A 57,671-nucleotide genomic window follows, 5' to 3' on the forward strand; every position below is an offset into this window, starting at 1 on the left:
CTCACTGGAATCGGTGCGGCAGTAATTTCACAACGTCGTTGAAGATCACCAGTCCGGCGAACAAGATCAGGCACACGAATGCTGCCTGGTAGATACGTTCTTTCACGGTCTGATTGATGTCGCGCCTGATCAGGCCTTCGATCGCCAGCAGCAGGATCAACCCGCCGTCGAGGATCGGAATAGGGAAGAGGTTGAAGATCCCGAGGTTCAGACTGATCGCAGCCATCACCATCATGATCGGTGTCCAGCCGTCCTGCTGCGCTGCCTCCCCGGAAATCTTCGCGATGCCAATCGGTCCCGACATGGTCTTGATCGAAACCTTCTGTTCGACCATGCGCTTCACCAGGTCCAGAATCAGAACCGAGTAGCGCTTGTTCTGCTCGACTGATTTTGCGAACGCCTTTGGGAACGGCAGCTTCTGTATTCTTACCGCTGGCTCAGTAGCCACACCGATGCGATATTTCTTCGAGCCGCTAACGTCCGTGAGTGCCGGCGCGAGCGTGAACTTCATCTCCTTGCCATCGCGAACCACAGTGAGTTCCACAGGCTTGCTTTCGGTCTGCTGGAGCATGCGAACCATGACCTGGGTGGAGCGGATTGGGGTGCCGTTCAGGGCCACGATCTCGTCGTCGACCTTAATGCCGACTTTTGCCGCGGGCTGCCCCGCTTCAACATCAGTCACCGTCGTGGGCGAATCCGGCAGCCACCCGGCGCTGCCAACCTGGTCCGGGCCCACAGCTTCGGGAACGATGGTCTTCTGCAGTGTCTCGTTTCCGCGCTGGATCGTAAGCGATACTTGCGAATTCGGGCTCAGCATGACCTTGGAAATGACATCTTCCCAAGTCGGGTTCTCCATATTGTTATAGCGAGCAATACGGTCGCCCGGCTCCAGCCCCGCCTTTTCTGCCGGTGAGTTCTCCAGTACCCAGCCGATCACCGCCGGCTGGTTCAGATAGACCGGCTGTTCATCGTGCACCATGAACACGGCCGTGAGCAGCACGACCGCCAGCAGGATGTTCATGAATGGGCCTGCCACGGCAATGATGAATCGCTGCCAGCGCGGGTGCGACATGAACTCGCCCGGATCGCCCGTGCGGCTCTCCATCGGGTTCTCGCCTGACATCTTCACGTACCCGCCCAGTGGCAGGGCAGAGATGCGGTAATCCGTTTCGCCGCGCTTGAACCCCAGCAGCCGCTTGCCGAATCCGATCGAGAACGTCTCGACACGAACTCCAAACATCTTCGCGGCCATGAAGTGGCCCAGCTCGTGGACCACGATCATGATCCCGAGAACGATGACAACTGATACTACGTCGTAGAGAAAGGTGACCATTCAACCTCAAAAGCCGAAACGACTGCTATACCAACGTGCCCATATCTGCGCCTCTCGGCAGATGTGGGCTTGTCCAATCCTAACCGCGCATCGCACTCGGCTGCTTGCCTCGCCCGAACTGCTTCACGAAAGAGCCTGCCCGCTCGCGAGCCTCGGCATCCGCTGCAAGTACCTCTTTAATAGATTCCGGATGATGCTCGGACGTTACTTTCAATACTCGCTCAATTGTATCCGGGATTGCGTTGAACGGAATGTTACCTTCGAGGAATGCCGCCACGGCCACCTCGTCGGCGGCGTTCAACGCCACCGTCTTCTCTCCGCCGCCTTCGGCTGCCTCGTAAGCTAAACGTAAACAAGGGAATTTCTCGAAATCCGGAGGACAAAAGTCCAATTTCCGCATCTCCAGGGGATCAAACCGGAGTTCCGATGGAACCCGGTCGGGGTAAGTCAAGGCATACAGGATTGGTAACCTCATGTCCGTCACAGATATCTGGGCTAACAGGCTGCCGTCCACGAACTCCACCATGCTGTGTACCGTCGACTGAGGATGAACGATGACCCGAACCTGCGGGGGAGGCAAGTTAAACAATCTGCAGGCTTCGATGACCTCGAATCCCTTGTTCATCAGGGTCGCAGAATCAATCGTGATCCGCCGTCCCATTTTCCACGTTGGATGATTCAGCGCTTGCGCGACCGTGATGTTGTCGAACTCCGCCTTGGGCGTGTGCAGGAATGGTCCGCCCGAAGCCGTCAGCCATACTCGCTCGACCTCGTTGAGCCTGCCGCCCCGCATGCACTGGTGAATCGCGTTGTGCTCGCTGTCGATGGGCAGCAGCGGCTTCCCTTGCCGACGAGCTTCCGCCGTGATCAGTTCTCCGGCGGCGACTAGACATTCCTTATTAGCCAGACCTATGGCCTTCCCCGCCTTTACCGCTTCGTAAGTAGCTTCGAGTCCCGCAACCCCAACAATCGCGCTGACCACGAAATCAACCTCCGGGTGGGTCGAGACCGCGACTGTGCCCGCCGCCCCGTGTACCACCTCGATTCCGGAAAGTTCGGCCCCCTTGAGCTTGGCTCGAACTGTTTCCGCATCCTGCTCCTTCGCCAGCGAAAGCACCTTCGGTCGCCACCGGCGCGCCTGCTCCACCGCAAGTTCGAGATTGGAACCCGCGGCCATGGAGACGACCTGGAACTTGTCAGGGTAACTCTCGACGATGCTGAGGGTACTGCGGCCAATGGAGCCGGTCGAACCCAGGATGGCAATCCGCTTCATGGAAGAGCCTAGGATACAGGAACTAAGGCACCTGTAGAAAGTACTCACGCAGCGCGCCGAAGAGCACCAGCGCGATGGGCGCCGCGAACAGCAGAGCATCGATTCGGTCGAGAATGCCGCCGTGACCTGGTAGCAGCGAACCCGAGTCCTTCACGTTCGCTCCACGCTTAATCAGCGACTCCAACAGGTCCCCAATCTGTCCGGCGATATTGATTGCCAGCGCAACCAGCGCCGTGATCCACATCGGGGTGTCTTCGAAATACAGTGGCGCGTGCAGCAGGTGAATCGTCGTCAGCCCACGGCTTATCGGAGTCGCAAACTCCACCAGCAGGATGCCAACGATGATGCTCGCCACGGCTGACGCGATCGCGCCTTCCCACGTCTTCTTCGGACTGATCCGCGGCGCGAACTTGATCTTCCCAAACGCGCGTCCCACGTAATAAGCCGCGGTGTCTCCCACCCAGATCACAAAAAAGGTGATCAGAACCAGCAACCAACCCGCCAGCATGATCCTCATGATGACCAGGCAGGCGAGGCTGAATCCGAGATATGGAAGCGCTACATAGGAGACCGCCGCCCCCGGCAGCACCGAACGCATGTCCTCACGCGACATCCCAGCACAGAGAAACACAAAGGGCGAAAGTGTGAAGAAGAACACCATCGTGATCAGCACATATTCGCCGTTCGGCGAGGGACTGCCCGTAGCCCAGAGGATGATCCCGTAGAACGTGACGATCAGCAGGTAGGTAAGAAACCGGAACGGCTCGTATCCGTAGCCGGCCGCAAGCGACAGGTACTCCACAGCCGCGAGCACCGCGACCGCTCCCACCAGCACCGCGAATAGCCAGTTCGGCGCCAGGAACAGCGCCAGCAGCACCAGCGGAATCAGCACCACCGCAGTAAGGACTCGTTTCATTGTCAATGAATGTAGCAGAGGAAGGTGAGAAGGCACACGCTTTCAATAGCAGTTGGTTACGCCGGCTGACTATGATTCGCCACCAGCCCGCCGTAGCGCCGCTCCCGCTTCTGAAACTCCGCGATGGATTCCAGCAAGTTCGTACCGCGGAAATCCGGCCACAGCGTCTGTGTCACGTAGATCTCGGCGTAGGCTGACTGCCACAGGAGGAAATTGCTCAGCCGCATCTCGCCGCTGGTGCGGATGATCAAATCGGGATCGGGAAGGTTCGCCGTGTAGAGATGCTTCCCGATCATCTCTTCATCGATCTGGAGATGCTCGAAGCCGCCGTTCGACATCGCCTGCCGCACGATTGACGAGAACGCATCGGCCAGTTCCGTGCGCGCGCCATAGTTCAGCGCCAGCGTCAGCACCGTGCCCGTGTTTTTTGACGTCGCGTCCTGCGCCCAATCCATGCGGTCTTGCACTTCCGGCGGGAGTTCGTGCTTGCGCCCGATGTACTGCAGTCGAATGTTGTTCTTGTTCAGCGTCGGGACTTCGTTCTTGAGATAGCTGCGCAGCAGTTGCATCAGGAAGGTCGTTTCCGTCTTTGGCCGCCGCTTCCAGTTCTCGACCGAGAACGCGTAAAGCGTGAGCCACGGAATCCCACATCGCGCCGCCGTCTCGACGGTGGAGCGCACCGATTCGGCACCGGCCTTGTGTCCGGCGATGCGCGGCAAGTGGCGGCGGTGAGCCCACCGTCCATTGCCGTCCATGATGATTGCGATATGTTTCGGAAGCCGCTCGGGATCGAGCCTCTCGAAAATTTCCGCTTCTTTGCGACTCATCCCGGCGGGCACTTGTGTGCGCAACGAGTTACCTCAACTTGAGCTTTGAAACTAGCACAGGCCAGAGGCTCGGCGCAATGAACCACGGCCCCAAACCTTGTGACGAAAAGAAACTCTGTGACTGAAACGCCGCCCCACGTTCAGGCTATTCTGCGGCCATTCGGTCGATGCCCGGTGAGAACAAAGTCTTCGCGCTCCCAATCGTACTGAAGCGTGTACTGGTGGGCGCATGTCTTGCAAAGCCATACCACCCGCCGCTCCTGCCCCTTCTGGAATTCGCGCGTCGGCTGAATAAACAACTTGCCTTCCCCCAGCCTCTTGAATTGCGTCGAACAGGACGGATTGAAACAACTGGCGACCCTCGGTTTCAGCACGGGACCTCCTCTTACGCCTGCTCGCCTGTCGGGAACTTTATATGAGTTTGGAATCGGGCCTTGGTTCAGGACGTTGCTTGAGTAGCCACGTATTTATCCCGGAAAAAAGCAAACCGGAACCTAAGCTCCGGTCACTTCCGTGCCCCACGTCTGCCGCTTTCAGCAGACGTGGGCACCACGAAAATCAGCGCGAGAGATGTTACGCCGTACGCCGTGTCCCCAAAGTCATCTCGCGAACCTCGTTCACGATTGATGCGCGCTGGATGGGCGTAAGGCTGCTCACGAACGGAATCATCTGGGCCGTGAACTCGTCGGCCATCAGCTCGCGGATATCGTCCTCGATGGTCCGCCCGTTCGGGTTCAGCAGGTCGGGCACGCGCACGTGCAGTGCGTTCGCCAGGCGTTCCAGCGAACTCAGAGTCGGACACGCCTTCTCATTTTCAATCTTGCTGACGTATGTGCGTGGTACCTTCATACGCTGCGCCAGTTGACGCTGGCTCAGGCCCGCGCGCAGGCGGAGATTGCGGATCGCCAGCGCAACCGGCAGACTGCTGGACGAGGGCTCGGCTGGAACTGGCTGGGGCGCAGGCTGAACGATCACAGGCTCCGGCTCATCGTCCAGAGAGGTCTTGCAGCGGCGGCATAAATTGTTATTTGTCCGGAATTGGACTAAATGGCAATGGTCGCAACGAACAACTTCTCGACTATCGACCGGCGCAAGTGTTGTGGCCATTCTGGATCTACGGAGTTGCCAGAGCGGGCACTCCCCCAAGGTTTCCCCGGTGCTCGCAAGTGCAAGGCACCAGAAAAGTTAACCTTAGGCTGGGCTCAATTTGCGACAGACCGCCTGTGGATGTCAACATGAATCTTCCGAGTTTCACGGAGATAACCACCCAAAAAAGCGGACAATGTTCCCGTGATATCGGACAATTTCCAGCGAAAACATGGAGAATATAGGGATGAATCGCGAAGAAGGATGGTGTTTACTAACTGAGTTCACCCAGTCGGAAAGTCTTCGGAAACATGCGCTTGCGGTCGAAGCCTGCGTCCGCGCCTACGCCCGCAAGTTCGGCGGGGACGAGGAGACTTGGGGCCTCGTCGGCCTCATCCACGACTTCGATTACGAGAAGTATCCCAGCGCCGAAGACCACCCCTTCCGCGGCAGCGAGATCCTCGCCCAGCGCGGTGTCAGCGAAGAAATCCGAAGGGCCATCCTCAGCCACGCCGACTACTCCGGCGTCCCGCGCGTCTCCAAGCTGGAAAAGACCCTCTTTGCCTGCGACGAACTCGCCGGATTCATCACCGCCGTCGCGCTGGTGAAGCCATCGAAGTCGCTCAACGAAGTCGACGCCAAGTCCGTGCGAAAACGAATGAAGGACAAAGCCTTCGCCCGCTCGGTCAACCGCCAGGACATTATCAACGGCGCCGCCGACCTCGGCGTCGATCTCGACGAACACATAACGTTCTGCGTGGAAGCGATGAAAACCATCGCGGAAAGATTGGGACTGGCAGGAGTGCAGGCCGCGCCCTAATTTATTGCTCGAAGGAACAACTCGGAAGTCGATCTGGAGCGTGTACCTCGAACTTGCGAAATTTGCCCGTAGGCTTGGTGAGGGGCACGACTTTCAGTTGCGGATTGCGTGGAGCCGATGTCACGAAAGTAACTCGGTAGTACGCCAGCGCTTCGGCGTAGAACCGAAGCGGCAGGATGTGCTCCGGTTTCTTCGGTTGTGTGCTTGGCAGGTATAGAACGAACCCCCCGAGTTCTTCGGCTATTTGCGGTATTCTGATGCGCGCATTCTCCTCTACCAGAGTCTGCGGGTTTGGTTCCGGTGTAAGAAACAGGAAAGCAGGATGGATCGCACGGTCAGCCAATTCTCGCGTCAATGTCGATTCATCGGTTTTTGAGAGATTGTCGCCACCATCGGTAATGATGATGACTGCATCATCGATGCCGATATGCTCTGAATCTACGGCCGAAGCGATGTCGTCGTACAGTTCAGTTCGTCCACCGAGCGGCCGAGTCTTCGTGATGTTCTCGCCGAGGTATCTCAAGTAAGAATACGCTTCGTCCCGCTTTGTAAAGGATCGACCTCTTTCCGCGAATACTTCTGTGGTGAACGGAACCCTGTTGGTGATATTCGAGAGAAGCTCGTATGCGGTCTGTACCACGATAGCCCACCTTCGAGGTCCGCTTCGCATGCTGCCGCTGGCGTCAACGAACAGGAATACTCGATCTATTGTCCGATGGCTGACCTCAGAAGGCGCTAACTTCTGCTTTCCGACTCGTATTTGAAATGAATCAGTACCGAATCCGATCAGCGGTTCCAACGTCTTCGCATCCGTGACAGTGACCGGTACCGAGAATCGACAATCAGTTTGCTCGCAGTAAAGGCCCGAGGTGAGGGCCAGGATGATCACCGTGACTCGGAACCATTTCATTTTCGCGAGCAGACTATTCCTATCCTTGAGCGCTGACAAGTGAAGCTGCGCAAATTCAGCACTTTACAACAAAAGTGGCGCATTCTGTGTAGCACCCGAGTTTACAGACGCGCATTGGCAACGGTTTCAAATCGACGGAGAGAATCTCACAAACGTTGCCGTCGTCGATCTCGGCGGGCTCTTCTCCGGCAACCTATCGGCTTCTCGCGCAGCGTTATGATGCGCCTCGCCGACCAGCTTCTGAGCGCCTGAGGTGGGCAAAACAGCGAAATGTCGCAATGACGATTGAACTGCAGAACTGCAGTGACGATTGAACTGCAGTGACGATTGACAATTTTCTCATCGACGATCAAAAGCGGTTCAGTAAATAGGTGTCCAATCGTCATGAGACAATCGTCAATGACTCAATCTGTTTGCAGCTCATTCGTCATTTCATTTACCTCAGCGCCTCTGCAATTCCTCCCCGCGTGATCAGTTCCACCACCCGCGCCATATCCGGAGCCAGCGAGCGGTCATGCTCCATCATCTTCGCCGCGCCGCGAATCGCCGACAGGGCCTGTTGTGCGCGCTTGCTCGGCTTCATTGGGGCGAGAATGTCTAAAGCTTGTGCTGCCGCCAGGGCTTCGATTGCGAGCACGTTGCGCGCATTCGCGACCACCCGCTTGAGTTTCAGCGCCCCTGCCATGCCCATCGAAACGTAGTCTTCCTTGTTGCCCGAGGTCGTAATCGAATCTGCGGAGGCCGGGTGCGCCAGAACCTTGTTTTCGCTTACCAGCGCCGCCGCCGTGACCTGCGGCATCATGAAGCCCGAGTTCAATCCCGCCGTTGGCGCCAGGAATGGCGGCAGACCTTCGTTGAGCGACGGGTTCACCAGTCGCTCGATCCGCCTCTCGCTAATCCCCGCCAGGGCCGTCAGGGCAATCGCCATAAAATCGAGTGCGAACGCCAACGGTTCACCGTGGAAGTTTCCGCCTGAAATGACATCTCCGCGCACGGCGGCGTCTTGATTCCTCTTTTCTCCGGGCTGTTTCCCTTCCGCGAATACCAGCGGATTATCGACCGCCGAGTTCATCTCGATCTCGAAGACCGCACGTGCATTGGCTAGTGTGTCGCGCACGGCGCCGTGCACCTGCGGAATGCACCGCAACGAGTATGCGTCCTGCACCCTCTTATGCTCGGGGCCCCGATGCGATTCGCGAATCTGGCTGCCCTCGAGCATCCGCCGCATATGGGCCGCAACCGTCAGTTGTCCCGGGTGCGGTCGCACGCGATGGATGCGCTCGTCGAACGCCGCGTCTGTTCCGCGCAGCGCGTCCAGCGACATCGATCCCAGCACGTCGGCCGTATCCGCCAGCGTCTCGGCCTCGATCAATGCCAGCGTGCCCACGGCCAGCATGCATTGCGTACCGTTGATCAGCGAGATTGCTTCCTTGGCGTCGAGCACTACCGGCTTGACCTGCGCCTTCTTGAGCGCATCGGCGCCGCTCATCCGTCTGCCTTCGAAGATCGCTTCACCTTCGCCGATCAACACCAGCGCGAGATGCGCGAGAGGCGCGAGATCTCCTGACGCCCCTACCGACCCCTGTGACGGGATGACCGGATGCACGCCGCGGTTCAGCATCTCGCAAAGCGTATCGATGATGATTGGCCGCACGCCGCTGAAACCCTTGGCGAGCGAATTCGCACGCAGCAGCATCATGGCGCGTGCTTCGGACTCGGACAGCGGATCTCCGACGCCGACCGCGTGCGAGCGCACCAGGTTGACCTGCAACTCGCGGACCTGCTCATGTGAAATGCGAACGTCCGACAACTGTCCGACGCCGGTTGTAATTGCGTAGGCGACCTGGTCCTTGGCGACAAGGTCATCAACAACCGCGCGCGCGGTTTCTACTGCCTGCCGCGCATCGGGCGCCAGCAATACCGGGAGTTTGTCATAAACCACGCGCCGAAGATCTTCGAGAGAGAGGTCGTTTCCGTTGATATGAAGTGCAGGCATAAGAAAGCGTTCTTCGTTGTTAATTCTTCGTTCTTCGTAAAAGAGGAAAGAAGAAGGAGTGTGATGCTGCGCGAATTGCCTATTCTAGACTTCGGAGCGGAAAACCCAAAGCAGTTGATCCCGACGAAGAACGAGGTATGAAGAACTAATTCCCCATCGCCTTCGTAAATGGCGCCATGTACTTCTCCGGAAGCGGCGTCTTCTGCATATCCGGACCAACTACGATGTGAACGCTCTCGCCTTCGGCAAGCAACGCGCCGTCTTCATCGCGCAGAATCTCGTAGAAGAAATGGATTACGTAGCCACGTAGATTGACGATTCTCGTGCGAATACGGATCAGGTCGTCGTATCTCGCCGGAGCCTTGTACCGGCACTTTACCTCGGCGACCGGCAGGTGGTAGCCGTCCTTCTCCATCTCGCGATAGGTGAATCCGAGCGACCGCAACAATTCAACGCGCCCCACCTCCATCCAGATGACGAAGTTCGAGTGATAGACCACGCCCATCTGGTCGGTCTCGGCATAGCGAACCCGAAGCTGGGTTTCGGCGGCAAAGGCATCGGCATGTGCGTGAGGAGTCATGACGGATTGACGATTGACGATTTGAAAAACAAATGACGAATGTCGAATGTCGGAATGACGAATGAAGGTCTCCATCCTGCAGATGTTTTTCTATTCGTCATTTCGACATTCTCTTTAGCGCAATCGTCAATCGTCAATTATTTTTCGCTCCACTTCGGCTTGCGCTTCTCCAGGAACGACGATATCCCTTCCTTGAAGTCCGCCGTCTGGCGAATTCTCGCGTTGGCATCGACGGCGGCACGAATGCGCGTGTTCAATTCGTCGAAGGTGTATCCCGAGAGAAGTTGCTTGGTGGCCAGCAGCGATTCCGGAGAGTTCTCCAGCAGTTGCGCGGCCAATTCGCGCGCACTATCCAGCACCTTGTCCGGCGAGACCACCCGCGTCACCAGTCCCATTCGCTGCGCTTCTCCCGCATCCACGATCCGCCCGGTCAGCAGCAGATCCCGTGCGACCTTCTCGCCCACCTGCTTGACTAGGAATGTCGAGACAATCGCCGGCAGGAACCCGATCTTCACTTCTGTATACCCGAACTTCGCCTCCGCCGATGCGATGGTGAAATCGCACAGCGTGGCGATTCCGCAACCGCCGGCAATGGCCGCTCCGTTCACTGCCGCGATGGTGGGCTTCGGGAACTCGTAGATTGAGCGGAAGAGCAGCGCCATTGTCTGGGAGTCTTTCAGGTTCTGCTCCGGCGTGAGACCGGTCAGCGCTTTCAACTCGTCCAGGTCCATTCCCGCGCAGAACGCCTTGCCCGCACCAGTCAGAATCAAAACCTGCGCCGCCGACTTCTCCACCTCGGTCAACGCCCTCAGCAACTCATCGATCAGTTGATAACTGATCGCATTGCGCTTCTCCGCGCGATTGAAAGTAATCGTCGCAAGCCGGCCATCGAACTGAAGTAGTAGCGTTTCGTAGCTCATGTGAATGGTGCCATCGTGCAATCGTGCCGTTGTGCGATCGAACCGCAATGGCTCGATGGCACGTTGATGCGACGGCACGATCTCAATACTGCCTCCCGATTTCCTCGCTCGCCTTAATCAACTGATCCAGCGGTTTCCGTATCGCCAATCCCACTCCGCGGCTTTCCAGCGCCTCGATGACAATCTCCGTCGGAATATTTCCAACGAGTTTGTCTCCCGCGAATGGGCAACCGCCCAATCCGCCGATCGCCGAATCGAATCGCCGAATCCCAGCATCATATGCCGCCAGAACTTTTGGGGCCGCGTCGCTGCGCCGCGAGTGCAAGTGCACGCCCGTATCGAATCCCTCAAAGCGCTCCACCGCCTCGCGCGTAAGCGCCGCAATCTGCTCCGGCGTGGCCACTCCCACGGTGTCCGCCAGCGATATCGACATGACGCCCAGGTCAGAGATGTTCTCCATCGCTTGCATCACCTCGTCGATGCTCCACGGATCGCCATACGGATTGCCGAACGCCATCGAGATATACACGACCATATCCAGGCCGGCCTCGTCAGCTTTCTTGTAGATGGCCTCCAGCGCGTCGTAATTTTCCTCCGGAGTCTGGTTCTGATTGCGCTTCAAAAAAGTCTCGGAGAGCGAGTATGGAAACCCGATTGTCCGCACCGCTTGCGTCGCAATTGCGCGTTCGGCCCCCCTCTCGTTCACCACGATCCCGATGATCTCGACATCGTCGGACATATCGAGCAGTTCCAGAACTTTTTCGCTGTCGGCCATCTGCGGCACAGCCTTGGGCGAGACGAAACTCACCGCGTCGATGTGCCTGAACCCTGCGCTCACCAGCGCTTTCAGGTAGTTCGTCTTCAACTCTGCCGGTATCTGGTTTTCGAGTCCCTGCCAGGCGTCGCGAGGGCACTCAATCAATTTGACGGAATCAGCCATGGCATTTGCGCAATTCGCGCAGCAATATCCTAAAGCATCGGCTCGTCTTGTGCAGGAATTACGAGGCTTGCAGAGATTCCATGAAGCGGGTTCTCAGATCGTCGTCCGTCAGGCTGTGTGCCAAGACAACATCTTGTGGTAAAGCCGTGCGATCCTCGTCGGAACTGACGCCCACCAGGATTGACCCAAACATGTATTTCTCCACCTGGGCCGAGGTGTACATCTGTACCGGCGTAAGTCCGTCCAGCGCATCGCCGTCGATCAACAACACGTCGGCGCGCCGCTTGCGCATTGAACTCATCGCCAGGTCCCAGAAGGTGAACGTGCGAACATCCGCGCCCGCCGCCTTCAAAACGGTGCGATAGTGGCTCACCATCACGCCACAACCGACGATCACAATATTCGCCTCGTTCAGCGCGCGCGCGATCTCCGGTTCCGGGGCATGAGCCACACGAACAGCCCTCCCGCTTCCATTACCGTTCGGGGATAACTGCGGTATGTCCGTCTCTTCCGGTTCGTGCGCCTTGATAGGCTCCGGCGGTTCCTCGGCCTGTCCATCGCCGGCCCGTTCCAACGCGCGCTGCAGTACTTGTGTGAACGGCCGGGACGGTGGCGGCTCCTCCGGGGGTGAAGGTTTCTCCGAAGCCGGCGTCAGAGGATTCGGTGCATCCGACGGCACAACCACGTCGTCCGGAGCATCCAGGAATGGCGACAGCGGTCGCAGCGGCACAATTTGTGACATCGGGTTGGCGGCAGATTCAGGCTCGTCCTGCTGAATGGATTTCGCGAGGTCCGGGTTTGAAAGGTCGCGCCACCACGGCCGCTCCGGTGCTGCAGCACCACGACGTCTTCGCGGCGTTCTCGGCGCCTCGGCCTCCTGTGAAACTGGCAACTCTGCCCGCGGAGTTTCCACATTCTGCGCGGATGCTGCTGCCGAACCTTCGACTGCCGCGGTCATCGCCTGTGCAGGTGCAGCCTGCGGTTCCGTTTCAACTTCCGGCTCCGATGGTTTTGGCGCCGGCAGCAATTCCGAGAGCGGCAGAGGTTCCGCCTGCATCTTCGACGCTGGCTCTACCGGTCGATACGATCTCGCCGGCTTCTCAACCCGGGGCGGTCGCGAGAACTCTTCCAACCTCGCCCATTGTTCCACCGGATTCGGCGCCGGTGTGGCTTCGGCCAGGCGCGCCGCGACCACCGTTTTGCCCTCTTTCTTATTTCGCACGGTCGGCAGGAAGAAAAGGAAGAATGCGGCGACCACGAACACCGACACCAGCACCGCCAGCCCCATTCCGATAACCCACAGATTGCTGTGTCCCGGCTGCGAATTGCCATTGGTCGGCGCCGGACTGGATGCCTGCGGCTTCTTTGCCGATTCGCTCGCCTCATCCACTAACGGCAATGGGGGATTCCATGCGGTAGTCGTATTCCCCCGGCTCTTGTCGTTTGTGCGTTTGATTGTTGGCGCCAGGATCGGCCACTCCGGGGCACCCGCGCTGACATCGCCTGTGAAAATATTCACCGCACCCAGCCGCTTGAGAGCGTCCCGAACCTCGGCAACTTCCGGGTGACGCGAATTGGCCCGCTCCAGCATCGGAAGGGCCTCACTCTTTCGGTCGCTCCAGATGAGCGAGAAGCCCTGACCCACCAGCGCATCGTAGTTCCCCGGATCCACGACGAGCGCTTTCTGATATTGCTCCAGCGCCAGTTGCTGGTTTCCCTGCCACGAATAAACCTTCCCCAGCCCAATGAGCGCGTCCGTGTTATCCGGGTACCACCTCAGGACCATCCGATACTGGTCCTTCGCCGCCGCATACTGCCGCTGATACAGGAGATTGCGCGCGTATTCCACACGCAGTTCCGGGTCATTCGGATTTTGCTGCAGAGCAGCCGAGAGCAACCGGGATCCCTCGCCGTACTGGCCCAAATCCCGCAGCGCCGCAGCCATCCCGAGCACGTACGGTTGGCTGTCCGGATTCTTCCTCAGCAGGTAGTCGTACTGCGCCGCGGCCCGGTCCGGTTCGCCGAGTTGCAGCAAAACCCCGCCGAGGCGCTCGCGGCTCGAAAGATCGCTGGAGTTCTGATCGACTGCACGCTGCAGCCAATCAGCACCGGCCTTCAGGTTGGGATGGGTTGCGCGGATATTCGCTTCGGCGATGTTCCGGCAGCGCCAGTTGCTGATCTTGAGATTCGGATTTGCGGCTAGAACTCCTTGGTAGATTGACTGGGCGATATCGAACCGCCCCTGGCCGAGCGCCGTGTCTCCGCGCTGCAGCGTCGTCTCCGGGTCCTCAAACTGCCCAAAAGCGTGCAGGCAGGTGAGGAGCAGGAGGACGCCGGCACAACGACGCAAGCGCGACCCCAGCCCTAGCAAATCTCCCCCTCCAGGATGTACCGTTTTCCTTCGACTCAGAATACCGCGTTTGCGAGATAACGTAGTACGGAAACCGCTAATTTACAAGCTCTTACCGTCGATAAACGCCCCGCCAGGCAAAGACTAAGGTAATCATCGCGGCCGCGAGGGCGAGTTCAAAATAGAGCACTAAAAGGCGGTTCTTGGGGAGCAATTCGCCCATAGCCGAGGCGAGCACCAGAACGGCGGCGAATGCCGTGCACGGAACTTGCACCAGTCCGCAGGAGAGTCCTACTTTCAGCAGGATAGGAAACGTGACGCCGGCCCGAAGCGTGGCCGTCGCCGCAAAACACACCCACGCAGGCGCCAGCAACACCTGCGCAATCCAGAAGAAAAGGGCCCCCTGCCGTGAATTCATTTTTCGCTTTATGTCGCCGCGCTACGTCTGCAATATCCCCACCCGAAACGGCGGCACCTCCGGATTATGTCTCGCCGCTCTCAGCGCCCACGTAATCGCGTCCCGCGTCTCGATCGGGTCGATAATCTTGTCGATCCACAGGCGCGCCGCTCCATACCGCGGATCCATTTGCCTCGCATAAGTGTCGCGCACCGACTCGAACAGTTCCTTCTTGTCCTGGTCGGTCAGCTTTTTGCCCTCGCGCTCCAGTTGCTTGATCTTGATTTCAACCAGCGTGCCCGCTGCCGACTCGCCGCTCATGACGGAATACCGCGCGCTCGGCCAGGCAAATACAAACCGTGGATCGTAGGCTTTGCCGCACATCGCATAGTGTCCCGCGCCGAATGATCCACCGATGATGACCGTGATCTTCGGCACCACCGAGTTCGAAACCGCGTTCACCATCTTCGCCCCGGCGCGAATGATGCCGCTCCACTCCGCGTCCTTGCCCACCATGAAGCCGTTCACGTCGTGCAGAAACACCAGCGGCACCAGGTTCTGGTTGCAGTCCATGATGAACCGTGCCGCCTTCTCCGCCGACTCGGTGTAAATCACGCCGCCGAACTCCATCCGCTTGTTGCCGTTGTGATCCACCTGGTGGACGTGTTTTTTCTGGTTGGCCACGATCCCGACCGCGTAGCCGCCAATCCGCGCATATCCGCAGATCACCGTCTCGCCATACTCCGGCTTGTACTCGTCAAACTGCGAGCCATCGACGATGCGAGCGATCACCTGCTTCATGTCGTACTGCTTCGACGGGTCCGGGTCGTAGATGCCATACAACTCCTCCGCCGCATACAGAGGCGCCTCGACCTTTTCCGCGCGATGAAACGGAGCCGGAGTACGGTATCCCATCTTGTCCACCAGCGAGCGAATGCGCTCGATACACGCCTCATCGTTCGGCTCCTTGAAATCAACGGTGCCGGAAATCGATGCATGCATCGTTGCCCCGCCCAATTCCTCCGCCGAACTCTTCTGCCCAATCGCCGCCTGCACCAGAGCCGGCCCAGCGAGGAACAGCCCCGAGCCCTCGGTCATCAAAATGTGGTCGCACATCACCGGGAGGTACGCGCCTCCAGCCACGCACATGCCCATGATGGCCGTGATCTGCGGAATTCCCAACGCCGACATCACCGCGTTGTTGCGAAACACGCGCCCGAAATCGTCGGTGTCTGGGAAAACATCTTCCTGCAAGGGCAGGAAGACCCCCGCCGAATCGACGAGATAAATCGTCGGCAGTCGGTTCTCGATGGCGATGTTCTGCGCGCGGATCACCTTCTTCGTCGTCGTCGGGAAGAATGCGCCCGCCTTCACCGTCGCGTCGTTGGCGATGATCATGAAAAGCCGGTCGCGCACGCGACCAAGCCCGGTGATCACCCCCGCCGCCGGCGCTCCGCCCCACTCCTCGTACATCTCGTGAGCCGCATACAGACTCAGTTCAAAGAACTCCACGCCCGGGTCGAGCAGCTTCGCCAGCCGCTCCCGTGCCGTCAGCCGACCCTTCTTGTGCTGCGACTCAATCGCACGCTGGCCGCCACCCTCGAGAATCTTCTCCTCCTGGTTGCGAATCTCGGCCATCTTGTGCGCCAGCTCGCGCATGTTGATCTCATACCGCTTGCTGGAAGGATCGACTGTATTGGGAATGACGTTGGTGGGAACGGTCGTAATCTTATCCGCCATGAATCACCTTATGACTGCATAAGTAACCGATAAGCGTAAATGACACAGGGAAGGGGTGCAACAACGGCAAAACGGCAAAGGGGCAAAGCTGAAAAGGGCCGGATCGAACCAACTTCAGATTTCTTCGTGCCTTCGTGCCTTTGTGGTAATCCTCTCCACGCACGCCTGCACCGGTTCTTCGGCGATCTCATCCACCAAACCGATCTCGAGCGCCTTCGCAGCGTGAATCTTCTCCGCTGCCAAAAACATCTCAAGCGCCTTGGCTTTCCCGACCAAGCGCGGCAACCTCTGCGTCCCGCCCCAACCGGTGATCAATCCCAGCGCCGCGCCTCGATGCCCGAACACCGAATGCGGATGGGCGATGCGATAGCAACATGCGAGTGCCAGGTCGAACCCGCCGCCCATGCAATACCCCCAGACAGCGGCATACGTCGGAGCAGGGAAGTTCGCGACGGTATTCATCAGCGCCTGGCCCATGGCCGCAAACTCATACGCCTCGACCCCGGTGAGCGCGGCGATCTCATTCAAATCTGCGCCTGCCGAGAAGAAATGCTTATTCCCAGTGATGATCAGTGGCTTCGGATTCACCTCTCGCGCCAGTTCTTGCGTGACCGTGGTGAGTGCCTTCACGCGCAACCGGGTCAGGCGGTTTGTTTCGTCACCGCTCAGTCGCAAGACATTGGCGGACTCTCGTGATTCGAGTTCGTAGAAGGTCACCACTGCGGAATCATATCGGGCGAAGGTCGGTTTCGCGAATTTCGAATTGCGTTTTTACTAATTGCTAATTGCCCGACTTCAAGTTTGCCTTTTGCGTTCGCCCGATTCCCTCACGCCGTCTTTCGTTCCCGCTCTGCCGGCCTCTCCAACTCCCCACGATCCCACTTCGCCAGCGTCGCCCCCGCCTCATAGGTGCTCTCACAGAACTCCAGCAACGTCGCTCGCGGGTCTGCCGACTCCCGCACGTCGTCATACTTCAGCAGGAACTCGCCTAGTTCTTTGTGATAGAAGGCACGGTTCGGCCGGACTTTCGCTTCGGCGAATCCTTCCGGCGCCGGTGCCGCATACGCGTAGAACGCGGGATACTCCAGCACTGGCCCCCATGCCGACTCGCCACCGGGCCACCAACCCGCGCTGATGACTTCATGTGAATATGCTTCGCGGGTTATCGCGTCCGCACCGTCCTTCTCCGGCGCGCGGCGCCCTGAGAAACGCGTAACTGCGAGATCGAAGCTTCCCCAGAAGAAATGCACCGGGCTCGACTTGCCAATGAACCGTCCGCGGAACTCCTCGAAGATCGGCTCGATCGTCTGAAGCACGCGTGAGAATCGCTCCACGGCCTCGCGATCATAGCTCGCGTGTTTCGTGTCCTGCTCGAACGGAATCGGGTTCGGCACCTCGACCGGCATCGTCCAGATGCGCACATCGATCTTCAGCTTTTTCAGCGCCGACTCGAACTCGCGATAAAAATCTGCCACGGTGCGCGGATACATCCCGATCTTCACCTTGCGCCGATCATTGCACTCCAGCACCAGCGCGTGCTCCTGGAAGTCAAACGTCGCCTGCACCACGCAATCGCCATACGGCATTGCCCCGGTCGTCAGCCCCTGCGACGAAACGTACAGCGGCACGTGCCACCAGTGATTCACCGGCGGGGCCAGCCGCAAGCGCAACTTCCCCACCATCTGCGTCCACATGTGCAGCGTTTGCAAGGTAGGCTTCCACTCCTTGAGCGGCAGCGGTGGCCAGACATTCGGAGTTGCAAAAAAATTCGGAGTTATGGAAGAGGAAACCATGGCATACCCCCACACAAGAGGATGCCTATCTTACTGCATCAGGCGGTCAATGAAGGTGCCGTCACGAACTCCCCAAGTGCGAATAGCCCCACACCTGCAGGTTTCAGCAGAAGTGGGGCTATTCCGAGCAGTCGAATTGTTGTGAACTGCAAATCGCCTACATGACTGCTGTCGGCGGTGCCGGTTCGTCCGGACTGCCGGCATTGGCCAGCGGAACGCGGATCATCACCGTCGCAATCACAACCAGGGCGATCAGGCCGTAGATCCAATTTGGATGGTCCATAATTGACCACAACTGGCGGCCGCTGCCGACGATTCCCGCGATTACCAATCCGCAGAGCGCTTCGCCCGCGATCAGTCCTGAAGCGGTCAGCACTCCGGCGTTCTCTACGCGCGCCTTCTGTGCGTCGTTCAGTTTGGCACGGTCGCGCAACTTGTCGGTAATCCAACGCAGGATGCCACCGACAAAGATCGCGAACGTCGTTCCCAGCGGCAGGTACATGCCCACGGAGAACAGCATCGGGCTCCTCACTTCGATCATGATCAGCGCAAAGCCCATCAGGATGCCGACGATTACCAGCGGCCACGCCATGTTGCCACCGACGATTCCCTGCGCCAGCATCGCCATCAAGCCGGCCTGTGGAGCAGGAAGAGCCGCGCTGCCGAAGTGATACGCCTTGTCGAGTATTGCCAGCGGGAAGAACAGAACCAACGATGCCACAACGATCCCAAGCAGGTCGCCAATCTGCATCTTCGACGGAGTGCCGCCGAGAATGTGCCCAACCTTGAGGTCCTGCAGCATTTCGCCGGCGACCGCGGACGAGACGCAAACCACGGCCGCGACGCCGAGCACCGCGGTCACGCCGCCAATTCCCGAAACGCCGAGCGCCACCATCAGCAGCGCTGCAACCACCAGCGTGCACAGAGTCAGGCCGGATACCGGGTTGTTCGACGAGCCGATCATGCCCACCAGGTTGCCGCTGACCGCCGCGAAGAAGAACCCGAGAATCACCATCACGACCGCGGCGACGACTGCACCCGCAATAATCTTGTTGCTCGCCAGGCCACCGGCGCCCGAAATGAAGAAGTAGTACAGCGCGATCATCGCGATGAGTACCAACGCAATGCCGGCGAAGACGACCTTGGAGTTCAAATCGCGCTGCGTGCGGTCGGTCGCCTCATGTGCCTGGGCCGATTTCTTCAAGTCCGAAACCGCTCGCCCAATGCCGATGCCGAGTTGTTTGCGCATTTTGAACAGCGTGTAGCAGGCGCCCACCAACATGCCTCCGACGGCGATCGGCCGGACGATCGAGAAATAGATGGAGCCGGCAATCGTCGGCCACGGAATCTGTGCACCCGTGGCGGGCTGCATGTACGGTCCAAGGATGTAGGTCAAGAGTGGAACCAGCAGGCCCCACGCCAGCACGCCGCCGGCGAAGTTCAGTGCCGCCAGCCGTGGTCCAATGATGTATCCCACGCCAAGGTAAGCGGGCGAGATATCCGGCCAACTGAAGGTTGTCGCACCGCCGGTTACGGTAGTCCCGACATTCGGGTTCGTTGCGGTACGCAGCAACAGTTTCTTACCAACTGCGCTGATGTTGAACACCACCGTTCGCGAGAACGCAAACAGGTTGATCTGGCTCAGGAAATAGAACACCGCGCCGAATCCCATGTTCGCAAACAGGATCTTCGCGGCCTTGCTCCCCTGTTGTCCGGCCTTGTGAATCTGCGAGGCTGCCACCGACTCGGGATACGGAAGCTCCGGATCTTCGACCATCACGCGCCGCAGCAACGTAACGAAGAGAATGCCCAGCGTGCCGCCGATCGCCATGAGCGCGACGGATTGCCAGTACTTCGCTGCGGTGAGTCCCGGCCAGATTCCGGCGAGGACGAATGCCGGTATTGTGAACACGGCGCCCGCAGCCACCGACTCACCGATGGAGCCGATGGTTCGGGCGATGTTTTCTTCCAGCAGCGAGCCTTTGAAAATCCTGAGAATGGACATGCCGATCACGGCAGCCGGATAAGTAGCCGCGATTGTCATACCGGCCTTGAGGCCCAGGTAAGCGTTGGCCGCGCCTAGAATCGCGGTCATGATTAGGCCGAGGATGATCGCCCGGAGCGTAAACTCCTTCATCGGCATGTCAGCGGGAACATAGGGACGATATTGTTGTGGGGAGCTCATGAAAACAGGTCCTTTATACGTGTTGTAGACACGACTAACAGGGAACCCGCGCAAAGTAGCACGCCGCTGAGCATTATTACAAGTGCGTAAAACCTGTGCCGTCGTGACGATGCGCTATTCAGTCGCGAAGGGAACCGGTGTATACTTGAACCACGTTCCCGCCGAAGATGCAGTTTTCGGTGCTTCGGGCCGCTCCCGAAGCGGACGGTAAGGAGGTCGTCTTCAGCAGTAGCGGAGACCGAACTCGGGCCGATGGGGTCCAGGCGCCACCCGGAAGGCCTCTTATTGCCAATACGCTGAACGCCTTGTTCGGCAGCCTATATAGCGCTCTCTTCCCGTCCGATTGCCGTCTCTGTTCCACACCCCTGAATACAGTTTCGCGCCTGCCGGTGTGTGAGGCCTGCGTAAACCGGATAGAACAGATGCCCGCCGACCGTTGTCGCGCCTGCGGAGACCTGTTCCCCGTTGGCTATCAGTCCTCGACCGACCTTTGCCCGGACTGCGCTTTTGAGGCACCGCCATTCGAGCGCGCCGCCGCTTACGGTCCCTACACAGGTGGGCTGCGCGAACTAATTCATCTTTTGAAGTATGAACAGATCAAACCCGCGGCCAAGGTTCTCGGCCGCATGTTGTCAGAGGCCGCCAACACCCTGGAATTGCGTGGAGAGGTGATCGTGATCCCCGTTCCCCTGCACGCCGCCAAGTTGCGACAGCGAAGCTTTAACCAGTCAGAGTTGATCGCGAAAGAGGCGCTGCGGCATCTACATGGATATCAGAACGCGCATTTCACCCTGGAAGTCGCGCTCATGAAACGGCGTCGCGATACGCCGTCGCAGGTTGGAATGACACGCGAAGAGCGCGCCGCAAACCTGCGTGGAGCCTTCGGTGTGACCTCGCGTTCGCGTATTCGGGGCCAACAAGTTCTCCTGGTCGATGACGTTCTCACGACCGGTGCGACCGTTGCCGAGTGTACGCGTGTGCTGCGGCGCGGGGGCGCGAAACACATTTGGGTGGCGACGGTGGCGCGAGCGGTGCGAGTGTCCGCGACTTTCGCCGAAGCAAGGGATTCTAATCAGCAAGCGCCGTTGGCGATAGCGGCGCGGGGATAAGGCCATGTCTGCTGCTAGATCGGAGAGTCATAGATCACCGCGACACATGGAGTCGCATGTGCCCGCCGAAGTGCATTATTCGCCCATGCACGCTCCCGTTCTCGTGCTCAACGCTTCCTATGAGCCGATCAACGTCTGCGCCGCACGGCGCGCCATCGTGCTCGTGCTGAAGGGCGTTGCCATGACCGAAGAGGTGAATGGACACTTCCTGCACTCGACGCGCATCTCCATGCGCGTGCCATCGGTCATTCGCCTGCTGGAATATCGCCGCATTCCGCACCAGACTCGCGCTCTCTCGCGCAAGAACATCCTTCTGCGTGATCGCAACACCTGCCAGTACTGCGGACTCGTTCTGCCGTCCTCGGATTTGACCCTCGATCACGTGATCCCGAGATCTCGCGGCGGGGCCTCAACCTGGGAAAATCTCGTAGCCTGCTGTCACGATTGCAACCGCGAGAAAGGCAACATGCTGCCTCATGAGGCTGGCATGAAGTTAATGCGTGAGCCTCGTCCGTTCACTCTCCACACCAGCCGCCACATCATGCGAATGATGGGCCGGTCCGATGCCAAGTGGAGGAAGTATCTGTTTTATTAATGACTTATGTAGATATCGGAAGTCCCCATCCCGACGGTACCTTCGTGTAAGTAAATACTTTCATTTTGGCGAGTGTTTTCTGGGATACTAGGGTTCTTACTGACCGAAAGGTGCCACTTAGTACCGGGATTTCAGGGTAGGAATTCTGGAATGGGAAAGGCAGGGCTAGCTCTATGACGAAGCTTCCCCGCAGTACAGCGTTACTGATAGCCGCCCTCGTATTGATCATTGTCACGCCGGCCTTCGCCGGCGACCCCCCAGACCGCGTGTTGAGGCTCAAGTACATGAGCGGTCAAGTTTCGTTTCAACCCGGTGGCGTTGACGACTGGGTTGCCGCCACGATGAATCGGCCTCTTACAACTGCCGATCGCGTCTGGACCGACAAGGATTCTCGCGCCGAACTCACGCTCGCGACTGCCGCGTTGCGCATGGACAGCGAGACCAGCCTCACGATCAGCAATCTCTCCGACAATACCGTGCAGCTCGAACTCGACCAGGGCGTGCTCAATGTCCACGTTCGCAGGATGTACAACGGCGAAATCTACGAGATCGACACGCCGAACGTCGCTTTCACGCTCCTGAAGCCCGGAGACTATCGATTTGAAGTCGATGCCATTGGCGATACCACGAACGTCATCGTTCGTCGCGGTAAGGGCGAAGGCAACGGCAACGGCCGTGGCGTAGAAGTCAAGTCCGGCGAAATGGCCCGCTTCGAGCACGGCAACACTCTGATGCACACAATGGCGGGAGCGCCACGTCCCGATGGCTTCGACGACTGGTGCGAGGTTCGCGACAAGCGTGAAGACCGCGCCCAATCTTTGCAGTATGTCTCCAGCGACGTGATCGGTTACGAAGACCTCGATGAATATGGCTATTGGCAGCCGGTTCCGACCTATGGCTATGTCTGGTATCCGCGCGGCGTGGCTGTTGGCTGGGCACCATATCGCTACGGACACTGGGCATGGATCGCGCCGTGGGGATGGACCTGGGTTGACGATTCGCCCTGGGGCTTTGCTCCGTTCCACTACGGCCGCTGGGTCTACACCTCATACGGCTGGGGCTGGTGTCCTGGACCGCGTCATTATCGACCGATTTACGCGCCCGCATTGGTCGCCTGGTTTGGCGGTTCCGGTTGGGGCGTCGGAATGTCCTTCGGCGGTCCTGCGGTTGGCTGGGTTCCGCTGGGCTGGGGTGAACCATACTATCCGTACTATCGCGTCAGTCGCGGATATTTCCGCAACGTCAACATCTACAACACGCATATCACCAACATCACGGTGATCGAGAACAACTACTACAATCGCCGCGGACGAGAGTTCCAAAACGTCCACTACGTGAACCAGCAGCACGGCTTTTCTGCGGTGAACACGGGAACGCTGCAGCACGGACGTCCCGTGGCCCGCGACCTGGTACGGGTTTCGGATCACGATTTCAAGGGCGGGCACTTCATGCGTTCCGTCGATGTCACGCCGACGCGTGCGGCCGTGCTGGGTGGACGTGAAAACGCTCCGGCGGCAATTCCTCCTCACCGAGCGAATCGTCCCGTTGTTTCGAAGATGACGCCGCCTGCGCGTCCCGCAAAATTCGAGGACCGCTTCCCTTCCGCGGATCGCAACCCGGGCATGGTTGGAAACAGAGAAGCGAACGGGCGCCGCAACAGCCCTGATAACCGTCCGGCAGCAAATCCCGGCAACGGGGTCTCGGTTACCCCGGCAGAAGCGGCTCGGCCTTCAAACGGCAACATTCATCGCCCGTCGGTTGGCGAGCGCCCCGGCAATCCCGGCGCGAACCGTTCGATGGATGCCAATAACGGTCAACCCGGCAACGCGCCCGGTCACGTCGTCCCGCGTCCTCCCGAACGTTCGCCCCGTGTGATCAACATGGACGGCAACGCCGGCGAGAACGCCTCGAACGATCGTGGCCCGACTCGCGCCGTCCATTCGCCAAACGCGCCTGCGAACGAGCACTACGTACCACGTCCGCCCGAGCGTCAACGAATAGACGCGCAGGGGAACTCGGGGCGCCAGGACAACGCAACTCCGCCACCCGAGATGCGTCGCAGTTCTCAACCGTCGGAAGCGAACCGCACGCCGCAGAACGGCCGATCCCCGGTGTTCGACCGCAACAACGCGAACGATCAAGCCGACTCTGCGACACAACGCAACGTGCCGCGTCCCGCGGAGAACAATGCTGTTCGCAACGAAAACCGCGCACCGGCAAACGTCGAGCGTCCAACTGTTGAACGCAACGCCTCTCCTCGAAGCGAACCCGCCGTAGAGCGCCGTTCGGTTCAGGAGAATCGTCCGGCGCACAGCGTAGAACGCGCACCGAAGACTGAACACAACGTTCAGCGCCCATCGGAAAACAAACCGGCGAAGGGCGATGCGGGAAAGCGTTCGTCGCTCCGCCCGTATCCTTCGCCGTATTCCGACTCCGGATCGTACTCGGTTCGCCCGGCGTCTTATTCTCCGCGTCAGAGCTTCTCTTCGGCGAGAGCGTCCTCGTTCTCGCCCAGGTCTGACTACTCGACGCAATATGGAAACAACTCACGCATGGATCGGCCGGCTTACTCCCGGCCGAGTTCTTCTTACGCACGATCGTATTCGCGTAGCTATTCGTCTCCCAGCTATTCACGGTCCGAAGCGCCGCGCGCCACGTACTCGCGTTCGACACCTTCTTACAGCAGCCCACGTGCCTACAGCAGCGGCCGCTCTTATAGCGGGTCGCGCGCCTATAGCACCGGACGGTCCTACAGCGCTGGTTCCTATGCTGGTCGTTCCTACGGAGGTGGCGGTGGACATTCCTACGGAGGTGGTGGATCCCACGCAGCGCGCTCTTCTGGTGGCGCTGTCGGCCGACGACATTGAGAACCCGGTGATGTGCTGAATCATCAGCGCCGCTAGCGACGAATTTCGCGTCTGTATGTAAATTCAGGTGCAGGAAATTTTTTCCCAAGCAGGTCGATGCGTAGAGTTGGTATCTGTGTTCCAACTCAGCGCCGTTCAGCCGACGTTCCTGTTTGCGCTTCATACCGCCTCTGTTCCCAATTCCAATGACTTAGGGCGCTTCCGGCCCATTTCAGAGATGGCAACCCAACTGCTCTTAGAAGTGTGATTGCCAGACCCTCTCTGGCTTCGATCCTCGTAACCAAAACAGCGAGTTGGAGCGTAGATGGCCGAAAATATCATGGACCAGATAGTTGCCGCATTGCGGCAGGATGGTGCCAGCCACTATCCCGGGCGCGGCGAGTTGCGCAACGTACGAGTGGTGGGGCACACACCCAAATCCGACCACTACATTTATGACATCGTGATCGATTTCGCGGACGGCAGCGAACGCGTCGCAGCCAAGGTCTACCGCGGCTCCAAAACCGGTCCGGGAACGGCCCGGGCCATGGCCGAACTGGAAGCCGACAATCTGCGTACGGTTCACGAAATTTTCACCCGTAAGAAGCTGGCGGGAATTCCGCGCCCCATCGGCGACTTTGCCGAAATCGGTGCCGTAGTCGCCGAAAAACTTCCCGGCGTGCCGTTGCAATCCATCATCATGAAGGCCGCGCTGCTGCCCTCGTACTCCGACCTCGGGATGCTGCGCGAATCCGCCAGGGCCACCGGCGAGTGGCTGCGACGCTTTCACAAAGCAACTGCCGATATGCCCGCTCCATTTGACGGTGCCGGTCTCATGGGAGACCTCGAGAAGCTCTGCGCCAACTGCCGCACCTCGGGACTGGACGAGGGCTCGGTGCGAACGATTCTGAGCGGTACGAAGTCGATCCTCGCACATTCGCGAAAGGCGCTGCCATGCTCGGTCGTTCTGAATGACTTTACGCCACTCAACGTGATGGTGGCTGAAAACGGCATCGGCTTTGCCGACCTCGCGAAAATGAGCAAAGGCGGCAATTCGTTCCAGGACGTGGCACTATTCCTCGCATCGGTCGAAGCGCTCGAAAAGTATCCGTTCTGCAACCGAGCCATCACTGCCGAACTGCAACAGCAATTTCTCGATGCTTACGGCATCTCGCAGCAGGAGGAGCAGGTACTCCGCGTGTTCAAGATGAAGGCCCTGCTTTCGATGTTCGCGCAGGGCCGCGGCTTGAAAGAAAGCGCCGTGCGCAAGAAAGTGATGTGGGCCACGGTGATGAAGCGCTTCATTGCTCAGGCTGCGGAGAGGTCTCTTTCTCCGGCAGCGTAGACCCGTGTTTATAAACAGCGAGGCCGCCTGGACAACGGGCGGCCTCTTCATTTGCCATCGGAATCGCTTAAGGAATCTGGTTGCTGACAGCCTTCTTTTCGTTGCTTTTTGATCGCCAATAGATGAGCCCCGCAGCTGCACCGGTTCCGATCGCGCCAATCACAAAGATCCTGCGGTTCGACGGCCCGCTTACTGGAGAAGCGGTTTGATCGTCATCTTTCTCTACCAGCGTCATGGTTCCACCCGGGGGCAGTATCGTGATCTCGCCGTTGTTGTTTACTCTGATCTCTTCTTCCAGCGATGCGACAACAACCAGATGCGGTGAACGGTCCACCCGGAACTTCGCCGAAGTCTTGTTCGGTTCGATTTTGACAGTGTCCGTTTCGATTTTCAGGCCCTGGGAGGTGTTGATTTGCGTGGAGCCAAGATGCAGTTCAACCGCGTCCCCAAAATAGTGAACGCGCGAGTTCGAGCCTATCAGGATCGTCGACCCTTTCGCATTGATGGTCAGCGTGGAATTTGCGCCGGTTTCCAGAAGGTCTCCAGAAAAAATTGTGGTCGACCCTGCCATCGCCGCTCCATTGAGCGCCGCGACTCCGCGCACCATCACCATCGCCGCTTGCGACTCCGCCAGCATCATGCTCGCCGGAAATACCAGCAGCATCACGCCGCAGATGAGCCTGATCGTACGCGCCGCCATTTCACCCCCACAGGTTCTGCTGAATGATCCGATCACCCAATTCAGCCCCAGTTCAGATACTTACTTACCTTGAGGTCTACTGTACGGCCCCACCCACAGAAAGAGTCCTACTGCCCGTCCGCCGGCGGCGCTTTTGCGCCTGGCGCGGACAGCCGCGTTAAATACGGAAACATTGGTGTAACTTCCAGTGGCATCTTCTCGCGCGCCGAGAGGATCGCCACCGGCTTGTTCTTCGAAATCTCGACTGTATTGTTATAAGGATCGACTTTGATGCGCCCGCCCAATGGAAGTGCTGCAATCTGTTTCACATCTCTTGGAGCCAGTTGCGGAGATCCGCTCACCAACTGGTCCATCCGAACATCCTTCTGCTCAAAGAGCGGATTCCCAAGATGCGCGCGAACGAGGTTCGGCAGCGCAGCGCGACTCGCTTCCAACTGGCGCAGGAACAGTCCTACACTCTGCAATTTGTCCTTGTATGGCGAGTTCTGCAGCAACTCGAACGCCTTCTTGTCGGCTGCTTCTTCGTCCGCTTCGGGGTGCCGCAGGTCAAACTTCTGGAAGGTCAACTCGTCCGAAAACAGCATCCGGTCGCTGAACGCATAGCGCGTGTCGAGACGATGCCCAAGCACGATATGCGCCAGTTCGTGCGCAAGCACCGCGGCCAATGTGGCCTCATCCGGAAGCGTATCCAGCAACCCGCGGCTGATCACGATCGTATGGCCAATCGTAAAGGTCTCGAGCGGTGTCGTAAGCAGGACGCGGCAGTGAACCGCTGGCTGCACGTCTATGTTGTTCGTGATCTCGAGGTTATTAACGACTGTCTCCAGAACCTTGTCGACGTCACCCGGGGGTGCCAGCAAACTCGCACGCTGCAGCCGCTCGACGACGTTCTCTTCTGCCTGCGATTCCCATTCGCGCTGGCTCGCAATTGGTGACATGTCCTGCGCGCTCTGGCTCTGGTCTTTCACCTTGTCATTGGTGTCGACCAACACCTGCGTGAATTCCGACTGGTGCGCCGCGTTGCTGACGTTATATCCCCACAACCGTGTCTGCGCTTTGTAATGCAGGGAGCGGAACATGTTCACCTGCATATCTGATTCTTCGCTGTACACGTACGCGGGCAGCCACAACCCCCGCGCCATATTCAATCGCCAGCTGTCAAAGTGCAGGTAGACGCCTTTCTTGCCCTGCTCGTAAGTTCCGTTGAAGCGAACGATGTTATAGTCCTGGTCCTCAACCCAGATACGTCCGAGAAACCGACCCGGCCCCGCCTTCGGCTTCGGTGTCACGTCAATCACGATGGTACGCAACTCCCCGAGAAATTCCCTCCGAACGAAGTTGAAGTCGTAGTGCGCGCGATCGAGTCCCCGCCCGTCGACCAGCACCATCTGCGCAAACCCCAGCGGCAGATAATCCACGCGCATAAACCCGGTCATCTTCTTGTACGTCTTCGACAAGAACCCCGGATTGTTTTCGTTTACGAACGACTTCTGCGCGACCTTGCCCTGGTAGCTCATGCGGCCCAGAAAGTAACGGTCGCTGGCCGGAACCGCACCGAGTTCCTTGTCCGGTTTCATGTTCTGGATGTAGGTCTCGACGATGGGATTGTAGTTGCGCAGGTTCTTGTTGAACTGCGCCTCACGCTCCATCACCCGGTCGATCACCTGGTCAAAACTCGCGGCCGGAGCTTGCGCCTGCGCGAACGCGGAAACCGCCACCACTGCAACGGCGATCAGCACTGCCAAACGAGGAAATCGCATAACTGTCTCTTCAAATGATCCGTTCAACATCAGCTGAGCTGAAAAACTATGTGAAGGGTCGCCGTTGAATCGACCGGCTGACCGTTGCGTTGCGCAGGGATGAAACGGACATTTTGCGCAGCCTGAATCGCGGACTCATCGAGTCCATACCCCAGACCGCGAACCACTCGCAGCACGTGTACCTGGCCGGACGCAGTGAACACAACCTGCAATAGCACTTCTCCCTGCACGCGTTCTTTCCGGGCCTGCTCCGTATATACAGGGGTCGGTTTCGAAGTCACTGCCACCGGAGTGGTCGGTGCCTGCTCCTGCAGCTTCGGGCGTGACGGAGCTTCAGCAACCGGCCTCGCATCGCCGAATGAAGTGGTCTCCACGTGTCCACCACCGTATGCGCGGCCACCGCTACCTTGTCCCGTTGCTACCCCGTTTCCGAACCCCGCACTTGCTATGGTGCCCTGTCTTCCGCGCGCTCCGCCAGTACCGTTGCCGGTACCCGGCCCGCCCGGTAGGTCGGGGCTGCCGAAACCTGCAACCGCCAGGTGGCTACGCGGCGCATTGGCATTCGTTTTTACGCCCTCGGGATCACCGAACCCGCCCGTCTGCACTTTTTCCGCCCGCGTATTCGCCGGAAGTGTCGGTGTCGCTGAACTTCCAAATGTATTTGTCACTACCGCACGTACCACCCGTGGTCCCGGCATTTTGTCGAGGATTGGAGAATCGAACTTCACCGGCGTCGGCTTCGGCGGTGCAACTTCCGCGGCCTGCACCTTCTTGGGCAGAACCACGTTCGGCACGATAATCTTGGGCTCAAACTTTTCGATTACCTGCTTTGGCGGCGCAACCGGCGGAATCACCTTTGCGATCTGAGGTTTCGGGGGCTCGTAGGGCTTGGGCTGCTCGAGTGGTGGTGCGACCAGGTCGATCTTGTCGTAGGCGACACGGATCATGTTGGGCGCCGTCAAAATCGTTACAACCAGCGCCATCAGCATCGCCCCAGTTACTATTGAATAACTGGCCACAAACGACTGCCACCGCGGTCTTGGATACTCCAGTTGAGCGAACAAAACCCACCCCCTGTGGATACTTGTGGGGCTTGATGATAGCCCAGAGAATGTCAATTACCGTGTCTCCGCAGTACATGTACGGAGGAAGAACCAATCTGGAGCAACTACGACGGGCATGTCTGGTTCCAATTCATCGCTCTTCCCCCGCTGATACTCACCATCCTTGCAAAATCAGCTACTTACATTGAGCGGCACAGTCCCCACCCGGATGAGGATTGTCCACAATGCAGAATTTCCGCAATGGATCTGTCCCGAAAGTACACTCACGACCGTGTCGGAGTTCCATTACGGGGCAATTACTAAAACGTTACTTAATTGGCGAGAGCGGCGCGCTCCAGGGTTGAACAAACTCCAGGACCCGTGGAAAGCTGCGCATTCTCGCAACTGTCCCGGAAAGAAAGTTCCCCGATTTTAGCACCATTCTGGAGTTGACCCGTGCGGTGGGAAAAACAATTGAAGTGGCAGAAAAATAAAATGCCGAGCGTGAAGAAGCGTTAGTTCAGAAACCAAACCGCCTGGAAAATCTCGGCGCTATTATCAGGATTCAGGATTCAGGATTCAGGTTTTTATTTCCTTCGCAACCTCTACGCCTTTGCGTTAATCGTTTTGCGGCGTCACTTGAACAAAGCGCGCATGACCAGCCCGGTGAAGGCGTCATGCCACGCATGCGCCATCATTCCAGGCCGCAGCGATTTCCTCAATTCGACGAGCGCGCTGAAGAGGAAACCGTAAACGCAGATCAGGATCATCCGCTTCCAACCTTCGTATCCGTGCGCCATGCCGAACACGATTGAGCTGACGAGCATCCCGACGAAAACCTTTCCGGACATCACCGAAAATTGCCGCTGTACGTAACCGCGAAAAATGAACTCCTCGCAGAATCCCGCGGTCAGCGCCACGCAGATCCACAACGCAATTTCCAAATTCGTGTGCGGCACCAGGAACCCCAGCAACTTTTTCGTTTGCTCCAGGTTGGCTCCGCCCTTCGCCATTCCCAGCGCGTAAGCGACACCGCCTAGCACCATCACCGCGACAATCCAGAACGCCGCCGCAATCCCAATCTCAAGGAGAAAATCTTCTACCTTCTCCCATCGACCGCCGATCACCTCGCGTATCGTGAGCACTCCGCCCTTGCGCAATCCCCACACAACATACAGGAACGCAAGCCACTCGATGACAATCATCGAAACGTATTGCGCAACCAGCCCCGAGCTCTTTTGAACCGGATGCCCTGCCTTCGCTCCCGCAAACGAGAACAATAGGAGCACGAGAATCAGCACAACGGTGTGCCACAGCGGCGCAATGCGGCGCGGAGGAGCAGTTGGCGGCGATTGAAGTTCCATTCCCGACGAAGCAGCCATTTAGGTCCTTGAGAACGAGGTCAGCAAATGTGAGTCTTCAGCATCTTATAATGAAGGGTTGGTCCAATCCCCAGAGATCCTTTAGAGAGCCGGTACTTAAGTTTATGTCCTCACAGAATGATCCCGTCATTGTCTCCGGCGTGCGTACGCCGGTTGGTAAATTCCTTGGCTCGCTCGCCGATCTCACCGCCGTCGATCTCGGCGCCATTGCCGTTCGTGAAGCCGTAAAGCGCGCCGGCATCACCGACCTCAGCGTCGTGAACGAATGCATCATGGGCAACGTCGTGCAGGCCGGCCTCGGCCAGAACCCCGCACGGCAGGCCGCGATCTTCGCCGGACTGCCGCCCACTGTCGGCGCGATGACCATCAACAAAGTCTGCGGCTCCGGCTTGAAGTCCGTTGCGCTCGCCGCCCAGGCCGTCCAGACCGGCAACTCGGAAGTCGTTGTCGCCGGGGGCATGGAATCGATGAGCAACTGTCCTTACCTGTTGCCCAAGGCGCGCATCGGCTACCGCCTCGGCAACGGCACCCTCGTCGACTCGATGGTTAACGACGGCCTTTGGGACAAGTACAACGACTACCACATGGGCATCACCGGCGAAAACGTCTCCGAGAAGTACCGCGTCACCCGCGAGCAGCAGGACGAATACGCCGCCAACTCGCACAAGAAAGCTATCTCTGCTATCAAGTCCGGCCGCTTCAAGGACGAAATTGTCCCCGTCCAACTTCCGCCTAAAAAGAAAGGCGGGGAACCTGTCATCTTCGACACCGACGAAGGTCCTCGCGAAGACACCAACTCTGAAACTTTGCGCAAGCTGAAACCCGCCTTCAAGAAGGACGGCACCGTCACCGCCGGCAACGCGCCCAGCACCAACGACGGCGCCGCCGCCCTCGTCGTGACCAGCGCCGCCAAAGCCCAGCAACTCGGCCTCAAGCCGATGGCGCGCATCATCGCCCAGGCCACCAGCGGCGTCGCCCCCGAGTGGGTCATGATGGCGCCCGTCGATGCCATCCGCCAAGTCTGGAAGAAAACCGGCTGGAACGCCAGCGACGTCGACCTCTACGAAATCAACGAAGCCTTCTCCGTCGCCGCCCTCGCGGTCACCAGCGAACTCGGCCTCGACCTCAGCCGCGTGAACGTCAACGGCGGCGCCGTCGCCCTCGGCCATCCCATCGGCGCCAGCGGCGCCCGCATCCTCGTCACGCTTCTCTACGAAATGATCAAGCGCGACGCGAAGCGCGGCATCGCGGCCCTCTGCCTCGGCGGTGGGAATGCCGTAGCAATGGCGGTGGAACGATAGGTACGAGGTACGAGACAACACTGAAGGATTTCCTCGTACCTAGGACCTGGTACTTCAATTCCCATTTCGGCACTCGACCGCACCCCACCGTGACGTTTTCCATTCCATAACGGGCGCATCCGCGATATCCAGAAGGTTCGGACTTCACGGGACCTTTCATGCTTTTCAAAACTCGCAGTGCTGCCGTTTACGGAATCGATGCCAACCTCATCGACGTCGAAGTCGATTGTTCCGGCAAAGTCGAGCAGAAGGACAACTTCAACACCGTCGGCCTTCCAGACGCCGCCGTGCGCGAAAGTCGCGAGCGCGTTCGCGCCGCTCTTCGCAATTCCGGCTACGATATCCCGCCGACGCACATCACCGTCAACCTCGCCCCCGCCGACATCAAGAAAGAAGGTTCCGGCTTCGATCTTCCCGTCGCCCTCAGCATCCTCGGCGCCTACGGCGGCCTGAACAAAAAAGAACTCAACGACTTCGTCATCGTCGGGGAACTCTCCCTCGACGGAGCGATCCGCGCCGTTCGCGGCGTCCTTCCGGTAGCCGTGGCTACCCGCACCGCCAAGATCAATAACCTGCTCGTCCCCGTAGCCAACGCTCGCGAGGCCGCTGTCGTCGACGGGATCCGTGTCTTCCCTATGAAGTCTTTTATGGACGTCGTCCAGTTCATCAACACCGGGAACGGCGTCTCGCCCTTCGAACTCAATCGTGACGAACTCCTCGCGACGAAGCTCGATCACCACGCCGTCGATTTCAAGGAAGTACGCGGTCAGCACACTGCCAAGCGAGCCATGGAGGTCGCCTGCGCCGGCGGCCACAACATCCTCATGATCGGCCCTCCCGGCGGCGGCAAGACCATGCTCGCCAAGCGTATGCCAACGATCCTTCCGTCGCTGACATTTGAAGAAGCCCTCGAGACCACAAAGATTCACAGCGTCGCCGGCGTGCTCGACTCCGGCGCCGGCCTCGTCGGCACTCGACCCTTCCGCTCGCCGCACCACACCATCAGCGACGCCGGACTCATCGGCGGTGGCGCCGTACCCCGCCCTGGCGAAGTCTCCCTCGCGCACAACGGCGTCCTCTTCCTCGACGAACTCCCCGAATTCCCGCGCAACGTTCTCGAGGTCATGCGCCAGCCCCTCGAAGACGGCACCGTATCCATCGCTCGCGCGTCAATGTCGCTGACCTTTCCCGCCCGGTTCATGCTCGCTGCAGCCATGAATCCTTGTCCTTGCGGCTATTTCAACGATCGTTCGCGCGAGTGCCAGTGCACTCCGCCGATGATCCAGCGCTACGTCTCCAAAATCTCTGGCCCGCTTCTCGACCGCATCGACATCCACATCGATGTTCCCGCCGTGAACTACAAGGAACTCCGCAGCACCGCCACCGCCGAAAGCTCCGCCGACATCCGCGCTCGCGTCATGCGCGCCCGCGAATTCCAACTCAAGCGCTTCCGCGCCGCCGGAGAAAAGATATATTCGAATGCGCAGATGGGCTCGCGCCAGATCCGTCTGTTCTGCGAACTGTCCCCCGAGTGCGAGCGCCTGCTCGAGCGTGCCATGACCCAGCAAGGCCTCAGCGCCCGCGCTCACGACCGCATCCTTAAGGTCGCCCGCACCGTCGCCGACCTGGAATGCGCCGACCGAATAGACTCCCAGCACATTGCCGAAGCCATCCAGTACCGCACCCTCGACCGCACCTACTGGTCCGGCTGACTTTCATTTCTCTCGCGCCATTCTCCGCCAAACCCGCTGCCGGATGTTTATAGGTGTCTTGACCTGTTGACACTGGGATCGATTTGCGGTTCACTTCTCCGGCGCTTTTTCGGCGCAGCCGAGGTGCCCTGTGCGGAGCCGTCCCCACTCCGTTTTCTCCGACCCGATTCCCGTATTCCAGAAGACTGTCTTCGCTATTAGCCTGTTGCTCGTCGTACTGTGCGGCTCTGCAACAGCATTTGGCCAGACCCCTGAAACAGTGGCTTCAATAGGCCACCATGATCCAATCGCGTCCGAAGCCCCAACCCACTCCTCCGCGCCCGCAACGGCCCCTGTCACCGTCCATCCTGTCGCCGCGTCAACCGCAAAGCTGAAAATTCCGCCGAAGTATGACCTTGACCGGATCGGCGAGCGTGGTATCGGCAAGGGCCTCAATTTCTTTTCATTGAAGCGCGAACGTGCCTTGGGCCAAGCCATGGCTGGAGACCTCGACACACAGCTGCATTTGGTTCGCGACCCTGACCTCAACGCCTACGTTAACCACGTCGTGCAGAACCTGGTTTTCCATTCGGACGCCCAGATCCCTTTCACCGTCAAAATCGTGCAGAACGACGAGGTGAATGCTTTCTCTCTTCCCGGCGGATTCTTGTACGTGAATACCGGACTCATCGCCTCCGCCCCCGACGAAGCCACCTTCGCCGGCATTCTTGCACACGAGGTGGCACACGTCGCCGCACGGCACGCAACCAAAGCCCTGACCCGCCGAATGCTGTTCAGAATGGCGTACGTGCCCATGATGTTCATAACCGGCGGAGCGGCAATCGCGATTAACAATGCGGCAGGCGTTGTAATGCCAATGTCCAATATGAAATTTTCGCGGGATTCGGAACGTGAAGCCGACTTGCTTGGCCTCGAGTACATGTACGCCGCCGGTTATGACCCCGGAGCATTTGTGCAGTTCTTTGAGACTGTCCAGAGTCATCAGAGGCCGAAGCACAAAATGCCCAAGATACTGGGCCTCATGTTCAACTCTCAACCGGCGACTACCGACCGCATCAAGCGTGCGCAGGCCGTCATCACAACCATGCTCCCGGAGAAATCCGACTACATCCTCGATACCAGCGCTTTCCAGGCTGCGAAAGATCGACTCTCTGAGGTAATACACCTACCCTGCACCGACGCCCACGGCAGACCGATTCTCTTGGGCGCTGGACAACGTTGCGAGGATAAGTCCGGCACTAAAAAGCCGACGTTGCGCGGAACCTTGCACCCCGCGCCAACCGTTACACCGTAAGTCTAGTCAGTTAACCTCGTTCACCCGATCGCCGGATTACCAGGTTATCTCTTAGCCTCTTCGATCTTGGCGGTGATCAGGCCCACATTGACCACTCCCGCGCCGTGGGCGATGTCGATCGCCTGCGCCACGGGTTCCCAGTCCAGAGTCTCGTCGGCGCGGACGAACATCGCTTTATCGGCGCGTTCCTTGTAAATAGCCGCAAGTTTGACGTTCAGATCGGACCAGTTGGTCTCCTGTCCGTTGATTCGAAGGAGAACTGGGCCGGCCGGGTCGGGCGTCATCTGGAGCACGACAACGCTGGGTTGGACGATCTCCGGCCGGTCCTTGTCCGGTGGCTGGGGGATGAGGGCCTTCTCGCCTACCGGATGTAGCGGGGTGAGGATCATGAATATGATGAGCAGAACTAGCAGGACATCGATAAGCGGGGTGACATTGATTTCCGCGCCCTGTTTGCCGGACGTGCCAAGGTTCATGGCCTTCGCCATTCTCCGTGCACGTCCCGCGGCGTGCTTGCGTTAGAGATCGACACCGGGGTGGAACAGAAGTTCCCAGTTCTCCGTTCTCTGTTCCGAGTTCTCGGTTGTTCGTCTCAGTTCTTCGTGAAACGCGACGACGATCAGATTGAAATTGCAAACGAACGAACTCATCCCTGCCTGTAAAAGGATCCTCCTCTTCGGCTTCGCTCAGTCTCGTGATGACACCGGACCTCTTCTTGAGGAACCAAGAACCGTTTTCTTGCTCGCAGCGAATGCCGCACGTATGATGCTCCGCCATGAGCACCCCAAGCACTCGTCATGAAGTTCAACCCGGGCGTTTTGTGCGCATCGGCCTGTGGCTTGCCGAGTTCAGCGAACGGTGGTATCCGGACCCGCTTGTCTTTGCATTCATTGGAATCGTGGTCGTGTTTCTGACCGGGATCGCTCTGCGGGAACATGCGTCGAACCTGGCGATCCAGGGCGGAAAGAATTTCTGGACCCTCGTTCCCTTCACCATGCAGATGGTGATGATCATCATCGGCGGGTACGTGGTCGCGTCGTCTCCGCCGGTGTACCGAGTGATTCGTGCGGTTGCGGGCTGGCCGAAGTCGCCGAAACCGGCGGTAGCGATGATCGCCATGTTCTCGATGCTGACCTCGCTGGTCTCCTGGGGCTTCAGCCTGATCTTCAGCGGTTTGCTGGTGCGCGAGATGTCGCACCGGGTCAAGGGGCTCGATTATCGCGCCGCCGGTGCCGCCGGATACCTCGGCCTCGGCGCTGTATGGGCCATGGGCGTGTCGTCCTCGGCGGCGATGATGATGGCGACGCCTACCGCGATCCCCCAATCTCTGTCGAAAATCACGGGAGTAATCCCGCTGACGCAGACGATTTTTCTCTGGCCGAGCATTCTGACGACGGCAGTTCTAGTGATCGTTTCGATGGTGATCTCTTACCTCTCGGCGCCAGGCGCCGAGCACGCCCGCACGGCCGAGTCGTTTGGGATTCAATACGAGCCGCTCGATGCCTCGATCGAGAAGCCTTCCAAACCGGGTGAATGGCTGGACTATTCTCCAGCCCTGACGATCTTCATCGCGCTGCTGCTGGCGTTTTATCTCGTGAATGTTTTCCGGACTTCACCGCAGGGCGCGCTGGCGGCGCTTGACTTGAATACTTACAACCTGATGTTCATTACGGCGGGCCTGCTGTTGCACTGGCGTCCGCGAAGGTTTGTGCGAGCGGTGTCGCAATCGGTGCCCGCCACCGGTGGCGTAATCATCCAGTTTCCTTTCTATGCGGTTATTTTCGGGATGATCGTCGGCACCGGGATCACGGAATGGCTTGCGCACCTGTTCGCCTCCATGTCAACGCACGGGACGTTTCCGCTTCTGGTCGCGCTGTACTCGGCGATTCTCGGTATCTTTGTGCCGTCGGGCGGGAGCAAGTGGGTGATTGAGGCGCCCTACATCATGCAGGCCGCCAATGCACACCAGGTGCATCTCGGCTGGGTGGTGCAGATCTATAACGCCGCCGAAGCGCTGCCAAACCTGGTCAATCCGTTCTGGATGCTGCCGCTGCTTGGGATTTTGCGGGTGAAGGCGCGCGACTTGGCCGGATACGGCTTCCTGCAAATGGCGGTGCACATCCCGATCGTGTTCTTCTTATGCTGGCTGTTCGCGCGCTATCTGTCGTATCTGCCGCCGCGTTAAAAGAGAAACGCAGAGGACGCGGAGGAGCAGAGGGCGCTGAGGAATGCGATTCAAGGCACAGCGGATGCTGACGCCATCGCACCGTACATCTGTACTTTTTCCAACATGGTGCGTTCGATTTCGAGTTTCATATTGGATGGCTGACCATCGATGGAGAGGCGGCATTTCGTTTTGGATCCGATCCAAGTCTCACCAGTGATGTCGAACTGAATCGAGTGGAATCAGACCCAGCGGCTCTTCACCGCCACCGCTCCGACGCACCACATCAGCGCATCCTCTATCGTTTCGCGGTCCAAACCGGTCTCGGCGAGCATGGTTGCGAATTCCGGACTCGCCGCGAGTCGTTCGGAGAGGGCACTCAAAACCGACATGTATTGCGCTGGAACGTTGATTTGTACGGCGCGGATGAGATCGTCGAAGAGGGCAATGGTTTCGAGCAGGGTGCCGTCGGAATCGGTGTCCTGCGCATTGGCGATGTGGAGGGCTTCGGCGACGTCGCAGACGATTTCGATTTCAGTTGGGGCAGGACCGAGGCGGGACATGTCATTGTCGGCCAGTTTTAGCGCGTCAGCGGCGCTTGCGGGATCGGAGAAGAAGATTACGCGCCCACTGGCGACGAGAGGACGGTCGTTCTCGCTTTCCAGAACGAACAGCGTGTAGAACTGCGGGCCTTCCGCGTCGGGATCGAGTCGAAAGCCGACCAGATAGAGCGCTTCGGTTGGCGGAGGTGGCGGGAAGGGGACGAAGTCGGACACGGAGAGATTGTATCGAGCCGTCGTGCCATCGGGCCATCGGCCACTGAAAAACCAACCGCAGGCCTCGGACGACGAGCCAGGAGCGGCAAAAGCGTTTTTACGAAGAACGGAGAACACAGAACGGAGAACCGCCTAAGAACAAGCACTGGGAACCCTTCCGGGCTACTGCTACAATTCCCGCGGAACTCATAGTCAGTACGGAACTTTTCATCGACGGGACTCGTAATTCTGAGCATGGCCGCGGCTTACTCTATCCCTGCTGCGGCGTGTCCACAGAAAGTCTCGGGGGAGCATCGGTTGGACGACGCCCAGATTGTGGCAATTCTGGTTCGGCGCTGTGTTGCCGGAGATGCCGCTGCATGGGAAGAAATTGTTCACCGTTTCAATCGCCGGATTTATAACATCTGCTATCGGTTCGCTGGTGGGGCAGACGACGCCGAGGATCTCACCCAGGAAGTGTTCATCAAGATCTACCGTACGATGGCCAGCTTCGATCCGGAGAGGGCCTCGTTTAATACCTGGGTGACGACGGTGACGCGGAATCTGCTGGTCGACCACTTTCGCAAAACCAAGAACGAGCGCATTACGGATTCCATGGACGCCCCGATCGGAGAGGAAGATGAGGGTCGGTCCATCTCCGAACAGATTGAAGATAAAGGGGTTAGCCCCGATCAGCAGGTTGAACGGTTACAGACCAAGCAGATGGTGCACGAGGCGCTCCAGAAGCTCTCGCCGGAACTTCGGGAGGCGGTGATTCTACGGGACTTACAGGACATGGATTACCGGGAGATCGCGGCGGCGCTCAAGGTTCCCGAGGGGACAGTTAAGTCGCGGATAAACAGGGGCCGAACGGAACTGGCACGGCTATTGCAACGTACATATAGGCAGGTGAGTTAGATGAACGGCGAAACCAAAAACCGGATGCAGTGCGCGGAATTTGAAGCGCTCCTGGCCGACGCTCTCGACGGAACACTTACGGGCGAGAAGCAGGCGAGGTTTGAGCGTCACAAGACCGAATGCGCGACTTGCAATGCGATGTTCGCCGAAGCGGAATCGGGGCTGAAGTGGCTCGAGACCCTGGACGAGGTCGAGCCTCCTCGCAACCTGGTTCACAACATCCTGGTAGCGACTTCGGGGGTCGCCGAGACGGCGCGCGAAGCCGAGGCCAGTAAGCCGCCACTGTGGGATCGGGTGCGAGTGTGGTTTACCCCTCATCTCTCGCCACTGTGGACCCCAAGATTTGCAATGTCGTGTGCGATGGCGTTCTTCTCCGTATCCATGATCATGAGCGTGACCGGGGTTCGGCCGAGGGACCTGACGCCCAAAGGCGTCACTCGCGCGTACTACGACAGCCAGGCGAAGGTGGTGAAGTACTACGAGAACATTCGGCTGGTCTACGAGATCGAGTCGCGCGTTCGCGATTTGAAGCGCGTGACCAATACCGGCAGCGATGCCGGTGGCAGTAGCAATGAGAAGGAAAAACAGAAAGATCCGCCAAGGGACGAGAAGCAGAACAACACCAATCGCGAGCCCGAACAAAAGCAATACCAGAACTACAGCCGGGACAATGACGACAGTGTTCTGGTCGCGCTGGACAGAAGGCTACCCGATCCTGGACGGCAGAGGAGGGAAATATGAGCACCTGCGCCAAGCACCCTGATGTCGCAGCGGCGGCATACTGCCGCACGTGTGGCAAGGCGGTGTGCAGCAGCTGCGCTCGTGACGTTCGCGGTGTTGTGTACTGCGAGGAGTGTTTAGCCGCACGGGTGGGCGACACCATGCCTCCACGTGGGGCCAATGTCGCGCCACCGCCGGGAGCGCCGCCCGTAGAACCCGGCAGCGGTGGAGGTCATCCGGGGCTGGCCGCCATCCTGGGATTCATCCCCGGAGTGGGAGCCATGTACAACGGCCAGTTCGTGAAGGGTTTCATTCACGTCCTGATCTTCATCACGTTCATCTGGCTCGGCAATAACGTTTCCGGCTTCTTCGGATTGCTGGTGGCCGCCTGGGTGTTCTACATGGTTTTCGACGCCTATGAGACGGCGAAGGCGATGAAGTACGGGCTGCCGCTGCCCGATCCGTTCGGGATCAACAACCTCGCGGGCGGTATTACCAGCGAGGCTGCGTATGCGAGGCGTATGCATGAAGCTGGAGAGCGTATCGGAGAAGGATTCTCCACTGCGGCCTCCGCATTCCACCGCGTAGGAACGGATCCCGCCGGGGTACCGCCGCAGCAGCCGTACGCGGGATCGATGCAGGATCCGTATGGTGCCGCAGCGTCGCAGCAGGCCTACGTGACTCCCCCGCAACCGGAGCCGCCGGCAAGGCGGGAAACAACGCCCGCGGGCGCAGTCATCCTGATCATCCTCGGCGTGCTGTTCCTGCTCGGAAACTTTACCCACCTGAATCTCGACCGCTGGTGGCCGTTATTGCTGATTGGCGTCGGCGTGTGGCTCTTCATTCGCCGGCAGCAACAACAGAAGGTGGAGTAGGAGGACACCATGGCACATTTCAGATCAAATCCGCGCTGTGGCTGCCCAAGATGCCGTCTCCGGGGATTGATGGGTCCTACCGTGCTCGTCACGCTAGGCATCCTGTTCCTGCTCGATAACCTGAACGTGATGAGTTTCGACCGGAGTTGGGCGATCCTGCTGATCGTGATCGGCATTGTGATGGTCTTACAGCGCACTGCCTCGACCGAAGGACATATTGCAATCGGCTACGTTCAACCCGGCTATGTTCCGTCGCCGGGTGTATATCCGCCGCAACCACCACCGGTGCCGGGCGACATTCCGCCCGATATTCCGGGACCAGGAACCGAGGGGGTGCACAATGGTTAGCCCCGCAATGTATCCGCCGCGACGCCGGCGCTCGCTCGCCGGCCCGGTCATTCTCATCATCATCGGCATCATTTTTCTGCTGAAGAACCTTGGCTGGTCCTTCCCTTGGTGGAATCTGTTGGTCGATTGGTGGCCGGTGCTGCTGATCATTGTCGGCGCGATCAAGCTCTGGGAATACTACAGTGCGAAGAAGAGCGGTGAGTACGCGCCCGGCATCGGTGGCGGTACGGTCGTGCTCCTGATCTTCATCGTCATCTTCGGCTTGAGCATGACCGGTCTGAGGCGCGTGAACAATGAGGTCAATTGGGGCGAGGTGCGCGACCAGTTCGGCATGGACGACGACATGATGACCATGCTCGGCCAGCACGCTTACACCTACGATGACCAGTTCACGCAGGATCTGCCGGCCAATGCGACCGTGAAGATCGTCAGCGATCGCGGTAGTGTCGCCGTCAACGCGTGGGATAACGATCAGGTCAAGGTTGTGACGCATAAGAAGGTCTACGCTCGAAACGACCAGGACGCACAGCAGGTGAACGGCGCCACGAAGCCCCAGGTCGAGGTTGCGGGATCGAACATCACCATCAACGCGAACACGCAAGGTGAAGGGCCCAAAGGCGTAGTCACCGACCTCGAAATCTATCTCCCACGGAAGGTGCCGCTCGATATCTCGGCCCGCCACGGCGACGTGAACGTTACGGATCGCACGGCGGATGCGCATGTGGAAGCAATGCGCGGCGACGTCAGCTTCGACCAGATCACCGGAAACATTAACGCCAACCTGAGCCACGGCTCCTTGAGCGCCAGCAAGGTGACCGGCAACATCACCGCCGAAGGACATATCAACGACCTGGTGGCCGCCGATGTTTCCGGAGCGTTGACCGTCAACGGCGACGTGATTGACGAACTGAAGCTGTCCAAGATCGGCAAAGGCGTGGCCTTCCACTCCTCACGCTCGGACTTCGAACTGGCCAAGCTCGACGGCGATCTCGATATGGACCGTACGGACCTGCGTGCTGACAACATCGTCGGCCCGACCACCATGAACCTGAAAACCAAGGACGTGCAACTCGACAGCGTAAGCGGCGCGTTTAATCTGCAAGGGGAAAATGGCGACGTGACCGTTGGCTTCGCAAACAAGCCGCTCGGCAACGTGCAGGTGACGACGAATCACGGCGACATTCGGCTGACTATGCCTAACAACGCCGGGTTCCACCTCGACGCCAGCACCGGCAATGGCAGCTTCAGTTCCGATTACCCGGAGCTGAGCGCTTCAGGCAGTGGGCAGAGTAACGCCAACGTCAAAGGGATGGTCGGCAAGGGAAATTCCAAGGTCACTGTGTCTACCGATGTCGGTGATATCGATATCCGGAAAAGCAGCAGTTAGGACAGTTCACCACAGAGACAAAGCAGAGAAATTGAAATAGGGGGGAGCCGAGAGGCTCCCCCCTCGAACTTTGTGCTCCTACTGCGGGTTCTCTAAAAGCATTCCGCCGGTCAGCTCCCTCGCGCTTCCCACCCGATGCTCGACGCACCAGCGCTCGAACTGGTCGACCAGCTTTTCGCACGCGCACGGGTCCCAGAAGTTCGCGGTTCCTACCTCGACTGCCGCGGCCCCCGCCAGCATGAACTCGGCGATGTCTTCGGCGGTGCTGATACCGCCCATGCCGATCACCGGGATGTTCACCGAATGCGCCGCCTCGTACACCATGCGAACGGCGATGGGCTTGATGCAAGGCCCGGAAAGTCCCGCCGTGATGTTCGAGATGCGCGGCTTGCGGGTGACGGGATCGATCGCCATCCCCAGGAACGTGTTCACCAGCGAAAGCGCGTCCGCACCGGCGTCTTCAGCCGCGCGTGCCATACGGCCGACGCTGGTCACATTCGGTGAGAGCTTCACAATCAGGGGGCGCTTTGAGTTCGCCTTCGCCGACGACACCACTTCCGACAGCAACGCCGCATCCTGGCCGAAGGTGATGCCCCCGTGCTTCGTGTTCGGGCACGACACGTTCAGTTCGTAGGCCGCAATTCCCTCGCCATCGTTGAGCACTTTGATGACCTCGACATAGTCGTGGACGCTGTAGCCGAAGACGTTGGCCAGCACCATGATGTCTTTGACTTTGCGCAGCAGCGGCAGTTTCTCTTCAACGAAGGCCTGCGCGCCGATGTTCTGCAGCCCTATGGCGTTCAGCATTCCTGCGGCAGTCTCGAACAGGCGCGGCGGCGGATTGCCCGCCATCGGCTCGCGCGAGAGGCCTTTCACGACGAAGCCGCCAAGCTTATTTAGGGTAACGATGTCTTCGAATTCGACGCCGTATCCGAACGTCCCAGAGGCTGCGATGACCGGGTTCTTGAACTTTAGCCCGCAGAACTCGATGCTCATGTCGGGCGGGCCGCGACGGATTGGAGAGGTGCTCATTGGCTCCTAGTGTAAACGACGAACCGAGGATTTTCGCGGAACACGCGGATTGCCCCAGTGCCGTCATCCCGGGCGGAGCCGCACGCCTTTACGGCGGAGTCGAGGTGATCTGCATTTCTTCGCCGATATTCGCGACCCTAACGAAGAACCAACTGAGGACCGAGAACTGAGAACCCCGTGCAAATTCCCCGCCCTTTCCATTACATTAAAGGGTCATGCTTGACTTATCTTTTGTCCGCGATAATCTCCCGCGAGTTGAAGAAATGCTGCGCCAGCGCGGCCAGGTTCCTGATGAAGTGCTGAAGGACTTTCACGCCATCGACCAGAAGCGGCGGGCTGCCATCCAGCAGGTAGAGACGCTCAAGGCGGAGCGCAATCGCATCACCGAAGAAATTGCGCGCCTGAAGAAGAACAAAGAGGACGCCACCGCGCAGATCGAAAAGACCAAGCAGATGCGCGAACAGATCCCCGCCTTAGAAAAAGAAGTCGAAGAGCAGGACTCCAAGCTTCGCGCCATCCTGACCGGCATTCCCAACATACCGCACGAGAGCGTCCCGGTCGGCAAGGACGAGCACGACAACAAGGTCGTGAAGACTTGGGGCGAACCGCCGAAATTCGATTTTCAGCCCAAGCCGCACTGGGAACTCGGCGAAGAGCTCGGCGTACTCGATCTCGAACGCGCCGCCAAACTGACCGGCGCACGCTTTGCGCTGTACTGGGATCTCGGCGCCCGTCTCGAGCGCGCGTTGATGAACTTCATGCTCGACCTGCATACGGGCGAGCACGGCTACACAGAAGTACTGCCGCCCTACATGGTCAACTCCGATTCCATGTACGGCACCGGTCAGTTGCCGAAATTCGCGCAGGACCTGTTCCGCGTGCCGCATGGCGAGCGCGACCTCTGGCTCATCCCGACCGCCGAAGTTCCCGTCACGAATATTTATCGTGACGAAACTCTCGACGCCGCGCGCCTGCCCATCTCGCTGACGGCGTTTACGCCCTGCTTCCGAAGCGAGGCCGGCAGCTATGGCAAAGACGTGCGCGGCATCATCCGCCAGCACCAGTTCCAGAAGGTCGAACTCGTGAAGTTCACCAAGCCCGAAGAATCGTATGAGCAGCATGAGAAGCTCACGCGAGACGCCGAATCCATCCTCGAAGCGCTCGGGCTGCACTACCGCCGCGTGCTGCTCTGTACCGGCGACATGGGCTTCTCATCCGCGAAAACTTACGATCTCGAAGTCTGGCTACCCGGCCAGGGCCTCTTCCGTGAAATCTCCTCCTGCTCCAACTTCGAAGCCTTCCAGGCGCGCCGAGCCAACATCCGCTACCGCCCTGAAGGGAAGAAAGGCACCGAACTCGTCCACACCCTGAACGGCAGCGGGCTCGCGATCGGGCGAACGTGGGTTGCGATCCTCGAGAATTATCAGCAGGCGGACGGCAGCGTGGTGATTCCCGAAGCGCTACGGAAGTATGTGGGGGCGGAGAGGATCACGAAGAAAAGGTAAATGACGGTTGCGCGGGACAGGCCATGGTAAGGAGATATATCTCTTACGAACCTGGATGCACGCGTAAGTGTGGTGCTTAGTTATCTCCGAACGCCCTATAGTGCAACAATGTTCCAGGCGGGACACAGAGAAAGAGATATCGCTTTGTTTCGTCGATAACTTTACCGTTCCAGTTGTCGACTGTGATGCCTACGACTTCATATTTCTTTTGTTTTCGCCCGTCTGTCTTGACGGTTTTCGCGTTGTAGAGAAGCGTGACAACTGAGCCGTTCTTGATTGTTGACAACGGAAAGGGCGCCACGGCATTGTTGCCCTCTGGCAGCCGGCACGGAGCCACGGCAGTCGCCTCAAAGGTCTCGGCGCGATCGCCATGCTTATAAACCAACTTAATGCTGTTGGCCGTTGTGCTCTCTACTGTTCCTGTAAAGGTCCCGCCGTTGTAGCTTGGGGGATAGTAGTTGTTCGGAGCTGTCCCGAATTGCCCCGCCGCGGCAACCTGCAATGACAGCACAATCGCAATTGCGCCCAAACAGTAGACGCTGTGACTGGGCCTCACCATTCAATTACTCCTTTGGCGTTTCGAGCCAGTTCCACAAAAATTTACGGCCGGCATCTTAAACCAGGAAGAGGGCAATTTCCACGATTGTTATCGGTATCGGGGCTTACCTATCGCGATCCACGCCTTCTATCTTCCCGGCCTGATTCCCTTCTGTGGCTGCACGTCGAGCACGATTGCTTGCGGATCGTTAGTGACGCTGACCAGGAACGTGCAGGGTGCATCGAGAAGCATGCCGAGGCGGATGACACCTGGCTCATCCGTAGGTGTCAGCTTGAATTGCGCGATGGGTCCGGCGGGATCGACGGTCGTCGCCTTCATCAGCGGCGAGAGTTGCACGCCGTGGAGATCCACGTAGATGTGATCGGGCGCGGGCTGTGTCTGAAACTGCACGGGGGCGCTTAGGTAAATGGTGACGAAGACATGTCCGGGCGTGACCTGGGTACGGATGTCGCGCACGAAAACAAGGCCGGCCGACGCGGCTTTTACCTCCCCAGAGATAAGGCCACCTGCTGTGGCACCGGATTTGTGGGCCAACTGCTTCCCGGCGATGTAGTCGGCTGTAGGCTCGATGTTAGTGCCAGAGGTGAAGCGCGGAACCGCCCACCACACTGTCAGCAAAGTAAGGACCACGACGATCGTGAGCGCGATGATGCTCGCCAGGCGGCGCCCCGGGTGCTCTTCCGAGAAGAGATAGCTGGTCGCCCTCGCGGGATAGGACGCTTCTTCTTCCGGCGGGCGAGCCCAGTCAAAGTCCTCAGTGGTCTCCGGCTCGGTAACCACTGCCTCGACCGGTTCGAGCGAGGTGGTCAGATCGGGCTCGAACAACGGACGCTCCTCATCCGGCAATTCGATCGACTTGTCGAAAGTCGGCGCCGCGCCGGTGGCGATCAGCGCCTCCCCCAGTGAGCCGACAGGCTTCTCCGGAACCGGCAGCGCCTCGGCCGGCGTCTCGACAAAGGATGTTTCCGAAAGCGCCGCGTCTCGCGGGATTTCCAGCGGCTTTGGTTCGACCTCCGGCGAGAGTTCCCACTTCAGAGATCGCGTCACCTCCCGCGCCATCATCTGCAGGACACGGACATCGTGCGGTGTGAAGTGGTTTGGCTTGTCGGCAAACACGCCGATCACGCCTTCAGGCTTGACTCCACGGAATACCGGAACGTATACGATGGAGCGCACGCCGAAGGTGCGCGAGTGCATTCGATCGACGAAAGGATGGGTTTCGGTATCGCCGCAGAACTGCGGCAGCGCCGTGCGCAGGCATTCGCCCGCAAGCCCGATATTCGCCGCCGGGCGCGAACCCAGTTGTGGCGCCGCCTCGCCGCTCCTCGCGATGCACTCGATGCGGTGCTGGTGCTCAACCGCGATCGCAGCTCCCGAAGCCATCGTCGCCAGCCGTGCCTGTCGTGCCAGTTGCGTCAACTCGTCGGCAATACGGCGCAGATGCCCCATCTGCATCCCGTAGGCAAACGCCAGCACCCGTTCCAGGTTTTTTCGATCCGGATCGGCCTCGGGAATCCACCGCTTGGTGCCACGGTGTTTCGTTTCTATACTCATCGCTCTCTTGGGGCTAAGTTGCTGATTACGAAGTGTGGCGCGTGTTGGCGTAAGTGTCAACCATCGATATCCGCAAATAGTAGCTGGACTTATCCCGCTTTGCCGCTTTTCCATTGGCCATTTTGCCGTTCATTCTTGACTTTGATCGCAGAGTTGCTATAGTCGCGCTCACGGGACTCTCATGAAGAACCTTTACGATCTCCTCCGCCAGAAAGAACTTGCGATGAAACGCCTCGAGAAGGAAATCGAGGCAATCCGTATCGTCATCTCCATGCTTTCCGAAGATGGCGAGCAGCCCGATGCTGCCGATATCAAGCAGGCGATCGCGGCTACAACTGCGGCCATGAACAACAGCCCGGCCGCCGGCGGAACCTATTCGGCCGTCCAGCAGAACGCCCCGGCCGAGACGCCGAAGCTAACCCGCAACTGGCCGTAAACAAGGCTTCCACTGCCCCTGATCCGAGCACAGCCGCGCCGCTTCTGCGTGGCTTTTTGTGCTTCTATTCCTCATTTCGACATTGTCTTCCAGTCGTCAATCTGAAAATCGTCGATCGACAAACCCTCTTGGTTACGCTCGTAACTAGCGACGCCCCGACCTTCTACATACCATTCCATCAATGGGTTATCGGCGGGAAGAGCGTGTTCCGTTGCAGGTGCCGGCGCTTGTCTCCGGGCTGGACCGCCGCGGGCGCGCGTTCATTGAATCCGCCAAGACTCTCGACATCTCCACAGCCGGGGCCCGCATTACGGGGCTCAACACTCAGCTTGACCCTGGCTCCGTCCTCTCCATCCAATTGGGAAACCGCAAGGCTCGCTTTGAAGTGTTGTGGGTCGGCGAACCTGGCTCTTCGCGCGAAGGCGAAATCGGCCTCAAGTGCATCGAAGTCGGCACGCAGACGCGCAAACGAATCATCTATATCGATGACCAGGAGCATGAACTGGAGGCGCGCCGTGGCATGCTCGAGGCAGCCGGCTTCGAAGTCGTGTGCGTGCAGAGCGCGCGCGATGCCGCCGAATACCTCAAGAACTATGGCTTCGACGCGCTCATCCTCGACTTTCCGCTGCCCGGCGTCGATTGCCTCCGGCTGGTGCTGGCGTTGAAGGCCGAAACACCCGAGACCCGCATCGTTCTCTTATCGGGTTATCCGGCGCAGATCCCCGAAGCGCTTCTCGCCGAGGTAGACGCATTCATCCATAAAGGAGAGCCGCGCCAGAAACTGCTGTCAATCCTGGATGAGATGATCGGTAACAGTAGCGTTCTAAAATGGCCGGTGGCGCGTATCAGCTCGCGTTTTGCGATTCATGTCGCAGTGGATGTGAAGGTGTTCCGTTCGGGACACCTCATTGTCATCTCCGGTCGCTCTACCGACCTTAACGAGTTCGGGCTTGGCGCCAAGCTCGAACAAGAACTCGTTCCCGGCGAAATGGTCACGATCGAGTTTCGCTTGCCCATGGCGGATGAAGTGTTCTCCGCCCGAGCGACGGTTCGTCGCCGCAGCAATTCGTGTAACTACGGATTCGAATTCGTCTCCATCGACCCTGCCCAGCGGGCCCGAATTCGCGATCTCTGCGAAGTTCTGCCACCACTGGACGTCCCGCAGCCTGTATAAATGGCGCATGCAGTTTCGCTTCGCGCTATTGCAACTGCTGTTAGGGATCGGCCTGGTGAGCGGTGCCTTCACGGGCAGGGCCTCCATCCGGGGTTTCCAGTATCTGCCGCAAACGACTGCATATCGTGTTCTCTTCTTCGTGTTGGGCGTCATCTTTTTCTGTTGTGGCGTATATTCACTGACTCACTTACATCCTTAACCCATTAGAAATTTCGGCTTTTTGTTCTCCAGTTGCTATCATTGTTCCGTGACTGGTTTCTGGAAAACCGTGAAGGGCTACATCTGGTGGACCTTCCCGCGCGGCAGCTTTCATTACGACGTCATGGTGACGTTGATACTGCTGTTCATCTTCGTCACCCCTATGTTCGTGAATTTCAAGGACAAACCGGCAGAGCGCAAGCCGCATCCAACTCAAGTAGAAGTCGTCCCGGACGGAATTAATGGCTTTATTTTCGAGGTTCAGGCTGCCGCGGTACACGGAAACAGCGACGACCAGATCCGGCAGGATTTAATGCGCGTGATCGAACCGATCGCTGGGGAATCGAAAATCAGCCGTTATGAGCCTGTCCAGGATCTCGGCGGTCGAACCGTGGGTTATCGTGTGTGGGTCCGACGTCAATAATTTCGCTGCTCTGAGAACACGAATGAAACGCAAGATCATAACTGCTCTCTTTCTTACAATCCTTTGCACCGTCGCCGTCGCCCAAGCGAATCCACAACTTGAGAGCGTTCTCAATTCCATGGATCGCGCCGCCTCGGACATGAAGACGGTCCAGACCGACTTCGTGTGGGACCAGTACACGGCTGTCGTCAAGGAACACGATTTCCAGGACGGCACGATGTACTTCCGCCGCAACGGCAACAATGTGGAGATGGCAGCAACCATCACGAAACCCGAGATCAAGCACATTCTGTTCACAAACGGCGTGGTGCAGATCTACGAGCCGAAGATCGAGCAGGTGACGAAATACAATGCAGGAAAGAATCGCGATACGTTCGAGAGCTTCCTCGTCCTGGGCTTCGGCGGCCGCGGCCACGACCTGGAGAAATCGTTCGACGTGAAGTACGGCGGACCTGAAACGGTGAGTGGGGTTGCGACCCAGAAGCTTGTGCTTACGCCGAAATCGGAAAAGATTCGCGATATGTTTCAGACGATCACTCTCTGGATCGACCCGGCGCGCGGCATCAGCGTGCAGCAGAAGTTCGAATCTTCAAGCGGTGATTACCGGCTCGCCACGTATAAGAACATCAAAATCAAAGGGAAGCTGCCGGATGACATCTTCAAACTCCACACAACCGGCAAAACCAGGGTGGTGACGCCGCAGGGCTAGCGTCATCGCGACCAGCAGTGTCAACTCGCAATTCGGGTTTTCGCAATTCGCAAAAGCAAATTGTCTTGAATGGCTGATTGCTGGTCGCAGATAGCTCAGAAGTCTCGGCTAGCAACTTTTACAGGATTTTGTGCTCCTGCAGGCGAATTCAGTGGTCAAATTCCAAGCGCGCGGTATACTCACGCTCTATCAGGCAACGGAGTGGGACGTTGCCGGCTTCCAATAGAAGTTCAGGCACTGTAGCTTTTCGAGAGGTTGTTTTGGCCAAAGTATTTGTAATTCCGAGCCGCCCAAATCCGGATCATCTCAAACGCGAGCGCAGCGCCGATCCCGCGTACATCGAAGGGCAGCGGCTGCTAGTTCAGGCTATGAGCTACCTCGTGAAATCCGACCCTGAGTCGAACCGCCCAGCCCTCGAGCTCCTCTCGGAACACGTGCGCACGAAGTTCCGCATGAGCGACTCCCCGTTGAAACCGCAATAGTAATCACCCTGCACGCTGTAAGAGTCCATCATGTGCAGCCACCAGCGACTCGGCGTGCAAAACATCCAGTCCTCCGCGCCCGGTTTGCCTTTCGCTGCTGCCGCCGCGCGTTCCATCTCTTTGCCGTCGCCGCGCAGGGGCTCCGCATTTGCAGGCGGTGAATGGGGCAGTTCTTTGTATCTGCCGGGATTCTCGTATTAATTGCCTATAGCTAATGGCTTCGCGATTTCTTCATCGACCGAATGCTCAGTGCTGAGTGCTGATTGCTGTCCCCATCCCGCCAAATAACGTGCTCCCAGAATGAACAAACACGGGAAGCACTCCAGCGTGTACCGATCTTCCACTTCTCCCATGTAACCCAGCAGCAAGGTTCGAACGAGCATGTACATGAGGAACATTCCGATATACCGCATCTGCGGTCCGCGCAGCATTCCCATTATCGCTGCGGCCACGAACGCAAAATTCAGTAGCATGAGCGCGACCGCCCAGGAAGAGTCGTGGGGATCGACGGAGAAGCGCCACCAGTGAGTGTCGATGGGCAGCATCTCGGTGCGCGGACGCAGCCAGATGTCTGCCACCTTCAGCAGCGGGATGATGACGCGATACTGAATCGGGTGTTCACGAATATGCCGGTCGGCGATGCGCCCGAACGCGGCGTCCACATCGGGTGGAACTTCGTAATGCTCGTTGTAGCGCGCGATCAGTTGTTGGACTTCAGCCTTCTCTTGCGCATCCGCAAACGCCCGCTCGGGAATATTCTCGAATGGTATCGCCTCGCCTGTGACGTGGAACGCCACATCCTCCAGGCTGGAGTAGTCCACGATCCACGTACTCATCCAGCGATCCAGCCCTGCCGGTTCCGTTTCGCCCGGATCCAATGCCGCCGGATTCACCAGTGGCTGGAATACGTGGAACACGCGCCAATTGCGAATCGTCCACGGCACTAGCGGTACCAGTGACACGGCCAGTACCACCACGCCCGCGCGGAAAAGGAATTTCCTCTCACCGGGGATCACCCACATGCGCAGCAGCATGAATAGCCCGATCGATCCCAGCAGCCAGCCCGTATCTGGCCGCAGCAGGATGCCGTATGCGAGCGCCGCGCCGCAGCCCACCATGGGCCCCAATCGCTTTTCGTCGAACGCGATGATCGCGAACAAGAACGCCAGGCTGGTGCAGAAGATCGTCAGCGTCTCTGTCAGAACTGTTCCCGCGTAGTTCGCGGTAAACGGGCAGAAGGCCGCCAGTACAAACGCGATCTTCGCCGCTCGCTCGTTGATGATTCTGCGGGCGATCGCGGCGATGACGAAGCAGGTCGCCGTATCGATGAATGCGTGCAGAATCATCACCGCGCGCCAGTTATCCTGCCCGAAGAACCGAAACATCAGCGCCAGAAAGTACGGATACCCCGGGAGACGTATCAAAGTCGCGTAATAGCTGCCGTTGTCGCCGGACATTCCGTAGACGTGATAATTGAGCAGCGTCCGGGCAATATTCGCGTAGGTGTAGGTATCGCCGGCGGAAAGGCACGGGATGTAAAGGGCAAAATACAGCCGAAACAGCAGGGCCGCCGGTGTCAGGAGCAGGAAGAATCGCGAATTTTTCCGCAGTAACTCGCGCATTAACTCGATGATAAATCTACTTTGGAAGAGAGCGCAGCAGAATTCCCCCCGTTTGGTCCAATTGACGCAATCTATTCAGACACTTAGCATGTAAGTAGTACTTCCCCCCATGTCCAAACCAGTTTTCTTCGATCCAGAGGGCAAACGCAGAAAGCGTATTCGCCGCATTCTCGACGTCCTCGGCGTCTTGTTCACGCTGCTCGCAGTCTTCTTCGTCGTAACCGTCGTCTCCGACTCGGACATAGGGCAAATTCTTTTTCCGGTGCAAAAAAAGTCCTACCACGCGCTGCTGCAGAAAGAGCGGAAACACCCGAAGAAAATCGGCACGCACCGCAAGACCAAAATCGCCCCCTCGCAAGTCGTCCTCAACAAGGACGAAGGCATCCGGGGGGCATTTTATGTCACCTGGGACGCGGCCAGTTTCTCTTCCCTGCGGGAATATATCCACCAGATCGACCTGCTCTATCCCGAGTGGCTTCACGTACTGACACCTGACGGGCGTCTGCAGGCCGTCACCGAGTTGAACCAGCTCTACAACGTCATTGACAAGAATGGCCGACCGCGCGTTGTTGATGACAAGCTAATGCCATATCTCAAGGCCGAGAAGGCCGAGACCGAAGTTTTCCCCATGGTGAACAACTTCGACCCGGTCGCCAGCGTCTGGAAGGAAAACATCGGCTCATTCCTGAGCGACCCGGGGGCGCGCGCCCGTTTCCGCCGGCAACTCACGACATTTCTTGCCAGCGACAAGTATCGCGGCCTCACGCTCGACTTTGAGGCGTTCCCGCTGTCCGCGCAACCCGGCTATCGCGCGCTCATCCAGGAACTCGCGTCCGACCTTCACGCCAGGGGCATGAAACTGTATGTCGCGGTCCCGGCCAACAATGAGGACTTCGACTACTCCTTCATGTCGAAGTATGCCGACGGATTGATCCTGATGAACTACGACCAGCACTATCCCGGATACCCCGGTGGCGTGCCCGGTCCGATTGCCGGTCAGGACTGGTTCATCAACAACCTGAAGGCGGCACTGAAGGTCATCCCGCAGGACAAGATCATTTGCGCTATCGGCAACTACGGTTACGACTGGATCGTCCACAAAGACCAGAAGCCGTTTGACGGGAACGCGCACAACGTTTCCGTGCAGGACGCGTGGCTCGAGGCACACGACTCCGAAGCCGACATCGACTTCGACCCTGACCAGTTGAACCCGCACTTCTCATATCTCGACGAGGACAATACCAAGCACGAGGTCTGGTATCTCGACGCGGTCACCGCACTAAATGAGATGCGCGCCGCACGCCACCTTGGAATCACGACGTTCGCGCTTTGGCGGCTTGGATCCGAAGACCGTGCGCTCTGGCAGATATGGGATAAGCCGATGGATCCGAACGCCGTCGATAAGCTCCGCGTAATGCCACCGGGACAGGATGTCGACCTCGAAGGAGCCGGCGAAGTGCTCCAGATCGAGGCGCAACCATCAGAGGGTAGTCGCGAACTCGACGTAGACAAAGATACCGGCTACGTCACCGACCAGCGCATAACGGAACTTCCGCTGCCCTACCGTCTCGGCGAATACGGCGGCTCCGATAAGAAGAAGGTTGCGATCACCTTCGACGACGGCCCCGATCCACAATGGACTCCGAGGATTCTGGACATACTGAAGAAGGAGCACGCGACAGCGACCTTCTTCATTATCGGCTCTGAGGCTCAGAACAATATGCGCCTGCTTCGTCGCATTTACGACGAAGGCAACGAGATCGGCAACCATACCTTCCTGCATCCGGACATCAGCGACGTCTCGAAAACATACATGAAGGTCGAGTTGAACCTTACCGAGCGCCTCTTCGCCGGCGTGCTTGGCATCAAGACGCGGTTGTTCCGGCCGCCATATTCCATCGACCAGGAGCCTGATACCGAAGACCAGGTTCGTCCGCTCGAACTCACACAGTCGCTCGGATATCTCACGATTGGCGACAAGATCGACCCCAACGACTGGCACGATAATCCGCGGCAGAGCGCCGAGCAGGTCACCGCATCGGTCATGTCGCAGTTGGGTAATGGCAACATCATCCTGCTGCACGATGGCGGTGGAGACCGCTCGCAAACGGTCCGTGCCCTCCCCATGATCATCGAGGGTCTGCGCGCCCGCGGCTACGAAATCGTTCCCGTCTCCGAACTGCTCGGCAAAACTCGCGAACAGGTGATGCCGACCGTAAAGGGTGCTGACCGCTTCTGGGCGCAAATCGACCTCGTTGGATTTCTGCTGGGCAATTTCCTGAACACGCTCATTGTCGCCGTGTTCTTTGTCGGCGATATTCTCATGACCGGGCGGCTCGTCGGTGTAGGCGCGCTGGCCATCTTCGATCGCTTCCGCCGTCGCGGCCAGGGTAAGGCCAGGGATGCGGCAGGCTATGAACCGGATGTCGCGGTTCTCATCCCGGCCTACAACGAAGAAAAAGTAATCGAGCGCACGATACGCGCCGTGCTGGATTCCGATTACACGCGGCTGCGAGCCATTGTCATTGACGACGGGTCCACCGATCGCACGTACGAGGTTGTGAACGACTCGTTCGCTCCGGAAATTGCAGCCGGCCGGGTGACGCTCCTCACACAACCAAACGGCGGCAAGGCGCGCGCTCTCAACTGCGGCCTTCAACACGTGACGGAGGAAATTTTCGTCGGGATCGACGCCGACACCGTCATCGCGCCGGATGCAATCGGTTACCTCGTTCCAAACTTTATCGACCCGAAACTCGGCGCACTGGCCGGCAACGCCAAGGTCGGCAACAAGATCAATCTCTGGACACGCTGGCAGGCGCTGGAGTACATCACAAGCCAGAACTTCGAGCGGCGCGCCCTGAACACTTTCTCTGCCGTGAGCGTCGTGCCCGGCGCAATCGGCGCGTGGCGAACCGAAGCCGTGCGCGAATGTGGCGGGTATCACGTCGATACCGTCGCCGAAGATGCCGATCTCACGATGGCGCTGTTACAGGCCGGATACAAGGTCGAATACGAAGACCGCGCGATTGCATACACCGAAGCCCCGCACAACGCGCGCGGCTTAATGCGGCAGCGCTTCCGCTGGTCCTTCGGAATCCTGCAGGCCGTCTATAAGCATCGGCGGGCAACAGTGCGCGAAGGCGCGCTCGGCTGGATCGCCATCCCTAACATCATCATCTTCCAGATCCTGCTGCCGATCGTTTCGCCATTCATCGACATCATGTTCGCCTACGGCGCGCTCAAGTACTGGATCTGGGACCGCCACTTCCATCCCGACACCGCCGACCCGGCAAGTTTCCAGAAGCTGGTAATTTACTTCGCGCTGTTCATGATCATCGACTTCATCGCCTCGACAATCGCTTTCAGCCTTGAGCGTCGCCGCCGCGGCCATGGACATGACTGGTGGCTCCTCGGACAGGTTTGGCTGCAGCGCTTCGCCTACCGCCAGTTGTTCTCGGTAGTCCTGATGAAGACCATCAAGCGCGCTATGGAGGGCGAAAGCTTCGCCTGGGACAAACTCGAACGCCGCGCCACCGTGAAGGCCCAACCCGCGGTACCGGTCGGCGCGGGACGAAATGATTAGTGTTCTCGTTACCCGATGAAACGACTTCCCTTCCGCCAGCATCTATTCTCCTGAGATCTCTCCGTGCTCGAACTAGTCGCCTTTCTACTGAAACACGGCTACACGCTGCTTTTCGCCTGGGTCTTCGGCGAACAGATCGGGCTGCCCATCCCCGCATCACCCGTCCTGCTCGCGGCCGGAGCCCTCGCCGGAACGCAGCGGATGTACTTTTCGGTCGTGCTGGCCGTCAGTCTCGTCGCGGCGCTCAGTTCGGACCTGATCTGGTACGGAATCGGCAAACGAAAAGGCGCGAGCGTGTTGCGTTTGCTGTGCCGCATCTCACTTGAGCCCGATTCATGCGTGCGTCGCACCGAGAGCCTTTACGAGAAGTATGGCGAAAAGTCCCTGCTGTTCGCGAAGTTCGTTCCCGGCCTGAACACCGCTGCGTCACCGGTTGCCGGAATGTTCCAAATGCCACTCGGCCGCTTCCTGCTGTTCGACACGGCCGGCGTTCTTCTCTGGTCAGGGAGTTTCATTGGAATGGGTTGGCTTTTCAGCAATCAACTTGAGAACGTCGCATTCTACTTTCGACGGCTCGGATTCTGGCTGGTGCTGCTGCTTGGGATGACTCTGGCTGCTTACATCTTGCAGAAGTATGAGGACCGGCGCCGCTTCCTGAAGTCGCTTGCGAAAGACCGCATCACCGTCGACCAACTGAAAGGAATGCTCGATCGCGGTCACCCGGTCACGATTATCGATCTCCGCCACGCCCTCGATGCCCTGCCCGACCCCCGTACCCTGCCCGGCGCACTGCGAATGGAACCGAGCGAACTCCGCGCGCGCCAAATGGAAATACCCCGCGACCGCGGCGTCGTACTCTATTGCACTTGACCCAACGAAGCCACGAGCGCCCGGGTGGCGCTCGAATTACGGCGGTTAGGCATCACTGACGTTCATCCGCTGGAAGGCGGCTGGCACGAGTGGAAGTCCAAGGGCTACCCGCTTCAACATCCAGGAGAACTGGGCGCGACCGCGTAATTACCCGATTTCCAGGTTCTCCCCGAGCGCGTGGTCATAAATCACTCTCGGCTCGGTACTCTGGACGGCGGAGAAGTTCACCACTGGCGGCGTAGGTTCGACGCTCCGAATCCCCCATATATCTTTCGAGTACTCGGCAATCGTCCGGTCGCTGGAGAAGTAGTGCGACCGCGCGGTGTTGAGGATCGCCTTCCTTTGCCAGGTTTTCTGGTCGAGGTAGTCGCACTCGATTTCGCCGTTTGTATACACGTATGACGACAGGTCGGCAATATGGAAGAAGCGGTCTCCGCGGTTTACCAGCTCGTCGAAGATCCAGCGGAACAGTCCTGGCTCGTGCTTCGAAAACCGGTCGTTGGTGAACGAGTCCAGCACGCGTTTAATATGCAGATCCTTCTCGTACATCTCGCGCGGATTGTAGACACCGTTCTTCTGCATCGACAGAATCTCTTCCGCGCGCAGCCCGAAGATGTAGATGTTCTCTTCCCCGACAGCTTCCGCGATTTCTATGTTCGCCCCGTCCCACGTCGCGATGGTCAGAGCTCCATTCATCGTGAGCTTCATATTGCCGGTGCCGCTGGCTTCCATGCCTGCCGTCGAAATCTGCTCGCTCAGGTCCGCCGCCGGAATAATCGTCTCCGCCAGTGATACGCGATAATCCGGCAGGAAGGTCACCTTCAGCCGGTCCTTCACCCGAGGATCGTCGTTCACAACCTCGGCGACATTGTGGATCAGCTTGATGATCTGCTTCGCCGCCCAGTATCCCGGCGCCGCCTTGCCCGCGAACACGACCGTGCGCGGAACCGCGATCTCCTCGCCGTCCTCAACAACCCGCAGGTAATCCGCAATGACACGCAGAACGTTGAGCAGTTGTCGCTTGTACTCGTGAATACGCTTGATCTGCACGTCGAACAGCGCGTCGGGGTCCGCCTTCACGCCGGTCTGCTCGTGAATAATTCGCGCCAGGCGAACCTTGTTCTTGCGCTTCACATCGGCGAATTTTGACTGGAATCCGGCATCGTTCGCGAACTCTTCCAGTCGCCGCAACTCGCCTAA

At 58.7% G+C, this 57,671-nt stretch carries 51 protein-coding genes (1 of these 51 running past the window's edge); 23 read left to right on the forward strand and 28 right to left on the reverse strand.

The window, feature by feature from the left end:
- Position 1 precedes the first annotated feature (1 nt).
- From rseP to ROO76_19920, 6 genes are all read right to left on the reverse strand, one after another.
- Positions 2-1,333: an RIP metalloprotease RseP gene (gene rseP / locus ROO76_19895; protein MDT8070435.1), complete on the reverse strand. Its 1,332-nt coding sequence runs from the start codon at positions 1,331-1,333 to the stop codon at positions 2-4.
- 79 nt (positions 1,334-1,412) lie between these two features.
- The gene (locus tag ROO76_19900) at positions 1,413-2,606 is read right to left on the reverse strand and encodes a 1-deoxy-D-xylulose-5-phosphate reductoisomerase (GenBank protein ID MDT8070436.1); all 1,194 of its coding nucleotides are present in this window, start codon (positions 2,604-2,606) and stop codon (positions 1,413-1,415) included.
- Positions 2,607-2,628: 22 nt separating this feature from the next.
- Positions 2,629-3,522 carry a phosphatidate cytidylyltransferase gene (locus tag ROO76_19905; GenBank protein ID MDT8070437.1) on the reverse strand — a complete coding sequence of 298 codons (894 nt, stop codon included), beginning with the start codon at positions 3,520-3,522 and terminating at the stop codon, positions 2,629-2,631.
- A gap of 56 nt (positions 3,523-3,578) precedes the next feature.
- On the reverse strand, positions 3,579-4,349 hold the full coding sequence (locus tag ROO76_19910; protein MDT8070438.1) for an isoprenyl transferase: 771 nt from the start codon (positions 4,347-4,349) through the stop codon (positions 3,579-3,581).
- Between the two features lie 140 nt (positions 4,350-4,489).
- Positions 4,490-4,723 (reverse strand): hypothetical protein, encoded by a 234-nt coding sequence (locus ROO76_19915; GenBank protein ID MDT8070439.1) that lies wholly within the window; start codon positions 4,721-4,723, stop codon positions 4,490-4,492.
- Positions 4,724-4,922: 199 nt separating this feature from the next.
- Positions 4,923-5,324 carry a helix-turn-helix transcriptional regulator gene (locus ROO76_19920; GenBank protein ID MDT8070440.1) on the reverse strand — a complete coding sequence of 134 codons (402 nt, stop codon included), beginning with the start codon at positions 5,322-5,324 and terminating at the stop codon, positions 4,923-4,925.
- A gap of 358 nt (positions 5,325-5,682) precedes the next feature.
- Here ROO76_19920 and ROO76_19925 point away from each other — a divergent pair, with 358 nt between their 5' ends.
- On the forward strand, positions 5,683-6,255 hold the full coding sequence (locus ROO76_19925) for an HDIG domain-containing protein (protein ID MDT8070441.1): 573 nt from the start codon (positions 5,683-5,685) through the stop codon (positions 6,253-6,255).
- A 1-nt stretch (position 6,256) separates the two neighbouring features.
- Here ROO76_19925 and ROO76_19930 read toward each other — a convergent pair whose 3' ends face one another.
- The 11 genes from ROO76_19930 to ROO76_19980 form a co-directional block, all read right to left on the reverse strand.
- Positions 6,257-7,165, reverse strand: coding sequence for a VWA domain-containing protein (locus tag ROO76_19930; protein ID MDT8070442.1), 909 nt, complete (start codon positions 7,163-7,165; stop codon positions 6,257-6,259).
- Positions 7,166-7,601: 436 nt separating this feature from the next.
- Positions 7,602-9,161: a histidine ammonia-lyase gene (gene hutH / locus ROO76_19935; protein ID MDT8070443.1), complete on the reverse strand. Its 1,560-nt coding sequence runs from the start codon at positions 9,159-9,161 to the stop codon at positions 7,602-7,604.
- 145 nt (positions 9,162-9,306) lie between these two features.
- Complete coding sequence (locus tag ROO76_19940; protein ID MDT8070444.1) at positions 9,307-9,816, reverse strand: thioesterase family protein; 510 nt, start codon at positions 9,814-9,816, stop codon at positions 9,307-9,309.
- 62 nt (positions 9,817-9,878) lie between these two features.
- On the reverse strand, positions 9,879-10,739 hold the full coding sequence (locus tag ROO76_19945) for an enoyl-CoA hydratase-related protein (protein ID MDT8070445.1): 861 nt from the start codon (positions 10,737-10,739) through the stop codon (positions 9,879-9,881).
- Positions 10,740-10,743: 4 nt separating this feature from the next.
- A complete protein-coding gene (locus ROO76_19950) occupies positions 10,744-11,601 on the reverse strand; it encodes a hydroxymethylglutaryl-CoA lyase (protein ID MDT8070446.1) in 858 nt (285 codons plus the stop codon).
- Positions 11,602-11,659: 58 nt separating this feature from the next.
- Entirely contained in the window at positions 11,660-13,951 is a 2,292-nt protein-coding gene (locus tag ROO76_19955; protein ID MDT8070447.1) for a tetratricopeptide repeat protein, read from the reverse strand.
- 112 nt (positions 13,952-14,063) lie between these two features.
- Entirely contained in the window at positions 14,064-14,369 is a 306-nt protein-coding gene (locus tag ROO76_19960; GenBank protein ID MDT8070448.1) for a hypothetical protein, read from the reverse strand.
- Positions 14,370-14,390: 21 nt separating this feature from the next.
- The gene (locus ROO76_19965; protein MDT8070449.1) at positions 14,391-16,007 is read right to left on the reverse strand and encodes an acyl-CoA carboxylase subunit beta; all 1,617 of its coding nucleotides are present in this window, start codon (positions 16,005-16,007) and stop codon (positions 14,391-14,393) included.
- A gap of 195 nt (positions 16,008-16,202) precedes the next feature.
- On the reverse strand, positions 16,203-16,808 hold the full coding sequence (locus tag ROO76_19970) for an enoyl-CoA hydratase/isomerase family protein (GenBank protein MDT8070450.1): 606 nt from the start codon (positions 16,806-16,808) through the stop codon (positions 16,203-16,205).
- 107 nt (positions 16,809-16,915) lie between these two features.
- Positions 16,916-17,881: a DUF5996 family protein gene (locus ROO76_19975; protein ID MDT8070451.1), complete on the reverse strand. Its 966-nt coding sequence runs from the start codon at positions 17,879-17,881 to the stop codon at positions 16,916-16,918.
- A gap of 157 nt (positions 17,882-18,038) precedes the next feature.
- On the reverse strand, positions 18,039-20,066 hold the full coding sequence (locus tag ROO76_19980) for an oligopeptide transporter, OPT family (protein ID MDT8070452.1): 2,028 nt from the start codon (positions 20,064-20,066) through the stop codon (positions 18,039-18,041).
- A 167-nt stretch (positions 20,067-20,233) separates the two neighbouring features.
- Between ROO76_19980 and ROO76_19985 the strand changes: the two genes are divergently transcribed.
- The 4 genes from ROO76_19985 to ROO76_20000 all read left to right on the forward strand — a co-directional run bounded on the left by ROO76_19985 (position 20,234) and on the right by ROO76_20000 (position 25,961).
- Positions 20,234-21,175, forward strand: coding sequence for a ComF family protein (locus ROO76_19985; GenBank protein ID MDT8070453.1), 942 nt, complete (start codon positions 20,234-20,236; stop codon positions 21,173-21,175).
- An 85-nt stretch (positions 21,176-21,260) separates the two neighbouring features.
- On the forward strand, positions 21,261-21,770 hold the full coding sequence (locus ROO76_19990; protein ID MDT8070454.1) for an HNH endonuclease: 510 nt from the start codon (positions 21,261-21,263) through the stop codon (positions 21,768-21,770).
- Between the two features lie 173 nt (positions 21,771-21,943).
- Positions 21,944-24,637, forward strand: a complete 2,694-nt coding sequence (locus ROO76_19995; protein ID MDT8070455.1) for a FecR domain-containing protein — start codon at positions 21,944-21,946, stop codon at positions 24,635-24,637.
- 304 nt (positions 24,638-24,941) lie between these two features.
- The gene (locus ROO76_20000) at positions 24,942-25,961 is read left to right on the forward strand and encodes a hypothetical protein (protein ID MDT8070456.1); all 1,020 of its coding nucleotides are present in this window, start codon (positions 24,942-24,944) and stop codon (positions 25,959-25,961) included.
- A 67-nt stretch (positions 25,962-26,028) separates the two neighbouring features.
- Here the strand turns inward: ROO76_20000 and ROO76_20005 are convergent, their stop codons facing one another.
- The 4 genes from ROO76_20005 to ROO76_20020 all read right to left on the reverse strand — a co-directional run bounded on the left by ROO76_20005 (position 26,029) and on the right by ROO76_20020 (position 30,846).
- A complete protein-coding gene (locus ROO76_20005; GenBank protein ID MDT8070457.1) occupies positions 26,029-26,661 on the reverse strand; it encodes a hypothetical protein in 633 nt (210 codons plus the stop codon).
- A gap of 107 nt (positions 26,662-26,768) precedes the next feature.
- A complete protein-coding gene (locus ROO76_20010; protein ID MDT8070458.1) occupies positions 26,769-28,421 on the reverse strand; it encodes a M48 family metalloprotease in 1,653 nt (550 codons plus the stop codon).
- Between the two features lie 29 nt (positions 28,422-28,450).
- Positions 28,451-29,440 (reverse strand): TonB family protein, encoded by a 990-nt coding sequence (locus ROO76_20015; protein ID MDT8070459.1) that lies wholly within the window; start codon positions 29,438-29,440, stop codon positions 28,451-28,453.
- A 659-nt stretch (positions 29,441-30,099) separates the two neighbouring features.
- The gene (locus ROO76_20020) at positions 30,100-30,846 is read right to left on the reverse strand and encodes a type II CAAX endopeptidase family protein (protein MDT8070460.1); all 747 of its coding nucleotides are present in this window, start codon (positions 30,844-30,846) and stop codon (positions 30,100-30,102) included.
- 104 nt (positions 30,847-30,950) lie between these two features.
- Here ROO76_20020 and ROO76_20025 point away from each other — a divergent pair, with 104 nt between their 5' ends.
- The 3 genes from ROO76_20025 to ROO76_20035 all read left to right on the forward strand — a co-directional run bounded on the left by ROO76_20025 (position 30,951) and on the right by ROO76_20035 (position 35,153).
- Complete coding sequence (locus tag ROO76_20025) at positions 30,951-32,147, forward strand: acetyl-CoA C-acetyltransferase (protein MDT8070461.1); 1,197 nt, start codon at positions 30,951-30,953, stop codon at positions 32,145-32,147.
- 158 nt (positions 32,148-32,305) lie between these two features.
- On the forward strand, positions 32,306-33,859 hold the full coding sequence (locus ROO76_20030) for a YifB family Mg chelatase-like AAA ATPase (GenBank protein ID MDT8070462.1): 1,554 nt from the start codon (positions 32,306-32,308) through the stop codon (positions 33,857-33,859).
- Positions 33,860-33,989: 130 nt separating this feature from the next.
- A complete protein-coding gene (locus tag ROO76_20035; GenBank protein MDT8070463.1) occupies positions 33,990-35,153 on the forward strand; it encodes a M48 family metalloprotease in 1,164 nt (387 codons plus the stop codon).
- 44 nt (positions 35,154-35,197) lie between these two features.
- Here the strand turns inward: ROO76_20035 and ROO76_20040 are convergent, their stop codons facing one another.
- On the reverse strand, positions 35,198-35,629 hold the full coding sequence (locus ROO76_20040) for a biopolymer transporter ExbD (GenBank protein ID MDT8070464.1): 432 nt from the start codon (positions 35,627-35,629) through the stop codon (positions 35,198-35,200).
- 299 nt (positions 35,630-35,928) lie between these two features.
- Between ROO76_20040 and ROO76_20045 the strand changes: the two genes are divergently transcribed.
- Positions 35,929-37,338, forward strand: coding sequence for a TIGR00366 family protein (locus ROO76_20045; GenBank protein MDT8070465.1), 1,410 nt, complete (start codon positions 35,929-35,931; stop codon positions 37,336-37,338).
- Positions 37,339-37,559: 221 nt separating this feature from the next.
- Here the strand turns inward: ROO76_20045 and ROO76_20050 are convergent, their stop codons facing one another.
- The gene (locus ROO76_20050; protein ID MDT8070466.1) at positions 37,560-38,093 is read right to left on the reverse strand and encodes a hypothetical protein; all 534 of its coding nucleotides are present in this window, start codon (positions 38,091-38,093) and stop codon (positions 37,560-37,562) included.
- A 297-nt stretch (positions 38,094-38,390) separates the two neighbouring features.
- Between ROO76_20050 and ROO76_20055 the strand changes: the two genes are divergently transcribed.
- The 5 genes from ROO76_20055 to ROO76_20075 are packed head-to-tail and all read left to right on the forward strand — an operon-like array spanning position 38,391 to position 42,320.
- Positions 38,391-38,990 carry a sigma-70 family RNA polymerase sigma factor gene (locus tag ROO76_20055; GenBank protein ID MDT8070467.1) on the forward strand — a complete coding sequence of 200 codons (600 nt, stop codon included), beginning with the start codon at positions 38,391-38,393 and terminating at the stop codon, positions 38,988-38,990.
- Complete coding sequence (locus ROO76_20060; protein MDT8070468.1) at positions 38,991-39,731, forward strand: zf-HC2 domain-containing protein; 741 nt, start codon at positions 38,991-38,993, stop codon at positions 39,729-39,731.
- A complete protein-coding gene (locus tag ROO76_20065) occupies positions 39,728-40,585 on the forward strand; it encodes a DUF5668 domain-containing protein (protein ID MDT8070469.1) in 858 nt (285 codons plus the stop codon). Before ROO76_20060 ends, ROO76_20065 begins: the two co-directional genes overlap by 4 nt.
- A gap of 9 nt (positions 40,586-40,594) precedes the next feature.
- Complete coding sequence (locus ROO76_20070; GenBank protein MDT8070470.1) at positions 40,595-40,933, forward strand: DUF5668 domain-containing protein; 339 nt, start codon at positions 40,595-40,597, stop codon at positions 40,931-40,933.
- Complete coding sequence (locus ROO76_20075) at positions 40,926-42,320, forward strand: DUF4097 family beta strand repeat-containing protein (protein ID MDT8070471.1); 1,395 nt, start codon at positions 40,926-40,928, stop codon at positions 42,318-42,320. The genes ROO76_20070 and ROO76_20075 overlap by 8 nt, the downstream gene beginning before the upstream one ends.
- A gap of 78 nt (positions 42,321-42,398) precedes the next feature.
- Here ROO76_20075 and ROO76_20080 read toward each other — a convergent pair whose 3' ends face one another.
- Positions 42,399-43,352, reverse strand: a complete 954-nt coding sequence (locus ROO76_20080) for a dihydroorotate dehydrogenase (protein MDT8070472.1) — start codon at positions 43,350-43,352, stop codon at positions 42,399-42,401.
- A gap of 215 nt (positions 43,353-43,567) precedes the next feature.
- Here ROO76_20080 and serS point away from each other — a divergent pair, with 215 nt between their 5' ends.
- A complete protein-coding gene (gene serS / locus ROO76_20085; GenBank protein MDT8070473.1) occupies positions 43,568-44,857 on the forward strand; it encodes a serine--tRNA ligase in 1,290 nt (429 codons plus the stop codon).
- 76 nt (positions 44,858-44,933) lie between these two features.
- Here serS and ROO76_20090 read toward each other — a convergent pair whose 3' ends face one another.
- The gene (locus ROO76_20090) at positions 44,934-45,416 is read right to left on the reverse strand and encodes a hypothetical protein (protein ID MDT8070474.1); all 483 of its coding nucleotides are present in this window, start codon (positions 45,414-45,416) and stop codon (positions 44,934-44,936) included.
- A gap of 126 nt (positions 45,417-45,542) precedes the next feature.
- Positions 45,543-46,970, reverse strand: coding sequence for a GAF domain-containing protein (locus tag ROO76_20095; protein MDT8070475.1), 1,428 nt, complete (start codon positions 46,968-46,970; stop codon positions 45,543-45,545).
- 181 nt (positions 46,971-47,151) lie between these two features.
- Here ROO76_20095 and ROO76_20100 point away from each other — a divergent pair, with 181 nt between their 5' ends.
- The 5 genes from ROO76_20100 to ROO76_20120 all read left to right on the forward strand — a co-directional run bounded on the left by ROO76_20100 (position 47,152) and on the right by ROO76_20120 (position 50,393).
- Entirely contained in the window at positions 47,152-47,406 is a 255-nt protein-coding gene (locus ROO76_20100) for a hypothetical protein (GenBank protein ID MDT8070476.1), read from the forward strand.
- A 181-nt stretch (positions 47,407-47,587) separates the two neighbouring features.
- Positions 47,588-48,580 (forward strand): PilZ domain-containing protein, encoded by a 993-nt coding sequence (locus tag ROO76_20105; protein MDT8070477.1) that lies wholly within the window; start codon positions 47,588-47,590, stop codon positions 48,578-48,580.
- A gap of 247 nt (positions 48,581-48,827) precedes the next feature.
- Positions 48,828-49,202, forward strand: a complete 375-nt coding sequence (locus ROO76_20110; GenBank protein ID MDT8070478.1) for a hypothetical protein — start codon at positions 48,828-48,830, stop codon at positions 49,200-49,202.
- A 22-nt stretch (positions 49,203-49,224) separates the two neighbouring features.
- Complete coding sequence (locus tag ROO76_20115) at positions 49,225-49,911, forward strand: outer-membrane lipoprotein carrier protein LolA (protein MDT8070479.1); 687 nt, start codon at positions 49,225-49,227, stop codon at positions 49,909-49,911.
- A gap of 260 nt (positions 49,912-50,171) precedes the next feature.
- Positions 50,172-50,393, forward strand: a complete 222-nt coding sequence (locus tag ROO76_20120; protein MDT8070480.1) for a hypothetical protein — start codon at positions 50,172-50,174, stop codon at positions 50,391-50,393.
- A gap of 197 nt (positions 50,394-50,590) precedes the next feature.
- On the opposite strand, the gene ROO76_20125 is transcribed toward ROO76_20120, so the two are convergent.
- Entirely contained in the window at positions 50,591-52,015 is a 1,425-nt protein-coding gene (locus tag ROO76_20125; GenBank protein ID MDT8070481.1) for a glycosyltransferase family 39 protein, read from the reverse strand.
- A 109-nt stretch (positions 52,016-52,124) separates the two neighbouring features.
- On the opposite strand from ROO76_20125, the gene ROO76_20130 reads away from it, so the two are divergent.
- From ROO76_20130 to ROO76_20140, 3 genes are all read left to right on the forward strand, one after another.
- Complete coding sequence (locus ROO76_20130) at positions 52,125-55,601, forward strand: glycosyltransferase (GenBank protein ID MDT8070482.1); 3,477 nt, start codon at positions 52,125-52,127, stop codon at positions 55,599-55,601.
- A 63-nt stretch (positions 55,602-55,664) separates the two neighbouring features.
- Positions 55,665-56,471 carry a VTT domain-containing protein gene (locus tag ROO76_20135; GenBank protein ID MDT8070483.1) on the forward strand — a complete coding sequence of 269 codons (807 nt, stop codon included), beginning with the start codon at positions 55,665-55,667 and terminating at the stop codon, positions 56,469-56,471.
- Positions 56,472-56,495: 24 nt separating this feature from the next.
- Entirely contained in the window at positions 56,496-56,618 is a 123-nt protein-coding gene (locus tag ROO76_20140; protein MDT8070484.1) for a hypothetical protein, read from the forward strand.
- Here the strand turns inward: ROO76_20140 and ROO76_20145 are convergent, their stop codons facing one another.
- Positions 56,619-57,671 carry the end of a glycogen/starch/alpha-glucan phosphorylase gene (locus ROO76_20145; GenBank protein MDT8070485.1) on the reverse strand. Its footprint extends 1,500 nt past the window's final position, so 1,053 of the gene's 2,553 nt are visible here — the last part of the coding sequence; its start codon lies beyond the right edge, outside the window — the gene reads right to left on this strand; the stop codon is at positions 56,619-56,621.

Source organism: Terriglobia bacterium (assembly GCA_032252755.1).
Taxonomy (GTDB): domain Bacteria; phylum Acidobacteriota; class Terriglobia; order Terriglobales; family Acidobacteriaceae; genus JAVUPY01.

Coding starts and splice junctions, on each gene's coding strand:
- ROO76_19990 (MDT8070454.1), top strand. CDS start 21,261: ATGCACGCTCCCGTTCTCGTGCTCAACGCTTCCTATGAGCCGATCAAC.
- ROO76_20095 (MDT8070475.1), bottom strand. CDS start 46,970: ATGAGTATAGAAACGAAACACCGTGGCACCAAGCGGTGGATTCCCGAG.
- ROO76_20010 (MDT8070458.1), bottom strand. CDS start 28,421: ATGCGATTTCCTCGTTTGGCAGTGCTGATCGCCGTTGCAGTGGTGGCG.
- ROO76_19975 (MDT8070451.1), bottom strand. CDS start 17,881: ATGGTTTCCTCTTCCATAACTCCGAATTTTTTTGCAACTCCGAATGTC.
- ROO76_20045 (MDT8070465.1), top strand. CDS start 35,929: ATGAGCACCCCAAGCACTCGTCATGAAGTTCAACCCGGGCGTTTTGTG.
- ROO76_19930 (MDT8070442.1), bottom strand. CDS start 7,165: ATGAAATGGTTCCGAGTCACGGTGATCATCCTGGCCCTCACCTCGGGC.
- rseP (MDT8070435.1), bottom strand. CDS start 1,333: ATGGTCACCTTTCTCTACGACGTAGTATCAGTTGTCATCGTTCTCGGG.
- ROO76_19900 (MDT8070436.1), bottom strand. CDS start 2,606: ATGAAGCGGATTGCCATCCTGGGTTCGACCGGCTCCATTGGCCGCAGT.
- ROO76_20065 (MDT8070469.1), top strand. CDS start 39,728: ATGAGCACCTGCGCCAAGCACCCTGATGTCGCAGCGGCGGCATACTGC.
- ROO76_19905 (MDT8070437.1), bottom strand. CDS start 3,522: ATGAAACGAGTCCTTACTGCGGTGGTGCTGATTCCGCTGGTGCTGCTG.
- ROO76_20005 (MDT8070457.1), bottom strand. CDS start 26,661: ATGGCGGCGCGTACGATCAGGCTCATCTGCGGCGTGATGCTGCTGGTA.
- ROO76_19980 (MDT8070452.1), bottom strand. CDS start 20,066: ATGAGCTCCCCACAACAATATCGTCCCTATGTTCCCGCTGACATGCCG.
- ROO76_20040 (MDT8070464.1), bottom strand. CDS start 35,629: ATGAACCTTGGCACGTCCGGCAAACAGGGCGCGGAAATCAATGTCACC.
- ROO76_20020 (MDT8070460.1), bottom strand. CDS start 30,846: ATGGCTGCTTCGTCGGGAATGGAACTTCAATCGCCGCCAACTGCTCCT.
- serS (MDT8070473.1), top strand. CDS start 43,568: ATGCTTGACTTATCTTTTGTCCGCGATAATCTCCCGCGAGTTGAAGAA.
- ROO76_19965 (MDT8070449.1), bottom strand. CDS start 16,007: ATGCGCGAGCTGGCGCACAAGATGGCCGAGATTCGCAACCAGGAGGAG.
- ROO76_20080 (MDT8070472.1), bottom strand. CDS start 43,352: ATGAGCACCTCTCCAATCCGTCGCGGCCCGCCCGACATGAGCATCGAG.
- ROO76_20060 (MDT8070468.1), top strand. CDS start 38,991: ATGAACGGCGAAACCAAAAACCGGATGCAGTGCGCGGAATTTGAAGCG.
- ROO76_20100 (MDT8070476.1), top strand. CDS start 47,152: ATGAAGAACCTTTACGATCTCCTCCGCCAGAAAGAACTTGCGATGAAA.
- hutH (MDT8070443.1), bottom strand. CDS start 9,161: ATGCCTGCACTTCATATCAACGGAAACGACCTCTCTCTCGAAGATCTT.
- ROO76_19940 (MDT8070444.1), bottom strand. CDS start 9,816: ATGGAGACCTTCATTCGTCATTCCGACATTCGACATTCGTCATTTGTT.
- ROO76_20075 (MDT8070471.1), top strand. CDS start 40,926: ATGGTTAGCCCCGCAATGTATCCGCCGCGACGCCGGCGCTCGCTCGCC.
- ROO76_20115 (MDT8070479.1), top strand. CDS start 49,225: ATGAAACGCAAGATCATAACTGCTCTCTTTCTTACAATCCTTTGCACC.
- ROO76_19960 (MDT8070448.1), bottom strand. CDS start 14,369: ATGAATTCACGGCAGGGGGCCCTTTTCTTCTGGATTGCGCAGGTGTTG.
- ROO76_20105 (MDT8070477.1), top strand. CDS start 47,588: ATGGGTTATCGGCGGGAAGAGCGTGTTCCGTTGCAGGTGCCGGCGCTT.
- ROO76_19910 (MDT8070438.1), bottom strand. CDS start 4,349: ATGAGTCGCAAAGAAGCGGAAATTTTCGAGAGGCTCGATCCCGAGCGG.
- ROO76_19925 (MDT8070441.1), top strand. CDS start 5,683: ATGAATCGCGAAGAAGGATGGTGTTTACTAACTGAGTTCACCCAGTCG.
- ROO76_19995 (MDT8070455.1), top strand. CDS start 21,944: ATGACGAAGCTTCCCCGCAGTACAGCGTTACTGATAGCCGCCCTCGTA.
- ROO76_20000 (MDT8070456.1), top strand. CDS start 24,942: ATGGCCGAAAATATCATGGACCAGATAGTTGCCGCATTGCGGCAGGAT.
- ROO76_20125 (MDT8070481.1), bottom strand. CDS start 52,015: ATGCGCGAGTTACTGCGGAAAAATTCGCGATTCTTCCTGCTCCTGACA.
- ROO76_20070 (MDT8070470.1), top strand. CDS start 40,595: ATGGCACATTTCAGATCAAATCCGCGCTGTGGCTGCCCAAGATGCCGT.
- ROO76_20130 (MDT8070482.1), top strand. CDS start 52,125: ATGTCCAAACCAGTTTTCTTCGATCCAGAGGGCAAACGCAGAAAGCGT.
- ROO76_20025 (MDT8070461.1), top strand. CDS start 30,951: ATGTCCTCACAGAATGATCCCGTCATTGTCTCCGGCGTGCGTACGCCG.
- ROO76_19985 (MDT8070453.1), top strand. CDS start 20,234: ATGCAGTTTTCGGTGCTTCGGGCCGCTCCCGAAGCGGACGGTAAGGAG.
- ROO76_19950 (MDT8070446.1), bottom strand. CDS start 11,601: ATGGCTGATTCCGTCAAATTGATTGAGTGCCCTCGCGACGCCTGGCAG.
- ROO76_20090 (MDT8070474.1), bottom strand. CDS start 45,416: ATGGTGAGGCCCAGTCACAGCGTCTACTGTTTGGGCGCAATTGCGATT.
- ROO76_20030 (MDT8070462.1), top strand. CDS start 32,306: ATGCTTTTCAAAACTCGCAGTGCTGCCGTTTACGGAATCGATGCCAAC.